Consider the following 56761-nt stretch of genomic DNA (forward strand, 5'->3'; position numbering starts at 1 on the left):
GTGCCGGGCGGCGTGCCCGCAGTAGGTGGCGGCGCGCCAGCCGGCTCACGGGTTGCAGATTTGCCGCCAACGGGCGCGCCGGCAGGCGGGGTCTGAGCAGTGCCGGGCGGCGTGCCMGCAGTAGGTGGCGGCGCGCCAGCCGGCTCACGGGTTGCAGATTTGCCGCCAACGGGCGCGCCGGCAGGCGGGGTCTGAGCAACCGGCGGCTTCGGCGGTTGGCCGGGCGCAGCCGGATTCGCGGTGGGCGCAACGGTGGTCGGAGTGCCGGCCGTTGGCGCACCAGGATGGGGCGGCAGCGTTGTGCCGGGCGCAGCCGCGGTTGGCGCCCCCGGATGCGTCGGCGTGGGCGCGCCGGGCGCATTTGCCGTCGGCGCCAAGGGCCTGCCGCCAGGCGACGTCCCTGCCCCGGCCGGCGGCGACGGAGGCCCGCCTTGGGCGCCGGGAACCGGCAGCGTGTTGGTCTGTGGCAGCTTGGTCGGCGGTGCGGCGGGGGGCGTGCCGGTCGGCGCGACATTGGCCGGCGTCCCCGGAGGTATCCCCGGCCTCGCCGTCGGCTGGACCGTCGCGCTCGGCGGCATCGGCGCCTTGCCCTGCTGGATCAGCGCGGCGCGCTGCGTAGCGGCTTGCGGCAACATTGGCGCTACCGGGTTGGCGCGGTCGGCAATCGCCGGCCTCAGATTGCCAGGCCCGGTCCCTCCCGCTCCCACGGGCGGGGCGGGCGGCCGGTTGATCACGGTGTTGATGACCGTGGTGTTATGGATGTTGTTGAAGACGATGTTGTTCGGCGGCGGCGCGACATAGRTCGGCGGCCTGACGAACACCGGGATCGGCACGAATAGCGGCTGCGGCAGCACGAACAGGCCGACCACGGGCAGCGGCGGCTCGAGCACGATGAAATCCGGTGGCGGCGGCGGCAGATAATAAACCGGCGGCGGCGGTGGCGGCGCGAAGCCGAACACGGGGTCGCCGAACAGCAGCACGGGACGGTCGACATAGACGATCTCCTCCGGCGGCGGCGGCGGCACGTCATAGTCCATCATCGCGAAAGTCGGCGGCGGCTCGAGCGGCGCGGTCAGGATTGCAAGCCTGCGCCGTGCATCGCCGGCATGCGGACCGCGCGAATAACGACGCAGATACGACCAGTAGGCGTCCGGCGTATCGGCGCGATAGGTCCGCCGCCAGGTGATCGCCTCGCGGCGCGCCGCGACGATCGCCATCACGCGCTTCGACATCGGGTCACCGGGATAGGCCGCGAGAAATTCTTCGTAGGCCGGCAACGTGTCGCGCTCGAGCGCGGCCGCATAGGCGTCCTGCACGCCGAGATCGCGGATCGGCTTGTTGCGGATCGCGGCAACCTGGTCGGGCGCGGCCTCCGGCGGCGGCGCATCGGGCCCGCGCTCGAAGAACGAGAAGGGCGCTGATATCTTCGCCTCGTTCCACGGCACCTGCGCGCCCTTGCTAGCCTCGTTGACGCGCAGACGGACGCGGTCGAACACCTCGGCCAGCGGCAGACCGCCGGTACGGATCATCTCCGCCAGCGATTGCGCATAAATGCCGTACGGGCCGGGCTCTTCCGGCGCGACCGTGCCGGGCGCGGCGTTGAAGGCGATCAGCATGTTCGGATCCGGCTCGACCAGCGCCAGTCCGCTCGCGATCTGCTGGCCGCCCTCGATGAAGGGCTGCGCGCGCGCCGCGTCGAGCACGACGATGTTGGCCTTGAGCGGAATGGACGCGAGCTGGCGGGCGTAGTCGCTGATGCGCAGGCCTTCGGTCGGAATGTCGGTGTCGCGGGTGATGTTGGAATCGACCGGGATGAAATAGTTCTCGCCCGCAAGCTGGACGCCATAGCCGGCAAGATAGATCATCGCGACGGTGCCGGGGCCCGAGGCCTGCGCCTTCTGGATGAAATCGCGAAGACTCTTGCGCAGCGTGTCGCCGTCGAGATCGCGCGCGCCGACCACGTCGAAGCCCGCCGCTTGCAGCGTCTGCGCGATCAGGCCGGCATCGTTCGCGGTCGTCGCCAGCGGCGACTTGGCGTAGGCGCCGTTGCCGACCACGAGCGCGATGCGCTTTTCCTGCTGCTGCGCGCGCGCCGGATCGGGCGCGGCCGCAGCGAACGCCAGGATCGGCAAGAGAAAACAGATGAAGGCCTTGTAGGTCCCACGCATGGCTTGCTTGCCCGCTATCGTTGTTGAGCTGCCACCGTACATGAGACGCGCGGCCGGCTGAATGGCTCTTGAACGAAAAGCGCGGATTGAGGCGGCGGCATGGCGCCCCCGCCCCATCAAGTCCCTGCGTCAGGCCCGCGTAAGCCTCGCGACCGCGCTGTGGCGCGAACCTCGCTCAGCCCTGCGCGATCAGATCGACTGTTCCCGTGGTGAGCCGGTAGATGCCACCGACGACCTTCAGCTTGCCCTGCTCCACGGCCGCATTGAGGATCGGCGCGGCCGATTTCAGCTTCGCGACGTTGTCGATCACGTTCTGCCGGATCGCCTTGTTGAGCACGTCCCCGCCCTGCTGCATCGCAGCCTTTGCGGCGGGCGCGATCGCGTCGACCAGCGAGGGAATATGTCCCGGCGGCGACGTGTTGTCCTTGATTGCCTTCAGCGTCGCATCGACCGCGCCGCAGGCATCATGGCCAAGCACCAGGATCAGCGGTGCGTTGAGCACGGCCACCGCATATTCCATGCTGGCAATGGTTTCGGTGCCGGCGAAATTTCCGGCGACGCGGCAGACGAAGAGATCCCCGCGGCCGCTGTCGAAGGCATATTCCGGCGCGATGCGTGAATCGGCGCAGCTCAGAACCGCCGCGAACGGATTCTGTCCACCGGCCAGCGCCTCGCGCTCGTGCTTGAAATCGTGGCGCCGCGCCACACCGTCGACATAGCGCGCATTGCCCTCCATCAGCCGCTTCAGCGATGCGTCGGGCGACAACACGTTCTGCGGCTTGGGTGGCTGCTTGGCCTCCTTTGCCAAGGCGCCGCTCGCGAAAGCTCCGCCGGCGAAGGCCATGCCGAACGCAGCGGCGCCAAACAGCATCGCGGACCGCCGCGACGGCGCGATGTCTCGATGCAGAGATTCATGATGCAGAGATTCAGAGCACTTGTCGCACATGTGACGTTTCCCCAGGTACAGTGGACGAATGGAAGCGTCGCGATGATAGGTGCATCGATGTGAAGAAATCACCAATGATAAATGATGCAACTGATGATTGCTGCAACGCGAACCATGTTGCAAAGCCGAAGCGATCGCTCGCCTCACGCGCAACGACCGCACAGAGCTGCGTCCATCTGCATATATTCGAGATCGGCTACGAAAGCATGATCCGGAAAAGGGCAGCAATTCTCACTCACCACAAACGCGGCACGCGTTTGTGGTGAGATCATACGCTAACGCCGATCCCAAGCGCGATGACGATTCTTCCGGATCTCATCGTGCTTAGAGCTGCTGCACGTCCACGACGCCCGCGACCGCCTTGATCGCGCCGGCGATCTGCGGCGAGACCTTGAAGCGGCCGGGCAGCTTCATCTCGACCTCGGTCTCGAGGTCGAGCATCATCACCAGCGAGACCTCGCCGTCGCCGTTCGAACGCGGCGCGATGCCGGGACTGCCGACTTTTGGCGCGGCGCCGTTCGAGGCCGCCATGTCGGGGCCGGCCAGTCGCTTGGCGATCGATTCCAGCGGCTTGGTGTCGCGCACGAAGATGCGCAGGCCCTTCTGCGTCTTGGCGGCCGCGTCATCGAGCGGCTCGGCATGCAGCACGCGGGCGCGAACGTCCTCGCCCTGCAATTCCGCGCCCAACTGGAGCAGCACGGCGGCGCCCGGCTCGAGCACATCGCGGTATTGCGCGAGGCCTTCGGAGAACAGCACCGCCTCGAAATGGCCCGTGGGATCAGACAGCCCCATGATGCCCATCTTGTTGCCGGTCTTGGTGCGCCGCTCCATGCGCGACACCACGGTGGCCGCGACCTTGCCGGCGGTTGCGCCGGTCTTCACCGCACGCGAGAACTCGGCCCAGCTCTGCACGCGCAGGCGCTTCAGGACCATCGCGTAATCGTCGAGCGGATGGCCCGACAGGAAGAATCCGATCGCGTCATATTCGCGGCGCAACCGCTCGGCCGGCAGCCAGGGCTCGATCTGCGGCAGCATGATGGTCGGTGCGTCCGCCGACATGCCGAACATGTCGTTCTGGCCGATGGTCTCGGCCTGATGCGCACGCTGGCAGGCGGCCAGGATCGAGTCCGCGCCGGCAAAGACCCGCGCCCTGTTCGGCTCCAGCGTGTCGAAGGCGCCGGCGGCGGCGAGGCTCTCGATGATGCGCTTGTTGATCGCGCGCGGATTGACCCGCGCGGCGAAGTCGGCGAGCGAGGTGAACAGCCCGCGCCTGGTCCGCTCCTCGATGATCTGCTCGATCGCCTGGATGCCGACGCCCTTGAGCGCGGCGAGCGCGTAGTAGATCGTCTTCTCGCCGACCTCGAAGGTCGGGCCTGAGCGGTTGACGTTCGGCGGCTCGACCTTGATGCCGAGGCGCTGCGCCTCGGAACGGAATTCGGAGAGCTTGTCGGTGTTGTTGAGATCGAGCGTCATCGACGCCGCGATGAACTCCACCGGGTAATGCGCCTTCATATAGGCGGTGTGGTAGGACACCAGCGCGTAGGCCGCCGCGTGGCTCTTGTTGAAGCCGTAGTCGGCGAACTTTGCGAGCAGCTCGAAGATGGTCTCGGCCTGCCCCTTCGGCACGCCGTTCTTGACCGCACCGGCGACGAAAATGTCGCGCTGCTTGTCCATCTCGGCGCGGATCTTCTTGCCCATGGCGCGGCGCAGCAGGTCGGCGTCGCCGAGCGAATAGCCCGACATCACCTGCGCGATCTGCATCACCTGTTCCTGGTAGATGATGACGCCGAAGGTCTCCTTCAGGATCGGCTCCAGCACCGGATGCAGATATTCCGCCTCCTCGTCACCGTGCTTGCGCGAGCAATAGGTCGGGATGTTCGCCATCGGGCCCGGGCGATAGAGCGCGACCAGCGCGATGATGTCCTCGAAACGGTCGGGGCGCATGTCGACCAGCGCGCGCCGCATGCCCTGGCTTTCAACCTGGAACACGCCGACCACCTCGCCCCGCGCCAGCATCTGGTAGCTTTCGGCATCGTCGATCGGCAGCGTCGCGAGATCGATGTCGATGTTGCGCGGCTTCAGGAGCTTCACCGCGACGTCGAGCACGGTCAGCGTCTTCAGGCCGAGGAAGTCGAACTTCACGAGCCCGGCCGGCTCGACCCATTTCATGTTGAACTGGGTTACCGGCATGTCCGACTTGGGATCGCGGTACATCGGCACGAGTTCGCTCAAGGGGCGATCGCCGATCACGATGCCGGCCGCGTGCGTGGAGGCGTGGCGGGTCAGGCCTTCGAGGCGCTGCGCGATGTCGAAGGCGCGCGCCACCACCGGGTCTTCATCGCGGAACGCCTGAAGCTTCGGCTCGCTCTCGATCGCGGCGGCCAACGTCACCGGCGCGGCCGGATTCTGCGGCACCAGCTTGGTCAGCTTGTCGACCTGGCCATAGGGCATCTGCAGCACCCGGCCGACGTCGCGCAGCACGCCGCGCGCCTGCAGGGTACCGAAGGTGATGATCTGCGCGACCTGGTCGCGACCGTAGCGCTCCTGGACGTACCTGATCACCTCGCCGCGGCGGTCCTGGCAGAAATCGATGTCGAAGTCCGGCATCGAGACGCGTTCCGGATTGAGGAAGCGCTCGAACAGCAGGCCGAACTTGATCGGGTCCAGGTCGGTGATGGTCAACGCCCAGGCGACCAGTGAGCCGGCGCCCGAACCGCGGCCCGGCCCGACCGGAATCCCTTGGCCCTTCGCCCATTTGATGAAGTCCGACACGATCAGGAAGTAGCCCGCGTACTTCATGCGCATGATGACGTCGAGCTCGAACGCCAGGCGCTTGTTGTAGTCCTCTTCCGTGGTGCCCTGCGACAGGCCGTGCACGCGCAGGCGGTTGGCGAGCCCCTCCTCCGCCTGGCGCTTCAGCTCGGCCGCCTCGACCGACGCGGCGTCGGAGCTTGCGGCGGCGCCGACCGTGAAGAACGGCAGGATCGGCTTGCGCGTCATCGGGCGGAACGAGCAGCGCTCGGCGATCTCCACCGTCGAGGCCAGCGCCTCCGGAATGTCGGCGAACAGCACCGCCATCTCGGCGCGGGTCTTGAAGCGGTGATCGGGCGTGAGCTGAAGGCGATCGGTCTCGGCGATCAGCCGCCCGCCGGCGATGCAGAGCAGCGCATCGTGCGCCTCGTAATCGTCGTTCGAAGCGAAATACGGCTCGTTGGTCGCAACCAGCGGCAGGCCTTTTGCGTAGGCGATGTCGATCAGCCCGCTTTCGACGCGGCGCTCCTTATCGATGTTGTGGCGCTGCAATTCGACATAGAGGCGGTCGCCGAACAGGCCGGCGAGACGCTCGCAGCGCGTCGCCGCAATTTCGGCCTGCCCGCTGGCAAGCGCGAGCGAGATCGGCCCGTCAGGGCCGCCCGTGAGTGCGATCAAGCCTTCGGTCTCGCCGTCGAGCCAATCGAACTTGATGAACGGCGCGTGGCTGTCAGGCGATTCGAGGAACGCGCGCGAGTTCAGCCGCATCAGGCTGCGATAGCCGCGCTCCTGGGCCGCCAGCAGCACCACACGCGACGGCAGCAGCGCATTGCGCGCATTGGGATCCTGGTCGCCGAAATCGATCGCGAGCTCGCAGCCGACGATCGGCTGGATGCCGGAGCCCGCCATCTTGTCGGAGAACTCCAGCGCGCCGAACATGTTGTCGGTGTCGGTCAGCGCCAGTGCCGGCTGGTGGTCTTTCTTCGCAAGCTCGGCGAGCTTGGCGATCTTGATCGAGCCCTTGAGCAGCGAATAGGCCGAGTGAACGTGAAGGTGGACAAATCCGGCGCTCGGCATGGTCGCGTGACGGCCTCTTGCAGATGAGATGGAGCGGTCGCCGGCTCCAGGGGGATCATGAGGACATCTTCCGCCCACCCAGCCGACTCGCCTCACAATGGTGGGGCGTCACCGCTTCAGAGTCCACGCCGGAGCGGCCGATCGGCCGCGTCGTCCCGCTTTTCCCCAATGGCATGGCCTGGGGGTACTGAGGGGATCTGGCGAGCCGCGGCCTAGAGCTGCGGAATCACCTGCGCCCAGATTGCGATCATCCCGACGAACAGCGAGATCGAGGCGAGTGCGGCGGCTTCTTCCACGAAAATCCTGAACATGGCTTGCTCCATCACCAGAACGTATGAAGAACATTGTTCTCATTTTGTTCTTGAGAGTCAAGCCGTGTGAGCTCTCTCGAAAAGTGATGGTTAACTCGCTGAATTCACGTAACAAAAAAGCCCCGGCGCAAGGCCGGGGCTTTTCGACGATCGCTCGAAATGAGCGACCAGTCTCAGTAGCGACCGATCATCGGGCCGCCGAACTTGTAGTTCAGGCGGACGAGACCCATGTCGACGTCCTGACGGATGCGCTCCGAGCCGGCGAAGCCAGCGAAGGTCACGTCCTTGTCGGACAGGAAGATGTGGTTGTACTCGACGCCAACCGACCAGTTCGGCGCGAAGCCGTACTCGAGGCCGGCACCGACCGTGCCACCCCAGCGGCTGTCGCTGGACGAGGAGAGCAGCGCGCCCGCCGTGCTGGAGATCTCGTACTTGTTGCTGACCACAGCCGCACCGCCCTTGACGTAGACCAGGACGTTGTTCCAGGCGTAGCCAACCTGACCGGTGATCAGGCCAAACGCATCGATCTTGGTGCGGTTGCGGGAGGCGAACAGCGCGCTGTTGTTGTCGCCCGAGAAATCGGCCCAGTTGCCCTGGCCTTCCACGCCGAACACCCACTGGCCGGACTGCCAGCGATAGCCGATCTGACCACCGACCGTGCCGCCGGTCGCATCGTGCGAGCCTTCGCGACCCACGCCAACGAAATCCCAGGTCGCGTGCGACGAACCGCCGCCGCCGTTGATGCCGATGTAGAAGCCGCTCCAGTCATAGACGGTCGCGATCATCGCAGGCGCCTTGGTGTAAGGCCGCGCAGCGAGGTCAGCAGCCAGCGCCGGCGCAGTCGCGCTCAGCGCGACAAGGCTCACAGCAGCAAGCAACAGATTCTTGTTCATTTGATTCCCGTTCCAGTTTCGTCGTTAGGCCCCCGGGCCGTAGGGCCGTCATATCAGCGCTCGACGGAATTGCTGTAACCCCGACGCAACAGTCGGGGCCAAAGGGCTGTGCTGCGTTAATGAATGTTTAGCAGCGCGCGCGGGAAACCCTTTGAAACAAGGGTTTTCATGAGTTCCAATGTCGACTACACGACGTATGTTGCATCTGTGCCTGGACACCTGATGCACGCACGATTGTGTGATTGGAGATTGAGATGCGCAGACAGATTGCCCTCCCCATTGTCGCCACATTTTCGCTCGCAATCGCCACATTCGCGCTCACGCTGAGTGCAAGCACGCCCGCACGCGCATTCGGCACGCATCACGCGTTCTGCCTGACCGGCCAGGAATGGCCGGGGCTGAGCAATTGCACGTTCGACAGTTACGCACAGTGTCAGGCAAGCTCGTCGGGCCGCGCGCTGACCTGCATCGCGAATCCGTATTTCACGGGCCAGAGCGACGATCCCTACGCCTATCAGAATCGTCCGCGCGCCCAGACACCGGGCTATTCACCCGGCTACTACCCGCCGCGCTGAGATGCGCCGCGCCCGCTTCGCGCTCGTCGCCACCGGCCTGCTCTTCTCGGGCGTGCCGGCGCACGCGCAGACCTACGATCCCAGCTATCCCGTCTGCATGCAGATCTACGGCCCGGTCGGCTATTTCGACTGCCGCTACACTTCGCTCGAACAGTGCAGATTTCTCGCCGTCGGCCGCTCCGCGAGCTGCGCCGTGAACCCGTACTTTCCGCAGAAGAGGTCAAAGGCTCCCCGGCGGCCGAAGCAGGCCGACTAGGCGTGCTCCCATGCCGGGACTTGCCAACTTTGACGCCCTTGCGAGCTTAACGCACTTGCGAGCTTTTCCATCGCGCCGACATTGCCCGCTCACCCTCTCGTCGCGTATTCGGAAGTTACTTTCCGAGCGAGGTCTTGCACGACAGCCAAGAACGCAGCCGACGCCATCGGCCGATACGGCTCCAAGGCCTGGTCCGAGGGCGGTAACGTCAGCAGCAGGTCCGCATCGCCATGACAATCTTGATAATCTTGCAGCCAGAGCGCTGTCACATGGACCGCCGGCACGGTGAGCAGGAAAGCCTCGAAGCGTCCTTCCCGAACTTCAGGAAGCTTCTCGGCACGACGGATCGCCTCCGACGTCGCTGCCACAAACGGCCCTTCGTTCAGGTCACCCAGTTCATACGTCGTCTCATACGTCGTCGCTGCCGACTTCACGATTGTCGCAGCAGCGATCGGCTCCTGTTCCTCTCCTCCACCATCATCAGCGGCGGTGCGCCGCTTCGCTTCAATCACAAGAAATCTCCAATTGCCTAGCTTCGCAGCCGCTCTGAGTTTGTCTGCGCGACGGATCTTGCCAAAAGCCAGATAGGCAATGCGATGCGGCAGGGAAATGAAGACCGCGTCGCGCTTGGCAGTGGAAAGCCTTGATCGCGGGAATTTCGGGTTGCCCACCCGGCTGGCCACCGCTCGCTTCACAGCTACGACCGCAGCCGCCGGAGGATCGCTGGGATGAATTGCCATCTTTTCTCTCCTTTCACGGTGGCGAGGTTCTAGACCGGGGCCTTGGTGAAGTAAGTGTCCGTCCAGACACCTTTGGCGTCCTGATAGTTTGAGCAAAATCGATCAAACTGGATCTCCGGTGTTAGGCCGAAAAGGGGATCCTCGATGACCAGGCTGTCGGTATCCTCCAGATATCCGACGATCGCGACGAAGTGCGCCGGTCCCTCCTCATCTTCGTCTCCCGACCAGACCGTGCGAACACAAATGGGTCGCCCTGCACCGATCTCCTGCTGCACCTCCATTCGTGTCGCTCGTTGGTCGAGGGCCAACACGGCGAGGCAGCGGACTCGGTTGAGCGGTGATCCGAGAGAATGCGTCACATCGAATTCCAGGCCCGGCGTGCCGCAAGGGAAATCACAGCAATCATGCCGGTTCAATTCAAGGTCGGCGATGCGGCACTGCGTGAAAGTACTGGTCTCGTCGTAATAGCGCGAGATGCTGGAAGCGACGGCTGCCCAGCACCAATTGATGTGACACTGATGTTGCATCGTGAAATCTGGCGCCAACTGAATCCGCGTCCTTTCGATGACGGAAATTTCTTCCACACCCATTGCAATACCTCGTGGTTGAGATCGATTGGTACAACTTCAATTCCTTGTGGCCGTGCGGAGCGCATCCTTGCAAAATCCAAGGATGCGATCTCGGCTGCGGCTTTAGGCACTGATCAAATGCTCTTGTTTTGCCGCCTCGGACACCGCATGGAAGGTGCCGCATAGCTGGAGGTACGGAAACACGGCTTCAGCGATGGCCTTCCCGGCAGCCGTGTCACTCGGATAGTGGACGCCAGCGATCTCGCGATTCTTCCCGATCCGCGCGGCCAGCGCCCTCAGTGCACTCTTGGCACCGGGGATAATCTCTCCCAGCGCCAGTGCCATCAGGTGACTCTCCAGCGAATGTCCGCTCGGATAGGAGGCGTGCCAGGGCGACGCGACCATTGGGAAAAGCGCCGGACAGACCTGTTGCGGCCGACCGCGATTGAACCTGAGCTTGTAGTAGACGGCGACCATCAGCCCAACATGATCGGCCATCTCCAGAATCTTGATCGTATTTGGATGCGCCGACGGCGAAAGCATGAGGACCTGCGCAAAATAGCCGACAAGCCTCACGTCCTGATCGACGATCTCATCTGCCAACCTCTTGCGACGATCCATCGACGCCCCAAGCAGTTCATCGATCTCGCCGAAAATCACATCGTGATCCGTTGGCGGGCCGGCGACAGTGATGGTTTGCCAATCGGTCCTGGCAAATTCGAGCAATGCGATCTGGGCAAAAAAGTCAGGGCGCCAGGCAGACAGCGGGAATGTCGCCCCGTAATTCAAGCTACCGGGCAGGACTCCGACGAAACTCTCGAAGATCGGGAAAGGACGCGGGGGAATTCCACCACCAACGTAACCGCCGCTGACTGCGCCGTTTCCGCCACCGCCGCCACCGCCGCCACCGCCACCGCCACCGCCGCCACCGCCGCCGCCGCCGCCGCCACCGCCACCGCCTCCTCCTGCAACACCAGGCATTGTGCTCTCCATCGAGGGGCTAATAATTTGAACCGGGCTCCTGGCCCCATCAATCCGGCAACCCAGCTGCTCCTAATCGCTCGACATACAAAGACCCCTGGGGCTCCTTGAACGGACAACGGCGCGCATAGTCCGATACCCTGAAGCCGGGCAGGATGTTCTTATGGTGCTGCGAAACCTGCCGCGCTTCCTCCAGGCGACCAACCGCGACGAGGCTTGCGGCGAGGACGCGCGCGGCGTTTCCAAAACGCGGGCTGAGGGTCAAAGACTTCTTCGACCAGCGAATGGCATCGTCAAACGTTCCGTTCAGATAATGATTTTGGCCGAGCAGGCAGAAATTGAAAAAGGCCTGTTGGCCAAGTGGTGAAAGCCGGATGGCGCGCTCCGCACGGGCGATTCCGGTTGAAGCATCGCCGATGAACCCGGGGGTCCCGCTCCCGAACACCCATGCCCACGAATTGCTGGGGGATATGGCAAGAGCCCGCTCACACAGGTCCAATCCGCTGTCGTAGTCACGAAAGAACATGCTCTTGCCGTGCCCCTGTATCGCGAGCGCGAGAGCATTTTGCGGGTCTCTTTCGATGGCACAATTGGACAGCCGGATCACGTCGGCCGAATCCGCATCGAAATCCGACGACCACCCCTCCGCGATCTTGAAATTGTGCCACTTCGCAGCGAACGCGTACGGCGCCGCGTATTCGGGGTCTTCCTCGCTGGCTTTCTCGAGCAGCCCTTTGGCGCGCGAGAAGCTCGCGAAATCGAATTTGTAGAGCAGCTCAAGCGCCCGCAGGAGGTAGTCATACGCATTGAGGCTCTTCGGCGGCTTTCGCAGCGCCCGCTTGATCTCTGCGCGACGCACATAGGCGGCGATCTTCTCAACGACACCAATGGCGATCTCGTCCTGGACTTCGAAAACGTCCGCGAGGTCCGTGTCGTATTTCTCGGCCCACACCACGGAGCCAGTCGCAACATCGACCAGCTCGACCGAAAACCGGAATCGCTTGCCCGATCGGCGAACGTGACCGCTGACGTAATAGCGAACGCCAAGCTTCTCGCCGATTTCGACGGGATCGATCTCGCGCTGACGAAACGGCATCGTCGACCCGCGAGACACCACCAGAAGCTCCTGAATATTACTCAGGCTGACAATGATGTCTTCGACGAAGCCTTCGGCAAAATAGCTGTCGTCGACCTCCGAAGAGCTGTTCGCAAACGGAAGAACGGCGATCGAGGGCAGTTTGGTTCGTCTCGAGGATTTGGTGGAAGCGCCGATCACCGTGCGGCGGTCCACTCCCGGCGAGAGCAGGAGAAAGGCATGAACCGGCCGCGACAGGTTCTTGAGATGAAGTTCACCCAGGTCGTCAAACTTGAATTCGCTCAGATCGGCGACTACTCGCAAAAGGGCCGACGACACCACAACGCCGCCCGCGGGAGCGACAGATTGCAAGCGTGCCGCGATATTGACGCCATGGCCGTAGACATCGTTCAGATCAAAGATGACAGGCTCCCAATGAACGCCGATGCGAAAGGCTATGCGGCGCTCGGGAGGTTGCAGGGTTTCAAGCCCGGTGACTTCACGCTGCAACTCGGAGGCACAGCGAAGGGCATCGAGCGGGCTCTCGAACACCGCGACGAAGCCATCGCCGGTGTTCTTCACAATCTCGCCTCGTCGACCGATCAAGGCAGGATCGATGACGCTCACGCGAAGAGCCCGATAGCGACTATGCGTCTCGACCTCAGCAGCTTCCATAAGTCTGGTATAGCTGACGACGTCCGCCACGAGGACGGCGCGGAAAGGTCGTTCGAATTCGAGGATCGTACCTACTTGGGAATTAAAGTCCTGTTCGGCAGCACCAACCAACCTCGCACCACTGTCGTTGGCGGTGTTCGGCGACGACGGGGGGACGCTCGTAGGCTCCGACTTCATTGATCCCTCAGCGGCGAATAAAGCCTCTTGCCGAGCAGAGTCTCGTCGTTGAACCAATCTGCAACACGCTAAACGCAATTCGGTTGAGGCGCTACCAAAATCACCCGAATGGCTCGGAGCGGCAGCGCCACAACAAGTCGCGGCGGAGAGTAAAAGGGGTTCTTCGGATTACCTCCTCTTGGCGATGAGCGGCTCGCACTGGAATAAGGCACCCAATCAATGCACTCTACCTTTCGAATTCCTTTTGAATTCCTTATGAATTCCTTTTGAATTTCGACAGCATTCGCGAATTCCTCACTTGCGCCGRGCCCCGAAGTGGAAGCCCTCGCGCCGGGCGCGATGGCAAAAGGTCGCGCCGACCGCTTCAACCGCCAATACACTTTGCTGCAGCTATGCAACTGGTTTGCCCTCAGGCGCGTCGACCCCGTCTGCAGAGTGGATAGCGAAGGTCGCGGGAAGGCCGAAGCGCACCGATGAGGCCACAGGCTCATGCGCGACGCGTCCGGATAGCGCCACACTTAAATCGGGACGCTGATATGCGGCATGCCTTGCATCGCGCCTCCGATGTTGACGCGGGCTGGCGCGGGTTTAAGTACGACGACAAATCTTGCAGGGGTGGCGACGTTCGCTGGGCTGGTTCCCGTTGACGCCACCAATGCAGGACACATGACGACCTCGCCTCACGCGACCTCGCCCCGCGCCTCAGCGCCCCCTCATCTCGCCATCGTCCTGTTCTCGCTCGCGATGGGTGGCTTTGCGATCGGAACCACCGAATTCGCATCGATGAGCTTGCTGCCGTTCTTCGCCGCCGACCTCGGGATCGACGAGCCGACCGCGGGGCACGCGATCAGTGCCTACGCGCTTGGCGTGGTGCTGGGCGCGCCGCTGATCGCCGTGCTTGGCGCCCGGTTCGCCCGGCGGACGCAGTTGCTGGCCCTGATGTTGGTGTTCGCGCTCGGCAACGCGCTCACCGCGCTCGCGCCGGGCTTCGGCTGGATGATCGCGGCTCGATTTCTGTCGGGATTGCCGCATGGTGCCTATTTCGGTATCGCCGCGCTGGTTGCGGCCTCGCTCGTTCCGCAACAACGCCGTTCGCAGGCGATCGGCCAGGTGATGCTCGGCCTGACCACTGCCACGATCATCGGCGTGCCCCTGGCCAATCTGATCGGCCAGGCGGTCGGCTGGCGCGCGAGTTTTGGCTTCGTGTCGGTGCTGGCGTTGATCACGGTCGTGCTGTGCGCGCTGTTCGCGCCGCGCGATGCGGCCGGCCGGTCCGACCCGCTGCGCGAGCTCGGTGCGCTCCGAAACGGCCGCATCTGGATCACGCTGGCGATCGGCGCCATCGGCTTTGGCGGCATGTTCGCCGTCTATACCTATCTGGCGACGACGCTGATCGAGGTCACCAAGGTCAGCACCGCGGTCATCCCGTTCTTCCTCGCCGTGTTCGGCATCGGCGCCACGCTCGGCAATCTATTCGTGCCGCGCTTTGCCGACCGTGCCTTGATGCCGACGGCAGGCGTCATCCTGCTGTTCGCCGCGGTCGCGCTGCTGCTGTTTCCGCTTGCCGCCGGCAATCCCTGGCTGCTCGCGGTGGACGTCTTCGCGATCGGCGCCAGCGTCTCGCTCGGCGCCATCCTGCAGACGCGGCTGATGGACGTCGCGGGAGACGCGCAGGCGCTCGCTGCTGCGCTCAACCATTCGGCGTTCAACACCGCCAATGCGCTCGGCCCGTTCCTGGGTGGCATCGCCATTCGCGAGGGGCTCGGCTGGACCTCCACCGGTCCCGTCGGAGCCGCGCTCGCGCTTCTTGGCTTCCTGATCTGGATCGTCGCCGCGCGCGAGGCCCGAGCCGCGCCGGACGAGGACGCCTCGAGCGACGCTGCCTTGCTGAAGGACGCTCCCGCGCGGCCGGCGCCACCGCTGGCGCCGGATGACCGAAGCCGTTCGGATGCCGTCAGGGATCCGGTGGCTTAGCGGCAGCTCAGCTTTGCCAGGGCGTGTTGCGGATGCGCGTACACACGTTCGGCTTGTGGAAGCTGGGATCGTGATCCTGGATATAGTCGAAATTGACGGTCCCGAATGTCGTCTGCGGCTTCTTCAGCGCTGAGCAGGTCTGCACCTTCAGAAACTCGTTCTTGAAATCGCCGCGCGGGAACGCAGCGATCACCTGATCGCGCTGCTCCGGCGTGTACTCGTCATATCCAACGGCCCCGACGTCCACCACAACTCCTGCCCTCGTGAGGGCGATTTCCGGTCTCATATATTCCGGAATACCGGGTGTGGTGTGCAGCGCAATCGCCTCCCAGACTAGATCGGCCTGCGGCTCGGCGATGCCGCGTGCCCGGAGAAAGTCCCGCGCGGCGTCGGCACCGTCGACCTCAAATCGCTTTGTTTCGGTGTGGTAGTGATCGACCAGGCCGAGGTCGTGAAACAGCGCCGCGACATAAAGCAACTCGGAATCGAATTTCAGCTTCTGACGCAGCCCCTTCATCGCGCCGAACACGTAGACGCGGACCGAATGGTTGAACAGCATCTCGTCTTCGTAGCTGCGCACCAGCTCGGCGGCCTCGCGCGCCAGCTTGCTGTCGGGAATTTTCACGCCGGAAATCACGCTCGTCATTTTCCAACTCCTGCCTTGCATTGACGTCGGCCGATGCCGTTCGTGGCCCGTCAGGCTGTCTTCTCGACGGCGGCCTGCGGCGTCTTACGGAAGCTGATCGCCATACGATTATACGTGTTCATCAGGCCGATCGCGATGGTGAGATCGACGAGCTCGCGCTCCTCGAAGACCGCGCGCGCGGCTTCATAGGCCTGATCCGGCACGCCGGTATCCGCGACGCGGGTCACCGTTTCGGCCCATGCGAGGGCGGCGCGCTCGCGCGCGTCGAACAGATTGCCGGCTTCCTCCCACGCCTGCAGCAGAGCGAGCTTTTCGATCTTCACCCCGCTCTTGAGCAGATCGCGCATATGCATGTCGAGGCAGTAGGCGCAGTTGTTGATCTGGGATACGCGCAGATAGACGAGGTTGATCAGCGCCGCCGGAAGATTGCTCTGCATGATGTAGCCGTAGACACCGCCCAAGGCTTTCACACCCGCCGGCGCGATACGGTCGTAGTCGAGACGCCCTGTCATTGTCCTGCTCCTTGATGATCGATGCCCGGCCCGTGTCTCTGCCATAAATGCCCCTGCCCTGGTCCACAAAAAAGCACCAAGAACGCACGAAAATCGTGTACCACGGGGCATGACCAAACCGCTGCGGCTGGAACTGGATCGCTCTGCGAAGACGCCGCTGGCCGAGCAGATCCATGGGGGCATCAGGGCCGCCATCGCGAACGGCGTGCTCGCACCCGGAGCGCGCCTGCCCTCCTGGCAGGACCTGGCAGCCCAGCTTGGCGTCGCGCGGGGCACCGTGCGCGCGGCCTATGAAAAGCTGTCCTCTGCCCAATTGATCGTCGCGTCACGCGCAACCGGCACGCATGTCGCGGATCGGCCGCCGCTTCCCGTTCGGAAGGACAAGGCCCCTGCGCCCGGCTCGTTCATGGAGATGTACCAGGAGCTCACGGCGGGGCCGGCAATCTTCCAGATGGGCGTGCCCGCGCAAGAGACCTTTCCTGCCAAATTGCTGGCGCGCATGCGCGCGCAGGCGGTTCGCGCCGAAATGAGCGCGCCGGCGATCTATCCGGATCCGCGCGGCGAGCTCGACTTGCGACGCGAGATCGCAGCCTACCTCGCGCTGGCGCGCGGGATCGCATGCACGCCGTCGCAGATCATCATCACCAGCGGTTTCAGCGGCGGCCTCGGATTGGCGCTCCGTGTCCTCGGCCTCGAGTCAAAGACGAAGGTCTGGATGGAGAATCCGGGCTTTCCCTTCACGCGGCACGGTCTCGCGCTTGCAAGACTGTCGATCGCGCCGATCCCGGTCGATGCCGACGGCATCGATGTCGAATATGGCCTGAAACATGCTCCCGACGCGGCGCTGGTTGTCGTGACGCCCGGACAGCAGGCGCCACTCGGATCCACATTGTCGCTGGCGAGGCGTTCGCGCCTGCTCGACTGGGCCACCCGGCGCAAGGCGTGGGTGATCGAGGATGACTATCTCAGCGAGCTGCAGCTCAAGGGCCGAGCCACGCCGGCACTTGCCTCGCTCGATCGCGCGGGCCGCGTCATCCACATCGGCTCCTTCAGCAAGACCGTGACCCCTGCCCTACGACTGGGCTTTGTCGTTGCGCCGGCGGCTCTGGCGTCGCGATTTGCCGAAGCCGCAGCTTGCCTCGCGCCAGCGCCCGGGCCCGCGGTGCAGCTCGCGACCGCCGATTTCATACGCGAGGGCCATTATCTGCGGCATCTCCGGCGCACGAAGCGGGTCTACGCCGCGCAAGGCGATGCATTGCTCAAACAGCTTCGGACGCGCACCGCCAACGTTGCGCTTGCCGGATTGGCAGCGGTCCTGCGGCTGCCGGATGGAGCGCCCGATCTCGCCATCGCCAGGGAAGCGGCATCGTTCGGGCTGGCGCCTACTCCGCTGTCGCTCTGGTATGCGTCCACGGCTTCGGCGCGCCCCGGTCTGTTGCTGGGTATCGCCACATCTCCGCAAAAGCGGATCGAGGCTTCCTGCGACAGGCTATTCGAAATCATCGATCGTCTGACGTGACGAACGCTGTATTTCGAGAAAGCACGATGTGCCGCCTGGCGCAATAAACGCGCGTCCGCATGCCACCAAAAGTTGTAGGCGCGCCGATCATCATGTAACGTCGACGTCTATCTTCACCGCGCGTGGCCCAGGCGTTACATGCTTGCCCGTATTTTGTTTCTCGTGGCCATGCTGCTTCCATGCGCACTGCACGCCGAGGAAACGCCTGCCGAAAATGCCGGATTTGCGCGCAGGCTGACAATCTATCTTGCCAAGGGGGCACCGGACGCGTGCGGGCCCGGCTGCGACCACTGGATCGCCATCGAGGGCGAGATCGATGGAGACGCCAGCCAGCGCATTCGCCGCTTCCTGGCCGGCGTCAAGGACACCCTGCGTCCGATCTACCTTCATTCGCCCGGCGGGAACGTGGAGCAGTCCTACGTCATCGGCCGGCTGCTGCGCAGTCGCAAGGCGGTCGCGCGGGTCGGCCGGACGATCGCGACGGCGTGCGCCGCCGGCACACAGGTGGACGCCGCCTGCCTGAGGACCAAGGCCGTCGGCGGCGAGGTCGAGGCGGAGCTCACGACCTATCATGCGATGTGCAACTCCGCCTGCGGTTACCTGTTTCTCGGGGCGACATCACGCGAGGTCGCTCCCGACGCCGCCCTGGCGGTCCATAACTCCAGGCTGGTCCTCGTCTTTCACGGGCATCCGGCGCCGCAGGCGGTCGCGGAATACAGGCAGCGCCGGATCGCGAACGCCGTCCGCGACCGCGCTGCGTTCATCGCGGCGATGGGGATCGGCCGCGAGCTCGACGATCTCATCCGTACCGTGAAGTTCGAAAATCTGCATATGCTGACGCGAGCCGAGCTCTATCGTTTCGGAATCGACACGCGACCGTTTGCCGAAGGGATGTGGAGGCTGGAGAAGGCTACGCGGCCGTTCATCAGCAAGATCGCGGTGATGAAGAAGGAAAGCGGCTCTTCGTTCCGGACGATGGAATGGCGCATGTTTTGCGAAACCAGGAACCGCGTGCCGCTGCTGTTCGCGGGCGAGATCGACGAGGCGAGCGTCGGCAAAAGTACGATCATGATGACGGCGGACGCCGACAAGGACCAGGAAGCCGGAGGGTTTCCGGCGCGGGCCGCGAAGTACGAGATGTGGAGCGGCAGTATCGACCCTGACATGGTCAAGGCGATCATGGCGTCCCGCTCCCTCCATGTCCGGCGGACCACGCCGATGCCGGACGAAAAGGTGGACGTCGCGAAATTCGACATCGACCTGACGGGCCTTGCGTCGATGCGGACTCAGCTTGCGGCGGCGTGCTCGTCGATCGCGGCCAAGCCGAAAGGTCCCTGGCCGGCAAGCCCTTGGCCAGCAACTCCGCTGCCGAACGTCACCGCGCCGCCTTCGACCGTGCCGTCGCCGTAAGCCCAGGAGCGCCCGATCCTTGTTGGGCGCGCACCGGCAACCTCCTGCCGTTCATCCCTCCGGCACCCCGGCCATGCGCATGCCCTCATACACACGCTCGCGCCCGGCGAGATAAGCCGGATGGTCGCTCGTCACGCGGGCCCGGTAGCGGCGGAGAGTGAAGGTCGGATTGGGCACAAGGCCGGCCTGTGCGGCGGCCCGCGCCTCGTCCGGTGAGCCGAGCAGCGACAGCGCAGCGGCGAGATAGTAATGCGGGAGGGGATGATTTCGGTTGGCCTCGATGCTCCGGCGCAGCCAGGCAACCGCTTCCACGTCGGCGCCGAGAAACAATTTGGCGAGACCGACAAACATGAACCACCGGTAGGCGTAGGAATCGCGAGGAGAGAGGCGAAGCGCCTCGCGGATATGGGCCTCGGTCTCGCTACTGCGACCGAGAAAAAACTTGGCGAGACCGATGAAGGCATGAGCGTCGGCCAAATTGTGATCCAGTGCCAACGCCCGCTCGCATTCAGCGATGGCTCGGGCCGGGTTGCTAAATGATTGGACCAGACCCAGGATGCTACGGGCCCGAGCATGGTTTGGCGCAAGGGACAGAGCCTTGGTTGAGGCTGCCTCGGCCGCCGCCAAGTGCGCTTTCCAGTCGTCGGTGACAAGATTGGCCCCAAGCGCCGCTTCAACCCGCGCCGAGCCGACCAGCGCCTCGATATTGTCGGGATCGAGTGCCAGGGCGCGGTCGAAAAAGGCCTGCGCTTGCGTCATGTATTGCGGGGTCGTCCCATTGTTCTCGTAAGCCCAGCCCTGGAAATACAGGTCCATTGCATCGGGATGGGTTGAACGTTCCGCTCGCCGCGCTTCAACCTGAATGAGCTGGGCATTTAGCGTGTTTGCGAGCCGCGATACGATCTCGTCCTGCATGTCGAACAGGTCGGCGACGGGTTTCTCGAACCTCTCGGCCCATAGGTGATTGCCGGTTTCGGCATCGATCAGCTGAACATTCACCCGAAGCCGATTGCCGCCTCGTTGCACGGAACCTTCGAGCACATAGCGGACGTTCAACTCGCGTCCGACTTGCTTTACATCGACGGCTTTGCCCTTGAAGGTGAAAGCGGTGTTACGCGCGATCACGAATGAGCCACTGATGCGCGAAAGGTCCGTGGTCAGGCTGTCGGTCACGCCATCAACGAAATAGTCCTGCTCGGGATCGCCTCCGAAGTTCGCGAACGGCAGTACGACGATGGAAAGGCGTGGCGCAGGAATCGACATCGCAACTGTCGCGGCATCGGACCGATCTGGATCAGCGGTACCCTGAAACTGTTCACCAGAATCGGCTGTGGGCGCCGCGTCTGCGGGCCTCTGCACTTCCTGCACCGTTCCAACGAAACGGAAGCCCTTGCGCTGCAGGGTTTTGATGAGACGCTGTTTTTCGCCGGAATCGCCAATCACACTCCGAGCGACGTTCAGCCGCGTCGTCAGTGCCGCATCGGACACGACACGGCCGTTCCAGATGGTCTTGATGAGGTCGTCCTTGCTTACGACCCGTTCCCTGTTGCGGATCAGGTAGTCGAGCAGGTCGAACACCTGCGGCGCAACCGAGACCACGTGCGCCCCGCGGTAAAGCTCGCGAAGGTCGGTGTCGAATGCGTACTCGTCGAAGAGATACCGCAAGCTGGCAATTCCCTGGGTGGCTTTCCCCCGTCGGTCTCTCGCGCCGGTTGCAGCGCAAGAATAAGCCGCCGGTGAAGAGAATGTAAGCAGAATGTCAAGAGCGCCCGCCCATGGCCTGCTACCATCCTCGGGACGGCACAATTTGCTCGGGAAGCAATCCATGAGCACGACCAACGGCTTGCCGTACCGCGCAGCAGTGCCCCGAGCAGCGGCTCAGGATTCAACGTAGGGCCGTCCGCTTGAAGGACTGGCAGCAACGCCACGACGCGCGTCCTCGGAATACAAACATGATGGAGACCGTGATGGCATTGAAGATCACGCGCCGCGCCTTCATCGCAACCGGCGCAGCCACCATCGCTTTGTCGTATCATGATAGCGGGTGGACGCAGACCTGGCCCTCCCGGACGATCAAGATTGTTTGCGCCTATCCCGCCGGCGGACTTGCGGACACCCTCGCGCGCGTCTACGGCGAATACCTCTCCCAGAAGCTCGGCCAGCCGGTGATAGTTGAGAATAAGGCGGGTGCCAGCGGTTCGATCGCTGCAGCAGCCGTGAAGCAATCGCCACCGGACGGTTACACGTTACTCCTCGCCATCACCGCAACTCTGGTGCAAAGCCGCGTGCTATTTAAGACTTTGCCATACGACGCCGACAGAGACTTCGCGCTCATTTCCAGCATGTCGGCAGGATATCTGCCATTGGTCGCCTATAAGGCGACCAATGCCACCAATTTAAAGGAGTTCGTCGAATACGCCCGCAGGAACGTGACCAACGTCGGGACCTTCGGCGCAGGCTCCTACCCTCATATCGTCGTTGCAGAGCTCAACAAGCAGTACGGGCTGCAGATGAAAGCCGTGCACTACCGCGGCGAAGCGCCGATGTGGCAGGACCTCGCGGCCGGCGTGCTCCAGGCGGCGATGGGGAGCTACGCCAATGCCGTCAACGCGCTGGAATCCGGAGTTGGGAGGGCAATCGCCGTGCAGACGAGGACGCGGAGCAGAAAGCTTCCCGACGTTCCCACATTTTTCGAGCAGGGTGCCGAGTCCGAGCTCTTTGCTATGACCGGTTACGTCTTTCTCGCCGGTCCCATCGGCATGCCGCAGGACATCGTGGAGCGTGTTTCCGGCCTGATGGTGGAGGCAGGCAAGACCGACAAGATACAGAAGCTGCTCGACGCGTACGGCATCGATGAGTCGGCTCAAGGACATATCGCGTTCAGAAGGCTGTACGACAGCGAAACGCCTCCCTTGGTGGCTGCCGTGAAGGCATTGGGGCTGACGCCTGAATAGCGTGCGGATGCCGGCGCCCGTCCGCCTTGCAGATCGCCGTGGGGCCACGAGCGGATCTGTGCGCCATCGACTGAATGGATGAACCCCTCACCTCAGGAGAACTCAGGGAACAAGCACCGCTGGCATTTGTCCCGTTGGCAGCGGTACAAACTGATTCTGCTGCCCCGGAGCCATCGCCAGGATCGCCAATGCAATTGCGAGGACCGCCAAGAGTCTGGCCATCAATCAAATCCGCTGAAGATCCTGTTGGTACGTACGAGATGATCTTGGCTTTGCGCTCCTTTGGAACGGCAATCGTTCGACAGCGACTGGGATCGACCGGTCACAATCAATACATGCATGCTGAAGTAATCAGCACCGTGAACATGTCGACGTCGAACTCGTTCTCCAAGCTAAGTCCGAACCGCTCCAGCCATTTATCCTGAGCCAGGTAGGCCAACTTCTCTCGCGCCTGTGGGCAAACAAATTTGAGCCCTCCAACATTCTGAAGGTGATGGACCATTTCGTGTACCAGGACCGATTGATCGGTCGGCGAAGTGCCACCCCAATCATCAGGAAGCAGGATCGTTCTCGTCTCGTTGTCGTAAAGTGCGACAACCTCGCGCTGAGCTAGTTGTCCATCGCTTTCCATGAAGCCTTGCGAAGAAGTACGGTCCCTTGCACGCAACCTCGCAAGCTCCATCTTCGACGCAAATTCAACGACGGGACGCTGCTTGATGGCAGGCAGGTCGAAATTCGATGAGAGCCAAGTCACAATGTCATCCAACAGGGCTTCCGCAAGTTGAGCTGCATCAGAATGCAACGAAACCGAACGCGACTCGGCGGACGCGCCGCGCTCCAAAGCATATTCGCAATCGGCTTTAGAGGATGTGGCTAACGTCAGGGAGGCTATCGCCGCGACCAAGAGGAATTGCTTGAACAAGAGGAATTGCTTGAACATGACCCTCTCCTCAGAGGCTGTTCGAAAAACACTCTTCAGAAAATCAGTCGGCAGTAGAATGGCTGGAACATAGCACTTGCCTGGCGGCGTCGTTGTGAACCCATTCACACCCAAAGAACTCACAACGCCGCCGGTTACCGAACATGCTGGCGAGCGGCGTACCTCGTACTTCACCGGGACACCGGCCGGCCGTTCAGCAGACGACGGAACCACGTCGCTAGTGCGTGACATCGGACATGAGCGCCAGGGCAAACCGTTCAGAAGACGTTGCTGCCTTGGCATCCCGAACTGCAGCAATCAAGGCCGTACGCCCGCTGGAATTCGGCGGACGAGCCTAGTTCGTCTTGACGAACTTGTACGTCCCCTTCTTGTGGCCAATGACCTGACTGATGCCATCGAAGTTGCTCTTGAGAGGGTCGATGGTGACGACGAGCGCGGCCTGGAGACCTTCGAATTTGCCGGTCCCACCCGTTATGTTGCAATTGTTGGGGGATGCGGGCATCCAGTCGCATTGCTCGAACAACTGGTCGCCGTCCTTGTCGATGTAAGTACAGAACCCGTGAATTTCGGCGGTCTTCGCAGACGGATCCGTCAGGCGGCTGAGCTGACAACGTCCACCCATGTTGTTGAGTACAGGATTTCCCGCCTCGTTTGAGGCTGCCATGGCCTGGTTCATGACAGCAAATTCTCTGCCGCCGCCGATCGCCATCGGCTTGGGAGCAGGAATCGGCGTCGCGGTGAATATGACCGAGACGGGGCCCTCCGGCGGCATGCTCTGAGCCTGGACACTCGTCGTTGCCAGCACTGATGCGACTGAAAGCAACGCGAGGTTTGCGTGCAAATTGGCCATCGTTGGCTCCCTTTGAGGTGGTGCAGAGAACGATTGCGGGCAGAGAAGGCTATGCCTTGAGTTACTTTGCGGCCTGCTGCGGCTGGGGCGGCGGCGGTTTGGGGACCGACGTGAGCATGCGAATCTTCCATTGCCCGTCCTCACGAACATCGAGAGCGGTCCAAACAACGGTGAAGTCTATGGGAGCGCCTGTCTCGCTGTTGCCGGTAACGCGAGATTCGCCGGTGACCAGGGCCATGCTTTCTGACAATGACTGAACCTCGATCGTCTTGACCTCGAGGCGACTAACTCCCGCCTTGAAAGCGTTCTCGTAGTATCTGGCATTGTCCACGACGCCGTCTTCCGTCACGCGCATATAGTTCTTGGTGTAAAGCGAAGTAATCCCGGCAGCGTCCTTGTTGCTGAAGTACTGCTCGTATGCTGAACCTATCTTTCCAAGTTCTTCCTTGAGATTTTGATCTGACGCAGTCGCAGGAATTGCCGATAGTAACAGTGAGATGCATACAGCTCCGAATCCGCGCATGATGTCACTCCCTACTGTTGACGCCGCTCCAGACGAGACTTGAGACGAGGCTTGCCTCCATCCCCGTGAACTCCCGACGCCGCTGCATTTGAGCCGGCAGCCTCGTTGTTCTCCATGGACAGGAAATCTCCCTTGATCTGACGCAAGGAATTTTCTCCGCAGTCAGCGCTGCTCGAAACTTGGTTGTTCGTCTTCATGGTGGCAGCAGAGCGGCCGCGATTCCGCCGCTAAGGTCAGGCGGCCGCACGAAAAGAAAACGGGAGGTCGCCGGTATTTCAGCGTCATCTCGGCCGTCCTGGCCGATCAGGATCAATCCGGCTCCGCCATTTGCCACGTTGAGAACCACGGGCTCTCCGCTCCACGTCTTGATCGGCTGCATTCCCACGATGAGGAATTCGCCCATGGGCTGATCAAGATATTGAAGGCGCAATTGCGGACCGACCTCCGCTGCAGCAAGTTCAAAGCCGAGTTGTCGGGCCCGCGCGTAAATGACGGCCAGAGGCACGCTATCGGTTTTGAAGCCGAGCTGGACCGCGGATACCGCCAAAAGCTCCACGTCCATCTTGTTAGAACTGACGGTAAATGCCGGTCGAGCGAGAACTTCCGCGGCCAACCCGCCGATATTGCAACCCACGGCATCCAATGCATTGCGCAACGCGAAGGAGTTGCCAAAAGTGCCGACCGCAATCGTCTTCCAAGTCGGAACGTCGCGGGCGGACCCGATGAGTTTTTGCGGCAAATCAACTGCACGAACTTTGCCGAGTTTCAGTTGATTCTGTAACACGTCGCGCGCCGAGCATTGTCCCCACGCCCTGGGCGCGAACTGAAACAAGGAAGCGGCACAGAGCAATGCAACCATCAAGCAATGGCTGCCCCACCTCGCGTTCAGATGGTGATGTGGTGCGGCACGATCCGCGTGGCTTGTCAGTATGCACATGTCGAAGATCGACTTGCTGCAAAGTTCAACTGAAAAAAGCCCGCCTCCGAGTCAATGGGAAGAACGGAGGCCAATGAAAAACATCGTCCGACCGCACTCAAAAGGGGAGCCGGAGGCGGGACACGATTGGCTCAACTATTCCAACTTCAAACAAACGGGCGGCGGTCCGTAAGCCCGATCGCCCGCCGCATCAAACCGAAACGGAATGACGTGCTCAAACGTAGCACCACGAGTCCCTCGGTACAATCAGCAACTCCGCCCACCAGCGTGCATTGCGATCACTCGATCGCGCTTCGCCGCGAACACCACTCTGAGGCCGCAGTCGTTTGTCATAGGTCACAAGCCGCGACTGTTCGCCGCAAGCTCATCGGCGACAATCGCGCGATCGCGCCATCGCGCGTCCGTCGGCCGCGCCCTCGCCCGCATCGCCACTCCGTATTTCACCGGGCAACGTGACCATCCCTGTGCCTATCACAATCGACCGCGCGCAGACGCCGGAGTATTCATCGAGCTATTCTCGGCAGATGGGCTCACATCGTCAGCGTCCGACCTCAAGACGATGAATCATCGGATGAAGAGCTGCTCCATTTCGAGCACACGAGGTTGCAATCCAATGACGATCCGGCGCTGAAGCTCGTCATCTAAACGCCGGTCTCGGGCGTCGGCTCAAGATCGCCTGGCGTCCGCTTTTGAGGGCCAAGCGGAGCGCAGCGATCCGTCAGAGCAACGCCGCTCGTGACCCGTCGGCGGACGTCCCTTGATCTAGATCAACCAGAACGCGGCGCTTCGCCGCTTAGCTGGCTCATCCTCCTTTGCCTGAGTTGGAGGGAAATAGGAAAACACCCGCAGTGGCGGCACTACATCGCCCCACTCGGCCAATGCAGCGAATTTCAGGAGAACCCTTATGCAAAAGCATCTGTTGTCGCTTGCTGCGATCCTGTCGGGTTTGAGTCTCATCGTGTCGACATCGACCCCGAGCGCCGCTCAATCGATTTCTGCGGAAGAGGCACAAGCGATCGCTGCGGAGGCCTATGTTTACTTCTATCCGCTCGTGACGATGGACCTGACGCGCAAGCAGCTCATCAATTCCGATCCCAAAACTGCGGCAATAGGCGGTCCTCCGAACACGTTCGACAATATCCAGGCCTACCCGACCGCAGACATGAAGGCGGTGGTGCGGCCCAATTTCGACACGCTGTATTCGAGCGCCTGGCTCGACCTGACCCGCGAACCCATGGTCGTTTCGGTTCCCGATACCGGTGGCCGCTACTACCTGCTGCCGATGCTCGACATGTGGACCGATGTGTTCGCGTCGCCGGGATGGCGTACGACAGGCACCAAGGCAGCGAATTTCCTGGTCGTGCCGCCGGGCTGGAACGGAAACGTGCCGGCGGGCTTCGCACGTATCGACGCGCCGACGCCCTATGTCTGGATCATCGGCCGCACTAAGACCGATGGTCCTGCCGACTATGCTCCGGTTCACGAGGTGCAGAAGGGGTACAAGATCACACCGCTATCTGGGTGGGGTAAGCCCCCGGTCGCAGTGACACAGACCATCGATCCCAACGTTGACGTCAAGACGCCGCCGAAGCTGCAAGTCGACACGATGGCAGGCGATAAGTTTTTTGCCTATGCGGCGGAGCTATCCAAAGTCCACCCGCCACACATCACAGATGAGCCGATCATCGCGCGCATGGCGCGGATAGGTCTCGAACCGGGCAAGAACTTCGATATGACCAAAGCCGATGCCACGGTACGGAAAGCTATCGAGGATGCGCCGGCTCAGGCGCAAAAACTGATGGCATGGAAAATCCCTACGCTGGCGCGCGTCGCAAATCACTGGTCCATGAACACGGACACGATGGGCGTTTACGGGAACTACTACTTGAAGCGCGCGATCGTCGCGCAGCTCGGACTCGGCGCTAATCTGCCGGAGGACGCGATCTACCCGAACAGTGTTGGCGATGAAAACGGCAAGCCGCTCGACGGCGCAAACAAATACATCGTCCGCTTTGCCAAGGACGCGGTGCCGCCGGTCGAGGCATTCTGGTCAATCACCCTGTATGACGATGAAGGCTTCCAGGTTGCCAATCCACTCAATCGCTTTGCGGTGAGCAGCTGGATGCCGTTCAAGCGCGACGCCGACGGATCGCTCACGCTCTACGTCCAGAATGACAATCCGGGCGGCGATCGCGAAGCCAACTGGCTGCCCGCGCCCAAAAGCCCGTTCAACCTCACCATGCGTCTTTATGCGCCAAAGTCGGAGGCATTGACCGGCGTGTGGAATCCACCCGCCATCAAGCGGGTCGATAGTGAAACCGTTGGTCGGCAGCAATGACAATGCCAAGGGAGCCCGGCCGGGCAAGGCACGCGCGGCGAATTTAAAGCGCCCAAGAAAGGGCAAAGATGATTCCGCTTGCGAAACCTGAACCAGGATGACGCCGCCGAAGACGAACCTTCATCGAGATCGAACGGGAGGTTCGCTCCTCAAACGTCGCTCGATACATGCCTCTTGGACAGTTTACACAGCTAAGGAGGTAGCCCATGCCGATCGTTCAATTTACTCGCTTCAAAACCGACAAGGTCGAGGAAACGGTCCAGATCATCCGGCAGGCGAAGAAAATCTTTGAAAAACACGGTGCCGAGTTTCTTCGGCTCTCCCGTTTCCACACCGGTCACTGGGCAGGAGAGTTGCTGGTTACGACGCGCTACTCCAATTGGGAAGTCTACGGCAAGGTGCAGGAGGCCGTGGCAAAGGACCCGGAGTTCGCGCAGCTGCAGGCTGATGGAATGAAGATTGCCGAACTGCAGGGCCGTAATATCGCCGTCAGCATCGATCTCTAGTCGGGGCGCCGCCCCGCAAACCACAATAAGTGCGGAGGCCGCCGGACATATGCCGGTGGCCTTCCCGATCTGATGACGGCGTTCTACGCCCCGACCGGCGTATAGATCACGAGCTTCAGCGCGGGATCGTCGTTGGCCTGAAAACTCGTGTGCTCGAAATGCAGCACGCCCAGAGTTGGATGAGACATCGTCTTGAGGCCCGAGGCGGTGCTGCGGATTTCGTGGGCCTCCCACCATTTGACGAATTCCGGGCTGCCCTGCCGCAGCCGCGTCAGCAACTCCGCAAAGGCGGGATCGCCGGCCCAGACGTCGTGGGTGGCGCGAAACATCGCGACCATGCGCTTGGCGACCTCCGCCCAGCCCGTGCCGTAAGCCTTGCGCGTCTGCTTGTTGGTCATCATCAGGAGCATCGTGTTGCGATCCTCCTCCGGCAACCGGCCGAACGCAAAAACCTGCTCGGCGGCTTCGTTCCAGGCCAGCACGTCCCAGCGCCGCCCGGTGATATAGGCCGGATGCGGCAGGCTCTCGATCAGCCGCAGGATCGGCGGCGGCACGATCTCGCGCGTGAACGCCCGCTTGTCGCCGTCGCGCGCAAGCGCCTTGAGGTGCGCATGCTCGGTCTTGCTCAGCCGCAGCGCACGGGCGAGCGCATCGACGGTGGTCACCGAAGGGCTGACGGTGCGGCCCTGCTCGAGGCGGATGTACCAATCGACACCGATGCCGGCGAGCTGGGCGACCTCCTCGCGGCGCAGGCCCGCGGTGCGCCGGCGGCTGCCCGCGGGAAGACCGACCGTCTTCGGCGTCAGCTTTTCGCGGCGGGACCGCAGGAAGTCGCCGAATTCGATGCGGCGCGGGTCGGCCATGATGTTGCGCTCCGATGGAGGGCCTTCGTAATACTAGGATAATACCAGGCCTTCCTGACCTGTCCAAGGCGGCGCATATGCCCTTTCACCCGACTTTGAGGTGAACATCATGAAAGCTGCCGTACTCAAATCCTTTGGATCGCCGCTGGTGATCGAGAATGTGCCGGAGCCGGTGCTCGGCACCGGCGAGGTCATCGTCGACGTCGTCGCCACGCGCGTCCTGTCCTACATGAACGAGGTTTTCAGCGGCGAACGAAACTACGCGCTCGACCTGCCGATCATCCCGGGTCCCGGCGGCATCGGCCGGGTGCGCGCGATCGGCCCGGACGCGACCAAGCTCGCCGTTGACGACTGGGTGTTCTGCGACCCGACGGTGCGTTCGCGCGATGACATCGTGGCGCCCGATATCGCCCTGCAAGGGCTCACGGCCGCCGGCCCCGGCGGTATGCGCCTGCAACGGCATTTTCGCCACGGCTCCTATGCCGAGCGGATGCGCGTGCCGACCGAGAATGTGAAGCGGCTTGGCGCGATCACGTCCGCGGAAGCCTCGCAATGGTGCGCGCTGGGGACGGCGCTGGTGCCCTATGGCGGCTTCCTCGCCGCCAACCTTCAGCCCGGCGAGACCGTGCTGGTGAGCGGCGCCACCGGCAATTTCGGCAGCGCGGCCGTCTCCGTCGCGCTCGCGATGGGCGCGGCCTGCGTGATCGCGCCCGGTCGCAACGACAGGATTCTGGCCGACCTCGTCCGCCGCTTCGGCGATCGGGTGAAGCCGGTGAAGCTCACTGGCAACGAGAGCGACGACTGCGAAAGCATGAAGCGCGCCGCGCCGGGGCCGATCGACTGCGTATTCGACATCATGCCGCCCTCGGTCAGCACGACCGTCGTACGCGCGGCGATCATGACGGTGCGCGCTTACGGCCGCGTCGTGCTGATGGGCGGCGTCGGCATGGCGGGCGGCGCGGGCCTCGATCTGCCCTACCCCTGGATCATGCGCAACTGCATCAGCATCCACGGCGTCTGGATGTATCCGCCGGATGCGGCGAGCCGCCTGATCGCGCTGGTGCGCGCGGGATTGTTGCGGCTCGACGAATACGAGGCGACGGCGTTCGACCTCGACCACGTCAACGAGGCGGTGGAACACGCCGCAGCGAATGGCGGGCCGTTCAGATTGACGGTGATCAGGCCATAACGGCCCCGCCGCTGCGGCGATGCGCCGTCGCAGCCGAAAGGCCCGACATGTCAAATGGCTGGAAGGCGTCACCCCGATCGTAGCCGGCCAAGGCCGGCTACTGTGCATGGGGTTGTTTTCGCAGTTTTTACTATTCGAGCTCGACGACCTGGCCGTTCGACAGCGACACGCGCCGGTCCATGCGGCCGGCGAGCTCCATATTGTGGGTCGCGATCAACATGGAGACCTTGGTCGCCTTGACCAGCTGCATCAACGCCTGGAAGACGTGATCGGCCGTGTGCGGATCGAGGTTGCCGGTCGGCTCGTCCGCGAACAGCACACGCGGCGCGTTGGCGACCGCGCGCGCAATCGCGACGCGCTGCTGCTCGCCCCCCGACAGTTCCGCGGGCCGATGGGTGATGCGGTCGCCGAGGCCGAGATAGCCAAGAATCTCCTTGGCGCGCTTGACGCTCTCCGACTTCTTCAGGCCGCGGATCATCTGCGGCATCATCACGTTCTCGAGCGCCGAGAACTCCGGCAGCAGCCGGTGCGACTGATAGACGAAGCCGATATCGGTGCGGCGGAGCTGGGTACGCTCGATGTCGGGCAGCTGCGAGGTCGGCGCGCCGTTGACGTAGACCTCGCCGGAATCGGGCGCTTCAAGCAGCCCTGCGATGTGCAGCAACGTCGATTTGCCCGAGCCCGACGGCGCGACCAGCGCCACCGATTGCCCGGCCCACAGCGCGAGCTTGGCGTTGTCGAGGATCGTCAGCGGCACCTCGCCCTGCAAGTACTGCCGCTTTATCTCATGGAGATAAATGACCGGTACATCTTCCGCCCCCTGCTGGCTCTCCATCAGCTCCTCACTCGTACCGCAGCGCTTCGACGGGATCGAGGCGCGCGGCGCGCCACGACGGGTACAGCGTCGCAAGGAACGACAGCGTCAGCGCCATGATGACGACCGCCGTGGTCTCGCCGACGTCGATCTCGGCGGGCAGTTTCGACAGGAAGTAGAGCTCCGGCGAGAACAGCTCGGTGCTGGTCAGCCAGGACAGGAATTGCCTGATGGACTCGATGTTGAGGCAGATCACGAGGCCGACGAAAAAGCCGACCAGCGTGCCGACCACGCCGATCGAGGCGCCCGTGATCAGGAAGACGCGCATGATCGAGCCTTGCGAGGCGCCCATCGTGCGCAGGATCGCGATGTCGCTGCCCTTGTCCTTCACCAGCATGATCAGGCCGGAGACGATGTTGAGTGCGGCGACCAGCACGATCATGGTCAGGATCAGGAACATCACGTTGCGCTCGACCTGGAGCGCGTTGAAGAAGGTCGAGTTGCGCTGCCGCCAGTCGACCAGGAACACCGGACGGCCCGCAGCCTCCGTCACCGCCTTGCGGAAGGCGTCGATCTTGTCGGGGTTGGTGGTGAACACCTCGATCGAGGTGACGTCGTTGCTGCGGTTGAAATAAGCCTGAGCTTCGGCCAGCGGCATGAACACGAAGCCGAGATCGTATTCGGACATGCCGATCTCGAACACCGCCACGATCTTGTAGGGCTTGATGCGCGGCGTCGTGCCCATCGGGGTGACTGCGCCCTTCGGCGCCACCAACGTCACGCTGTCACCGGCATGCAACGACAGCTGGTCGGCGAGGCGGCGGCCGATCGCGACCCCCTGCCCGTCGTCAAAGCCCTCGAGCGAGCCTTGCTTGATGTTCTTGGCGATCGAGGTGAGGTTGTTGAGGTCGTCGGAGCGGATGCCGCGCACCAGGACGCCCGAGGCGTTCCACGGCGAGGACGCCAGCGCCTGGCCATCGACCACGGGTGCTGCGAGCCGGATGCCCTGGACCTGGCTGAGGCGGTCGGCGACGTCCTTCCAGTCGGTCAGCGGCGATTCCAGCGGCTGCACCAGGATATGGCCGTTGAGGCCCAAAATCTTGTCGAGCAGCTCCTTGCGGAAGCCGTTCATGACAGCCATGACGATGATCAGCGTCGCCACGCCGAGCATGATGCCGAGGAAGGAGAACCCGGCGATGACCGAGATGAATCCCTCCTTGCGGCGCGCCCGCAGATAGCGCGCCGACAGCATCCACTCGAATGGCGCAAAAGGCGCGGTTTGCTTGGTCTCGGTCATGGTCTCATCCATCGCTCGATAATCCCATGATTCGGGGTCAATTGTGGCCGGATTGGCGGCCGCGATATCGCGCGATGAACAATATTCAGCCGACCAGCCGGGCGACCGCGTCCGCAGGCGACATCGTCTCGCGAGAGCCGTCACTGCGCTTCTTGATCTCGACCTTGCCCTCGGAGAGGCCCTTCGGCCCGATCATGATCTGCCAGGGGATGCCGATCAGGTCGGCGGCGGCGAATTTGGCGCCGGCCCGCTGATCGGTGTCGTCGTAGAGCACGTCGACACCCTTGGCGGTGAGCTCGGCGTAGAGCTTCTCGCAGGCCGCATCGACCGCGGCATCGCCCTGCTTGAGGTTGAGAATCGACGCGCGGAACGGGGCCACCGCCTCCGGCCATTTGATGCCGGCATCGTCATGGCAGGCCTCGATGATGGCGCCCAGCAGGCGCGAGACGCCGACGCCGTAGGAGCCGCCATGGATCGGCACATCGACACCGTCGGGGCCTGCAACCAGCGCCTTCATCGCGTCGGAATACTTCGTTCCGAAATAGAAGATCTGCCCGACCTCGATGCCGCGGGTGTTCACCCGCTTGTCCGCAGGCACTTCCTGCTCGAAGCGCGCGGCGTCATGCACGTCTTCCGTCGCCGCATAGACCGAGGTCCATTGCTTGATGATCGGCGTCAGGTCGCTGTCATAGTCGACGTCCTCGCCCGGCACCGGCAGGTCCAGCACGTCGCGATTGATGAAAACGCCGGATTCGCCAGTCTCCGCAAGCACGATGAACTCGTGGCTGAGATCGCCGCCGATCGGGCCGGTCTCGGCGCGCATCGGGATCGCCTTCAGCCCCATCCGCGCGAAGGTGCGCAAATAGGCGACGAACATCTTGTTGTAGGAGACGCGCGCTGCGGCCTCGTTGAGGTCGAAGGAATAGGCGTCCTTCATCAGGAACTCGCGGCCACGCATCACGCCGAAACGCGGACGCTGCTCGTCGCGGAATTTCCATTGGATATGATAGAGGTTGAGCGGCAGGTTCTTGTAGGACTTGACGTAGGCGCGGAAGATCTCGGTGATCATTTCCTCGTTGGTCGGCCCATACAGCAGCTCGCGCTTGTGGCGGTCGGCGATGCGCAGCATCTCCGGACCATAGGCGTCATACCGGCCGCTCTCGCGCCAGAGGTCCGCGAGCTGGAGCGTCGGCATCAACAGTTCCAGCGCGCCGGAGCGGTCCTGCTCCTCGCGCACGATCTGCTCGATCTTCTTCAGCACGCGGAAGCCGAGCGGCAGCCAGGCATAGATGCCGGCCGCCTCCTGCCGGATCATGCCGGCGCGCAGCATCAGCCGATGCGAGACGATCTCCGCCTCTTTCGGATTTTCCTTCAGAATGGGCAGAAAGAATCGCGACAACCGCATGGCAATACTCTGGGAATCAGTGATCGCCTGCAGTGAAAGCGGATTGGGAGCGAAAACACAAGACCGGGAATGAGGAAAAGCCGCTAAGGCGGCGGAATTCCTGTCATTTTTCCGTTGCCTTCAGGTTCAGCATGAACCGTACCGGCGCGCTTTAAGGCAGCCCCAGATCGAGTTCGTCCTCCAGCGTGACCTTCTCGAAATCGGTCACCAGCGCGTCGATCCGCACATGCCACCGCCCCGCAAAGGGAAGCTCGACCTTGCGCACATGCCAGTAGCCGTCCGGCTCGAGCGAGGCGCCCCGTTCCATCGGCTCGATGCCACGTTCAGGCAGGCTCAGGATCAACGTCACCTCCTTCGCGATCAGCGGCGTGGCCTCGCCGGTCATGAGCTGAAGCACGAAATCGTCGACGCCGGGTTTCCCAGGAGACACCAGAACCTGGAACATCGCCTTGTCGCTGTGGATGTGGATCGCCAAAGGCGTCTCGGGAATGATCGTCCGCGGCGGCGGGGAGAAGCGCCAGCCGGCGACGACGGCAAGGATGGCGAGTGCGATCGCGCCTTCCAGCAGGATCGAGCGCTTGAGCGCGGGCGTCCCATTCCCGTCCCGGGCCAGGGCCGGTGTCAGCCTGAACCGATTGAGCGCGGCGAGCGCCAGCAATCCCGTGACCAATGCAAGCTTGATCGAGAGGATGAGTCCGTAGCGGGTCTCGACCAGCGCGACCGGCTTTTCGAGCTGAACGATCGCGAGTGCGAGGCCGGTCAAGGCCAGCACGCCGACCGCCAGCGCAGCGATGCGGGAAAAGCGGTTCACGACGGGAAGCGTCGCAGTCGTCGGACTCGACACCAGCGCGACCAGCGGCGCGAGAGCACCGATCCAGATGGTGACGCCGAGGCCGTGGAGAAAGATCGCCGGCCGGGTCAACGCCTCCGGCGGGGCCGTTGCGGCGTGCCCGGTCATGGCAAGCGACAGGCCGACGCCGACGAGCGCGATGATCGCAAGAGCGCGCGCGTACCATGCGCTGCGCAGCGCCATCAACGCGAACAGCATCGCAGCAATCGCAACCAGCAGCGCGGGACCGGCGCTGGTCGCGAACGCGACTTTCCAGGGGGCGGCCGTCGCGAGAGCCGCTGGCGGCAGCCCGAGAAGATCCAGGCCTAACACCCCGAGAGAGACAGCGGCGCTCGGAATGCCGATGGCGAGCGCGACGCGTGGCACGGTCATGCCCGTCGTCGACCACGCAACCCAGCGCGCAAAGAACACGCCTCCGACACCGACGAACAGCCCGAGATAAAGACCAACCCGCGCCAACCAGATCAGCACGTTCAACCCGCGATCGGCATTGGCGGGAGGTTGCGTCCCCGTCGGCATGCCGATCGAGAAGATCACCGATCCCGCGACGGGATGGCCGTCCTGCGAGATCACGCGATAGCTGACGACCGCAGTGCCCTGCGGCAGGTCGGGCGGCATCGCGACCGAGATCGTTTCGCCCGACGCGCTGACGCGCGCATCGTCCCGCGCCCTGCCCGCGCCGTCGATCAATTGGATTGCGCCTGGCGTCACCGCCTCGTTGAAGCGCAACTCCACCGCCTTCGGCGCGCTCGCAAGCATGCTGCCGCTCGCCGGCTCGACCGCGACGAGCGCTGCATGCGCAGACGCGCCGGTCGTGAAGCCGACAACGCAGAGGAGCGTCGCGAGCGCGGCGAGCAGGCGCATCAGGGCTTTGGCAGGAGCTTCACGCCCGGTGCCGGCGATTTGCCCTCGTGCGAATGCCCTTCCCGGTCCGCCGGGATCTCGATCCAGCGGCTGACGCCAGTCTCACACTCCTGGACGACAGGGAAATACAGCGTCGTGTTCGGCTTCAGACTGTTGGTCAGGAAGCTGCTGATGACGAACTCGTCGTAATTGTGATCCGGCAGCTTGCCGCCGGACCAGGCCACCTCCCTGACGCCGGAGGCAAGCTTGTTGCCGTGATAGTCGTATTCATTGGCGTACTTGCCTTCGAAGACATCGACGCTCCAGCCCGCCTTCGGCATCGGCTTCACCGCAATCACGCCTTCCGGAATCTGCACCCTGATCTTCACCGTGGGCGAACCCGCGCAGCCGTGCGGCACGGCGAAGACGGCCTTATAGTAGGAACCAACCGTCGCCTGCTTGGTCTCGAGCGTGATATGCGCCGATGCCGGCGACGCGGCCAGCGTGGCGATCAGGAACAGGCAGGATTTCTTCGACATGCTTGGCCCTTCGATGGTCATTTGATCAGGATCGGCGATTCCACGCTGACATGATCGGCCTCGGAGATCGAAATTCCGAGACCCAGCATCCAGCGTCCGGGCGTCAATTGCGCGACCTTCACGTGCCAGCTGTCCTCGCGGTCGCGCGAAGCCTCGACCGGCGCGAGCTTCCGGCCGGACTGCGTGTCCACGAGCGTCACCGACACGGCTTTGGCCGTGAGTGGCGTCTCGTCCGTGGTTTCGAGCTGGATGGCGATCTCGACCGGGCCGGCGCGGCCCGGCGAGACCGTGACATTGGCCATGGCCTTCTCGGTGTGCAGGTGCGTGAAGAAGCTGTCGTCGTCCGTCGCCGCCGCAAGCGGTGTGGCGGCAACCGACAGCAACGCAGCCATCGCGAGCGCAAGGCCTGTGAGGGATCGACGCGAGGTCATCGGAGACTTGATCTGTTTCATCACATCTTCATTCCCGAATGATCCGGCATTTTCTTCATCATGTGCCCGCCGTCACCGGGCGCCTGCGCACCGACGCCCTGGACGTCGAGGGAGACGGCGACCTTGCCGGCCTTCTCGAATTCCAGCGTCACCGGTACCTTGTCACCCTGCTTGAACGGACCCTTCAGCTCCTGGAGCATCAGATGATTGCCGCCGGGCGCGAGCTTCACCGTCTTGCCGGCATCGATCACAAGCCCCTTGTCGAGCGGACGCATCTTCATCACACCGTTGTCCATCGCCATCTCATGGACCTCGGTCTTCCCCGCGATGTCGGCGGAAACACTGACCAGCCGGTCCGCTGTTGTCCCCTTGTTCTCGATGGTGAGATAGCCGCCGGCGACCTTGGCGCCGCCCGGCGTCGCCCGGCTCCAGGCCTGCGAGATGACGAGATCGCCGGCCTTGACGTCCTCGGCCGCCGCTGGTGCTGCGCAGAGCGCGAGAGCGAACGCTGCGAGCAGCACATCTTTCAACATGGTCTTCATATCGGTATTCCCGTTTGCAGATTGAATTTTAGTGTGTGGCGAGCTGTTGGCCCAACCATTTTTCGAGATCGGCCATCTCGGCCGAGCCTTCGATCGTGGTGATTGTCCCGTCCCGGGAGATGAGCATGGTCCGGGGAATGTCGCCCTGCCAGGCGGGATCGATCTCGAACCTCAAACGCTCGACAAAACCGTCGTTGAAGATGAAGTTCTCGGTCGACGACAGCCCCGCCTTATCAAGCATCAACTGCGTTGCCGCCGGCAGGTTCGGCACGAGATCGGCGCTGATCGTGACCACGTCGATCCCGGGATGGTCCTTCGCAAACTGCCCGAGCAGCGGCAGCTCGACCTTGCAGGGCCCGCAGGTCACGCCCCAGAAATGCACGAGCGTCGGGCGGCCCGCATGCCCCCTAAGGACGCCTTGCCAGGTGCCGCGCTCGAACGGTTTCAGGGCCGGCGCTGCTCCCAGCGTAGCCGTTGACGCGATCACGATACCCAGACCCAGAATGCCTGCAAATCGACGTCTCATGGCTGGTCCTCGATTGCTGTGAGCCGATAGCCGTCCGCTTTCGTCATCCATGACAAATAGACCTGTTGGCCATTGGAAACGAGCAAGGGATGATCGGATGTGTCGGTCGTGCTCGATATCGTCTTCGGCGGCGACCACGTCTCGCCGTCGTCGCGGGAGATCGTCATCTGGACCGAGGTCTTCTCGCCGTCGAACTCCTTCCAGACCATCACCGTTCCCACAGCCCCTGCGAGCACGTAAGGGCGCGTCGGATTGCGGCCCGGCTGCCCCAGCGCCATGGGCGCAGAGAAGGTACGGCCTTCGTCGCGCGAGTGGGCGTAGAACAGTCCCTTCCGCGTCTTGCCGTTCGTGTACCAGGCGATGTGATAGGTCCCGTTCGGCGCAACCGTGAGGCTCGGTCCGTGATGCGGGCAGGCGTTGATCTGCCAGTCGTCATTGCTGACCCGATGGATTTCACCCGGCGTCGAGACGTCGGCGAATGTCATGACCGCGTGGTCGCGCACGCCGCCGTCAAAAATGTTTCTGAAGATCACCGCCGGCCGCCCGGGCGCCGCGAATGCCAGCCCCAACCGGCAGCATTCGCAGGTGTTGTCACGCGCAAGCTTCGCCTCCGCGTAGGTGGCGCCGCCATCGCGCGACGAGGCGAAGAACAGCCCTGCTCCCTCGTACTTCCGTCCCGCCTCCTTCGCGGGGACGCGATTGCGCTTGTCCAGCCACGCCGCGAAGACCGTTCCATCCTGATCGAGAGCCAGTGCCTCAAAGCGCTGGCTCTCATTGTTGGCGGTGATGGGCTTCAGTTCCGCAAAGCTCTTCCCGCCGTCGGCGGAGCGTGTGTAGAGCACCTGGCCGTTAAATGCCTCATCCCGGAAGATCGAGAATGCGAGCGCGACGCCGCCCTTGCGATCGACCACGATCTTCGGCCGGGCGTCCGGCCCCCAATCAAGGTTCAGCCGCTTCGTCGTGACCTGGGTGGGCGCCGAGAAGCTGCGCCCCGCATCCGGCGAGCTCGCAACCGAGACCTGCTCGCCCGCCATCCAGGCCAGCCACAGCGTTCCGTCCGGTCCGAATGCGGGCGTCACCTTGGTTGCACAGCGCAGCGTCGGCTCCTCGCACGCCGCTTCGGAGGCATGCTGACCGTGCATTTGCGCGAGCGCCGCACCTTGCAGGAATGCAAGAGCGATTATCCCAAGCAAGCCACTTCGGACCATGGCCCTATTCCCTTCGAGAGCCCGGATCATCTGAATGCCACCTTCATACCCGCAACGAACAGGCGCGGCGAGCCCGCGTAGATCGATCCCGTCGTGTTTGCGAGCACGCTCGCAGGATTTTGAAGGCCGGCCGCCGTCACCGTATTGGCGATGTTGTTTGCCGACGCGACGTAGGTACGGTCGAAAACATTCCTGACTTCGAGGAACAGGTTCACGGATCTGAACGTGTCGGACACCAGATCGGTCTTGTAGTGGACGTTCAAATTGACCAGCTCATAACCCGGCGCCTTCAACAGATTTGCATTGTCCATGTAGAAGGAGTCCTTCCACTGGACTTCCACGAAGCCACCGAGACCTGCCAGTGGCCCGGCAAACTCGTCGTAGCCGACCCGGGCTGTCAGCTCGTTGGGCGAGATGCCGGGGATCTTGTTGCCGGCCCGGTTGAAGCTGAAGACCGCACCATTGGTGATGTTCTCGACATACTCCGTGTAGACCTCGTCGAGGTAGGTGTAGGCCGCCATGAACCGCCAGCCCGGATAGAACTTCCAATCGGCCGCAAGCTCGATGCCGCGATGCTCCGAGCGCGGCGCGTTGAACGTGTAGCTCGGGTTAGGTGAATTGACAGGTGTTGCCTGCGATACAAGTTCGTCGCGAAAGAACTCGTAGAAGCCCGTCGCGCTGACTTTGAGCGTGTTGTTCGGTGTCCAGTCGAAACCGAGGTCGTAGCCCAGATTTTTCTGAGCCTGGAGCTGGGTATTGTTGCCCGACAGCCCACTCGGCAGGACGAACAGGTTCGAAACCTGCGGAGTGCCGTACCCCGTAGCAACCCGCCCCCTGAGCACCCACTCGTTGTTCACCGTATAGAGCAACGCTAGTTCAGGCGCAGTGTTCTGGAATTGCCTGTCCGCGGTCGTCAGCGTCGTCGTGGTAATGCCAGTGGGGCCAGCGTACGCATACGCAGTGTTGATCCCCTTGAGAACGGTAGTTTCCCAGCCGATGCCTGCGACAGCCGTCAAGGATGTCGTCAGCTTGAGCTCTTCCCGCGCGCGAACGCCGTAATTGGTCGTCTGGCTATAAAGATTGCTCGACAGACTGCCGAGTGTGGCATTGCCCCCCGGCATGACGTTCCGCGTGTCGCTCGAGGCCGTCAGGGTGTTGTAGAAGGCACCGAAGAACGTGGTCGATTCCAGCCCGAGAATCTCGCCCCGCTTGGTGACGTCGCTCATGAAATTGTACGAGGGAAAGTCTCCGATCGCGCTGGTCGTGCCGGTCGGCTGATTGATGTTCCTGTCGTCGAACACGAACTGGTTGCGCCAGGTCGTGGTGTTGTCGAAATCGTGCTCCCAGCGGCCGCCGACGATGGTGCGGCGGTCGTTGCGGCCGAGCCCGGCCTGCACGGCCGTCTCCTTGTCGGTTCCAGCGGTTGCATTGAAGCCGTTGTTGAACAGTGTGACCGTGCCGCATCCGGCAGCGGCCGAGACGCCCGTCGCACAGCCCTGCTGGAAAGGGTTTTGATAGTACTGGTTCAGCGACTGCCGGATCGGCAGCCGCGTGCTGAGATCGTTGTTGATGATCTTGACCGTGAAACGATCGTCCGGCGTCGCCTTGAGCGTGCCGAGGAAGTTGACGGTCTGCGTATTGAACCAGCTATTGCCGATATAGCCGTCGCCTCGCGTGTCGCTTGCGAACAGCGAGCCCTCGAAGTTCCCGACCTTTTTGCCGGCCGCGAGATAATTGTTGAGATAGCCGTAGCTGCCGCCGTCGACGCCATATTCGACGCCGTCGATCGTGCCGCCCGGCCGTGTCCGGAAATTGAGCGCGCCGCCGGTCGCGTAATTGCCGTAGAGCGCCGACGAGGGGCCGCGGATCACGTCGATGGCGGCATAGGCGCGCGGATCGATCAGGTCACTGCGCGACAGGCCGTCCGGCTGCGTCACCGGAAAACCGTCGTCGAAGATCACGAGATTGCGGATGCCGAAGCCGTTGCGGGCGTTGGAGCCGCGGATCGAGATGCCGATATCGCGGGGTCCGTTGCCCTGCTTCACCGATATGCCGGGGCTCTCGCGCAGCACGTCGGCCACGGTAACCGCCGGCCGGTTGTCGAACTGGCTGCGATAGATGGTCGTCTCGGTCTGGCCGGTTGGCGCCTGATTGAGACCGTCTCGCGCCGCGCTGGCCGTCACGGCCCGGTTTGGGGCCGACGCGCCGACGCTCGCACGCGGCGTAACGGGCCTCGCTGCGCGGCCGGCCGAAGCGGATCGCGGTTGCGAAGGCCGGGTGACTGGTTTGGCACGGGCAGTCTGCGGCGCCTCAACGGTCACCGCCGGCAGCTCCGTGTTCGTGCTTTGGGCAAAGACTCCGCTCGACGACGCAAGCAGCGCGGCCTGGACCGCGACGACGCTCACGCCACGGCGGGCATGACAACGTAACATGGGGCATTCCTGACGCCGGCTTTCTCTCCGGCCATTCGACAGCATCGATCGCCAGCGGACGGACCGCGGCCATCACGAGGGTCGTCAGGAGAATTGAGGTGGTGCGCGCGCCTGGGCGCTTGTGCCCTTATGGATCGCGACGGCGGATACATCCGCCGCATGCCACACCACGCGCGCGGCGTGGCGGAAGGGAATGGCGAGTGCAACGTGCGGCGGCGAATCGAGCGATGCGCCTGCCTGCGCCAGGCAGCACAGCGCGCACGCGGCGCCATGTGCGGTCGGCGCGCCGGTCTGGTCGTCCAGACCGCCCTGCTCGCTGGCGCTGTGGCAGATGACGCCGGCAGACAACGGATCGGCCACGGCCTGGCCGGCCGCCAGACAGGCGGCAATCGGCGCCAGCACCTGCATCGCCAAAGCGAGCAGGACCAGGGGTAGGAATTTTTGCAGCCGTGCGCGCATCCGCCGAACCATTCGTTCGCCTACGAACTAAACACCTCGCCGCGACCTGAGTCGAGGTCAGTTCCGCCGGCTTCTTGGCCCAGCGCAAATTTCTCGAAAACTGTGCTCCTGCCGCCCCACGGGATGGGACGTCCGGCATTTGAGGCAGTCCGGCAACCCGCCCCGTCCACAGATTTCTTATATTTGTCATACAGTTACGGGGTGAACAGCCCGATCATTTCGTCAGCTGCTCTAATTTTGAACAATCGTTGCCGAAAATGATGACAAGTGAGAAAAGTTGATCTAGCATCCCTCTTGCTCAGGCTGGCCGCGAGGTCGAAGTCTGGTGGTCCAAGTCTCGGGAGGAGCCCCTGGCGCGCAAAACGCAGCGTCGCCCCGTCAATCAAGAGCAAATCTTAGAATCGGGGATAATAGGGTCGACACAATTTTCGAGCGGGGCTAGGGCCCCGCTCTTTTTTTGCCCGCATGGCTTCGATGCCGATGAGCGCTCCCTCTAATCCAATCGAAAACAGCTTCGAACTCGCGGCCTCGCGCTGCGCGGATCTCACGCCGCTCGTCTACCAGCGGCTGTTCGAACAGCATCCCGAAACGCAGACCATGTTCCGCTCGCAGGGCAGCGAGCTGGTGATGGGATCGATGCTTGCGCTGACGATCGAGGCAATCCTCGACTTCGCCGGTGAGCGTCGGGGCCATTTCAGGCTGATCGCCTGCGAGGTCGCCTCGCACGATGGCTACGGCACCCCGCGCGAGCTGTTCATCGCGTTCTTCGCCGTCATCAGGGATACGCTGCGCGACCTCCTTGGCGACGAATGGTCGCCGGAAATCGCACAGGCCTGGGACCAGCTGCTCGTCGAGATCGGCGCCTTCGCCACTATTCCGGCCTGACGCTTTGCGCTGCACCAACACGAGCTGCGGCGATCTCGCGATCGATTGCAGATTGAGTGGCAGGAACTCTTGTGAGAGACTTTCGGACATCGGTCGCGCAATCAATGACGCGCCGACGAAAATTTTATGGGAGCGAGCGATGTCCGGGACGAAAGATTTCTCGACGACGAGGCGCGATCTTCTTCAGGCGGCGGCGACCGCCGGCGCCGCGACTGCCCTTCTCGGCAGCATGGGCATGAACCCCGCCCTTGCAGCCGAGGTCGGACGATCCGAGAAGCCGCTGAAGGCGGCCTTCTCCAATGCGGGCCTCCAGGCCACCTGGTGCGCCCAGGGCAAGCAGGCGGCGGAATTCTGGGGCAAGCTGTTCAATGTCGAGGTGACCTGGTTCGACGGCCAGCTCGATGCGGTGAAGCAGCGCGCGGCGATCGACAACATGGCCTCGCAAAAGTGGGACTTCGTCGCGATCCAGGCCTTCGGTATCGGCACCCTCACCCAGCCCGTGCAGAAGATGATCGATGCCGGCACGCCGGTGATCGACATGGACACGCTGATTGCCCCGCTCGACCAGATTAACGTCCACTCTTTCCTTGCCCCCGACAACGAGTTCATGGGCGCCTCGGTGACGCAGGCGCTGTGCAACGCCATGGGCGGCAAAGGCAAGATCATCATGACGCAGGGCGCGCTCGGCCATACCGGCGCGCAAGGCCGGGCGAAGGGCTTCAACACCGTCGTCAAGCAGTTCCCGAACATCGAGGTGCTCGACACCCAGCCTGCCGACTGGGACGTGTCGAAAACCGCGCGCCTCTGGGAAACCTACCTGACCAAATATCCGCAGATCGACGCGGCGTTCTTCCACAATGACGACATGGCGCTCGCCGCCGCCAACATCATGAAGGCGCGCAATCGCACCAACATCCTGATCGGCGGCGTCGACGCGATGCCACCGGCGATCCAGGCGGTGAGCGAGGGCCGTATGTTCGCGACCGTGCGCAATCCGTCCTGCCGCATCCATGGCGGCGCGATCATCGCGGGCGTTTCCGCCGTGGTCGGCGGCGAGAAGAGCGGACAGGGCATTCCCAAGAACGTCGTCACCGACGGCCCGGTCGTGACCAAGGCCAACGCCGCCGGGATGCAGTGGATGCAGGATCACTTCCTGATCTGAGCCTCCATGCCTGAGGTTCGTTCGCCCATCCTGGAACTGCAAGGCATCACGAAGAGCTTCGGCGGCGTCGAGGCGCTTCGTGGTGTCGACTTCGCGCTTTCACCCGGTGAGATCCACGGTCTCGTCGGCGAGAACGGCGCCGGCAAAAGCACGCTGATGAAGATCATCGCCGGCGTGCACAGCGAATTCTCCGGCCGCTTCCTGATCGACGGGAAGGAGACGCATTTCCGCTCCGCCCGCGATGCGCACGCGGCCGGGATCGCCATGGTACATCAGGAGCTGAGCGTCGCCCCCGATCTCACGGTCGCCGAGAACGTGTTCCTGGGCAACAAGCCGACCAACCGGTTCGGCCTCGTGCAATGGCGGCGCATGGCGCGCGAGGCCGGCGAGCAGCTCGCCCGCTTCGGCATCGACGTCGATCCGATGTCCAGGCTCGGCGACCTCCCGATCGGGCTGCAGCAGCTGATCGAGATCGCCCGGGTKCTGTTCTCCGGCGCCCGCATTGTCATCCTGGACGAGCCGACCTCCGCCCTCTCCCCGCCCGAGGTCGAACGGCTGTTCGCGACGCTCCGGCGGCTGCGCGAGGAAGGCACTGCGATCGTCTTCATCTCGCATTTCATCGAGGACATCCTGCTCGTGTCCGACACGGTGACCGTGTTTCGCAACGGGCGGAAGGTCGCCGAGACCGCCGCGGCTGCGACCAGCAAGGGCGCGCTGATCGAGGCCATGATCGGCCGCGGCGGCGAAGCGCTCGAGCACAGCTATACCGATGACCTCATGCTGCCACGGCCGAGCGACAGCTCCGTGGTCCTGAAGGTCGACCAATTGTCGCTGGCCCGCAGCCTGAAGGACATCTCCTTCGAGGCGCGCGCCGGCGAGGTGCTCGGCATCTACGGGTTCATGGGCTGCGGCCAGCAGGAGCTGTCGCGCATCCTGTTCGGCAAGCTGAAGCCGGACGGCGGCACGCTCGCGGTCGAGGGCAAGCCAAAAACCTTCTCCAGCACGGCGGCGGCGCGGCGCGCCGGCGTGGCGCTGGTGCCGGAGAGCCGGCGCGCTATGCTGTTTCATCAGGAGCCGGTCTACAAGAACATCTCGATCAGTATTCTCGACCGCATCTCGTCGCTGCTGCTCAAGCCGGCGCAGGAGCGCGACATCGCCAAGCGCCAGGTCGAGCAGCTGCAGATCAGGCCGCCTGTGGTCGGCCTCGATCTCGGTATGCTCTCCGGCGGCAATCAGCAGAAGGTCGCGCTGGCAAAATGGCTGACCTATCCGCCGAAGCTGCTGGTGCTGTGCGAGCCGACCCGCGGCATGGATGTCGGCGCCAAGAACGACGTCATCAACATCGTCCGCGATCTCCGCGCCAAGGGGCTTGCGGTCATCGTGCTGTCGACCGAGCCCGAAACGGTGCTGTCGCTGGCCGACCGCATCCTCGTGCTCAAGCGCGGCGCATTGGTGCGGGAATTCAAGAACGAGCCGGTCAGCAAGGACCGCCTGCTGGAAGCGGCGTGACGGAGATGCACCATGGCGAGCAGTGAGACGGCTTTGGCGGCAGGTCAGCGGCCGCGCGGCGTTGCGCCCTTCCTGCGCTCGCAGATGCGCAACATCGCGCCGTTCCTCACCCTGATCTTCCTCTCCGCCTTCTTCGCCTTTGCCAGCCCCTCCTTCGCGACGTTGGACAATCTCGGCAACATCCTGACGCAGGTGTCGGTGACCGGCATCATCGCGGTCGGCCTCACCTTCGTGATCCTCTGCGCCGAGATCGACCTCTCGGTCGCCAGCATCGCCAACGTCACCGGCATCGCGGTCGCCTACTTCACGCTGCAGGAATCCTACGTCAACATCGCCAACATCCCCCTGCCCGGCGCGGTCGCGATCATCCTGTCGATCCTGCTCTGCGCGCTGCTCGGCCTCGTCAACGCGCTCGGCCTGACCGTGATCGGTATCCCCTCCTTCATCATGACGCTGGCGATGATGCAGATCGCGGCCGGCGTCTCGGCGCTGCTGGTGCGCGGCCAGATCGCCTACAAGGTGCCCGGCCTGATCACCACGCTCGGCTCGGGCTCGATCGGCGGCATCCCCTGGATCGTCATCGTCGCGGCCATCATGCTGCTTGGCGGCCATCTGGTGCTGACCTACACGCGCTTCGGCCGCTACGTCTACATGGTCGGCGGCAACCGCGAAGCGGCCGAATATTCCGGCCTCAACGTCAAGCTCATCCTCGGCGCCGTCATGGTGATCTCGGCGGTGTGCTCGGGCATCGGCGGCATGCTCGGCGTCGCCCATTTCGGCAGCGCGCAGCAGAACGAGTTCGACACTTATCTACTCGACTCCATCGCCGCCGTCGTCGTCGGCGGTACCAGCCTGTTCGGCGGCCGCGGCGGCATCGGCAACACCATCGTCGGGCTCTTCGTTCTCGGCGTCCTCAATAACGGCCTCGACCACGTCAACATCGACAGCTTCCTGAAGATCCTGATCCGCGGCCTGATCCTGCTGGCGGCGCTGGTCATCAACGTCTACGCGCAGCGGCTCAGGGAAAAAGCGGCGGAGTAGGCAGCCCTCAAAACAAAAACGCGAAAACAACCCCATGCACAGTACAAATCATTGAAGAATCCGGTTTCGATTGGCTTGAGTCTTTGTCGCAGAGAGGTTTGACACGTCGGGCAAAACAGGAGCACAACGTCGTCATGGCGCCGTGCCTTTAAGGCCGATGGGCTCAGGACCGCGACCCAAACTCCGTCATTGCGAGCGCAGCGAAGCAATCCAGGAATCTACCCGCGGATACATGTCTGGAGCGCCGTCTCAGGCGGCGCGCTGGTTGTGTCGCGACGAGAGGTCCGGGCACAGCACGAGCTTGCCCTCGAGGCCACCAGTCTCGAGGCGACGGTGAGCATCGGCGACCTCGTCGAAGGAGATCCGCTCGGCGATGCGCGGCCGGATGGCACCCGTGGCCAAAAGCCCGAACAGCCGCTCCAAGTCCTCCTTGAACCAGGTGGGATGTCGCGCCCGCATGGCATTTACCGAGTAGAACCGGGCCCGCTTGCCGCCGGGCAACAATCTCCACAGGTAAAGGCGCGCGATCTCCATCACGATAGGGAGCATGCGACGCTGCGCTTGCACGCTCGCCGAGAAACCGATGGCACAGAGCAGGCCGCCTGGCTTGAGCGCCGCGTATGAGCGGCGATAGCCGTCTTCGCCAACGCCGTCGACGATAACGTCGAACCCGCCCGGCAGGACCCGCGTGAAGTCCTCATGCTGGTAGTCGATCGGCGTTGCCCCTAGCTCTCGGACGAGCGCCATGTGCTCGCCGCGCGCGGTGCCCCACAGCTCGATGCCGGCCAGTCTCCCGAGCATGAGCAGCGCCTGGCCGACGGCGCCGGCGGCGCCGTGCACGAGCACGCGCTGGCCTCGCTGGACCCGGGCCGCGCGGTGCAGAAGCTGGTACGCGGTCGTCCAGCTCAAGATCAACGTGGCCGCCTCCGCCGCGTCTACGCCCTCCGGCACGCGGGCCACGTCGTTCGCCCGAAGCGTTCGATAGTCGGCGTTTGACCCGACCACCGTCATGTCGGCCACGCGGTCGCCAATCCGAAAGTCGTGCACGCCTTCACCGAGCTGGTCGATTGTCCCGACCACGTCGTAGCCCATTACGAACGGCGGCCGGAGGCTCATCGTTTGCGGGTATAGATGGCGCCTGATCAACACCTCGGTGTAGTTGAGGCTCGACGCAAGTACACGGACCCGCAGCTCGCCCCGGCTGGCGGTCGGCAAGGGAGCGTCGACCATCTCCAGCCTCTCGGGATCACCGAAGAGGCTGACTTGAACAACTCGATTGCGCGGCTCCATCATCGGCGATCTCCCTGCAATGTCGTGATCCAGCGCAAGGACGGGCACACTACCGCAACGACTTTGCATCGCCACGTCGGCAAGCACTGAGGATATGGCCGGCCTGAAGTTCTACCTTGATTTGGCTCAAGGCACGCGATGCGCAATTTGATCGCCACCGAGGCATAGCGGACTTTCGCGAGCCGTGAGCGCGGCCGATTTATGGGTTCACGGCCTCATCCGGCGGGAGCCGCGAGAAGCGGAAATTGCAGTGGCTCGCGCCGCCCGCCAATGTTTGTGTGCGCTCCAGGCGGATGCCGCGCGCTGCGTAGGCGACGAAATCGAGGCCGCAGATATTCGGCAGGATGTCCTTGTCCCCGTGGCGCGCTGCGAGCTTGCAGAAGCCGCAGGCCTTGTAGTTGATGCCGAATTCGAATCTGTCTTGCGGACCCGGCTCTACGAAATCGTAGACGAAGTCTTCCGGAAACTCTTCCTGATGAGCTTTTGCGACGCTCCTTGCCGCCTGCTCGCGCAGCAAGGCCTGGTTCTCCGGCGACATGAATTGCCGCCCCGAGGCGAGACGCTCCGCCTCGGGCGCAGTCAGCAATTGCGCCTTGTAGGTGTCTCGCTCGATCTCGCCAATCACAGGTGCCGGCACGCCATGTCGGCGCAGCACCCGGCTGATGGCCATAAAACCCATGAGGCGCATGAAGAAATCGCTCATGCGGCTTGCCGCGCCGCCGACATAGGGCATCTGGGTGAGGACAATCTCGAATTCGTCCATCACCTCCCGCCTGATCCCGTCGATGTCGGTGAGATCAGTGCGCTCGCGCAGCATCGCTTCGGCGAGGTCGAGCCGCTCGCGCATGGCGGCCTCCATTGCGTTCCGATGCGTCTGGTAGAAGGGATGGATCATCTCAGCCATTGGACACCTGACGGCTCATTGCAAGGTTGGCGAAGCCGGCTTCATTCCGCGGCGATCGCCTCGATCTCCAGCAGCCATTTGCTGTCAACGGTCTCGACGACCACGACCGTCAGCGCCGGTCGATGCTCGCCGAGCGCCTTGCTGCGAATGGTGCGGTTGGTCACGACTTGAGTCCGGTCAGTCAGGAACGTGGTGACCTTGACCAGATGCTCGACGCCAAGCCCCGCGGCGGCGAGCACCTCGATCACGTTGCGCCAGGCCTGCGCGCATTGCGCCTCGAAACCTTCGGGCACGGTGCCGTCGGTTTTCTCGGGCACCTGGCCGCTGACGAACAACAGGCGGCGATGCTGCGTCAATTCAAGTCCCATGCTGTAACCGCCGGCGGGAGGATGGACCGTTGCGGGATTGTGGTTGACGATGTGAGCCATGTCAGTTTGCCTCCTGTTCGACGAATTCGAGCGCCAGACCATGCGCGGTGGCGGGTGGCACCAACAGCACGGCACCGGTCATCGCGAAGCCGACGCCGTTGTGTTTCAGTGTTCGCCCTGTCGCATCCAGATCAGCGACCGCCAGACGCGCCGCGCAAAAGCGCGGCGAAGCGCTGTTCGCGAGGCCCGGTAACCGGCGCGCCAGCTCGGACGGGCCAAGCAAGGTGATATGATTGCCGCGCTCACCAATCGTCAGCCGCCCCGGCGCAAGCTCGGCCGTGCCTTCCGTGAGGCACTCGAGGAAATCGCGATGCGCCGCCGGCTCCGCCGCCGACATCACCACCTCGACCACGCGGAGCGCGCCGTTGGGATGACGCTGATACTGCGCCTTCCAGAACAGTTCCGGCGGGTGACGCTGCTGGCAGGTGAAGAACGCGATCCCGGGCATGGCGGGATCGGTGGCAAAGGCCAGCGAAAACGCGACGCGCGCCGTGCCTCCGCCCGGGAGCACCGCGTCGCGGCCGAAATCGAACGGCGCATAGTCGCCGATGCGGTCGGCCCTAAAACGCACTGCATCGGCATGGGCGTCGGTGCTGTGCAAGACCAGCATCGACATTCCCTCGGCGGTCGCAAGAAAATCGCGGTTGTGGGCCGCGAAGCTGAAATGGCCCGGCGTGGCTGGCGGCACCAACGCATTGTCGGTGACGGCCAGCAACTCCAGAAAATTGTCGGCGAACTGCGCCAGGCGGTTGCTGGTTCCGAACGGATGCACACCGGTCGGCGTGAGGTTGAAGCCGAGCCGCTGCCAATCCAGCGCGGCCTGTTCCAGATCGCGGACGCAAATGACGAGATGATCTAAACGACGGGGCATGGGGGGTCTCCGGATTGCGGGCCGACCGTATCCGGCGATGACGGCGCCGATCAAAGCATTGTTGCTGCGGTTCAGCGCAAGAAAATCTATTGCAAGGCCAAGGCCCATCGGTGTCAAACTGCGGTGCGATGACCTACGCCCTTCCCCCGCTCAACGCGCTCCGCGCTTTTGAGGCCGCCGCCCGGCATCTCAGCTTCAAGCTGGCCGCGCACGAGCTGCACGTGACACCTGCCGCCGTGGGACAGCAGGTGAAGGCGCTGGAGGCACGCCTCGGCGTGCAGCTGTTCGAGCGGCTGCATAAGCAACTCATTCTCACCGCGGCCGGTCAGGCCTATCTGCCCGGGGTCTCCGAAGGTTTTCGCCACATTGCGGAGGCGACCTCGCAATTGAAGCCGGCGGGCGCGGTGCTGCTGCAGTTGGGGGTCCATGGCAGCTTCGACCTGCGCCGGCTCGAATTGGCGGAGTTTCGCAGCGCGCATGCGGAGATCGGTTTGCGGGTGCTGCAGCCGGCCGGCCTGCACGAGTTGGTCGAGGGCAAGGTCGAGCTGCTGATCGCCCGCGGTCTCGGCCGCTATCCGGGCTATCGCTGCGACCGGGTCAATGAGGGATCAGGCCTCGGTGATTGGCTGATCGCGCCTGAAGGCACCGCGGATTGCCCCGAGATCGTCAGCTTCCGCGACTGGCTGCGCGCCCTGCCAGCCGAGAACCCGCTCGCAAACCGCCGCCCGCGTCTGGTCGGCATCAGCGGAAGCTAAGGCGACCGTGAGGCATGGCTTGAGCCCTCGCCGCTAGGACGTTTGAGACGTCGGGCAAAACACCGGCACAAGTCCATCATGGCGCTGGTCCCGTAGAGACCACCGAGCTCACGGCAGCGGTTCGACCTTCGCCGCCATATCGGGAACCCGCGTGATCTTATACATGGCGTTGCTGCATCTAAGAACCCAAACGTCGCGATCAGGTCGAGACGCCTTCGTGTTCTTCTTTGCGCCGAGTGGCTTTTCGCAAGTGAAGCCTTGCGTGCGTATCTGGGCCGCAAGCATTCCCTGAACGGTTTCGGCCGGAATCTGCTGCGCCCGCACTTGCGGAGCAAATAGAATAAAAACGAAGGCAAGTAGTAATGATCCAGATGCTCTGTGCATGATTTCAACCCTTGAAGCAGCCGCCCCGCAAGTTCGAACATCGCACTATAGCAGAAACACCGGTGTTGTCCGCGCCGGGCCTTCCGCGCCGTAGCGCGCTAGCTGCACTCATTGTCAGGACAACGAGCGCGGATTGGTAGCAATTTGCCCGAAAGCAGACCTATTGTGCTCAGTTCAAGCTTTGTCGTTCATGACCCAAGGCGGACCTGACGCGCTCCCGGTGCGGTGTGTTAAAATAGCAGGGAACGGATCGTGTCTATGCCAAGAACTGCTGCTGTCATCGGCACCGCCATCTTCTTCGTGTTCGCGCCCTGCGTGGTGGCTGGGGTGGTCCCGTGGTGGATTTCACGCTGGGAGTTCAGGTTGCCGTTTCTCGGCGTCGAGCTCACGCGCTTCGTCGGCGCCGCGCTAATTCTTGCCGGCTTAGCCGGGCTCGTGGATTCATTCGCGCGTTTCGCACTGCAGGGGCTCGGCACGCCGGCGCCGATCGCCCCGACCCAACATCTCGTCGTTACCGGCCTCTATCGCTATGTGCGCAATCCAATCTACGTGGCGGTCGCCGCCGTCATTTTCGGCCAGGCGCTCCTGTTCGGCGATTGGGGGCTGTTCGCCTACGGCGCAGTCGTCTGGCTCGCCTTCCACCTTTTTGTCGTGGGCTACGAAGAGCCGACGCTAAAAAGGTCATTCGGCGCGGAATACGAAGCGTTCTGCATCAATGTGCCGCGTTGGATCCCGCGCCTAACTGCGTGGCGAGGCGGTCGGTAGCTGCCGTAGCGCATGACCTCGGCGCTGATTTTTGATGAGCTTCTCGAAGGCTCCTCAACAAAGTTTGTCTGCAATTGGGCCCATCAGCGAAGTGGCGGCACGCCTCATTGAGGTCCGATCAAATAGGGCATAGCGGACTGAATTTGCTCAGGTTGAGTTTTTCGTAGTTTGACCCAGAGCGGTCATCAGCCGCCGTATTCGGGCGAAGTTGATATAGATCAACCTTGATGATGTGCATAGTCGATACCGCAAAATGTTGCTTGCAGTCTCTTCGGTAGGAATGAGCCGCAAAGGATAGTCAGTCGTTCAATCATTGACACATAAGGAGACGCGCAAATGAGGAAGCTTGCTTCGGTAGGATTGATCGCCGCGGCCATGTTCGCTAGTCCGGCCATGGCCGCGTGGTACGACCAAAACGGCGCAGCCGTCCATCCGTCCCGCGTTGTTCACTGCATCCGGGCGCCAGACGTTGGCAGTTTTGCCGGAGGGCCGTTCAATAAGCCTCCCTGCGAACCGGCAAGCTGGCGTAGGTCGGCGTGGCGCGACAAAACCGGTGCAGTCGTCCCCACCTCTAACGTCGTTCACTGTGTCCGGGCTCCAGACGTTGGCAGTTATGCCGGAGGTCCGTTTAATAAGCCTCCCTGCGAACCGGCAACCTGGCGCTGAGGCGAGCGGCAAGATGCCGCCAACGTTCCCTGCGAAGCGAACGTTCGATGTCGGGACGGTTGGTTGACGCTGCGCGCTGGTGCCAAAATCACAGAGCGTAGACAAGTAGACAAAGAGAGCAACTGGCCGCCTGCGAGTGGCCAGTTCTCGCTTTACATCCGCGTTCACTGGGCGAGAGCAATATCCTCGATGGTCAGTGGAGACCGCCGTTTGTCAAGCGAATACAATCGGGCAGTTAACTACGGCGTCCGCAACGCGGTTCCGAGATGCGAACGGACGATATATCGAACGTCGGTTGTTGGCCCTTAACGGACCTATGGACGCTGTCGTGGATTTGTCTGCTGCTGACCCAGCTGAGACATCGGCGCGGGGCCTCTGTCCCGCGTTTTGTGTTTAGGACCACGGCGGCTCTTCGCTCTTCCCGACCGCCTCGTGGTGGGTCGTGACACCCGCCGAACGCAAGCCGGTCAGCAATACGGTTCTCACAGAGGCCGGATCGAATCCAATATCCTTGGCGTTTGGTGGATGTGCTTCGCTGCCCTTCAACCGGAGCGCCAAGTGCAATTGCTCGCAAAGGTGCCGAACGACGAGATTGACCTGATCGTCAGTCATGATCTGCCTTTCCTGCTACATTTTGCTACCCAACCATGTAGCACACATGAAAATAGGGCGGTACGCGATTGGACCGCGCCAAGGATCAACCCCAGGCGATTGCCCATGGGCGGATCCCAAAAATCGTCCGCCTGTCAGGACAAACCGGACGTGGCTAGCGGGCCGCTGGAGCGACGCTTTTGACCGCGACGGACGCGCCTTCCATCCCTAGGGATGCCCGCCCTCGGTCGAAGCCAATTGCGTCTGCCCCGCAATCTCGTCAGCCCGCCAGCACCTCACCTCATGTCCATCGGCGCGCGTTTCCAGCACCGGACCGGGCTCGTGGCGACACACGGCCTCCGCGTACCGGCAACGCGGGCTGAAGGCGCATCCGTTCGGCGGATTGAGCGGATTGGGAAGGTCGCCCCCCGTCGTTGCTAGCGGCGCATGACGCAGCGGATCGGGGATGGCGGCGATCAGGGCCTGCGTGTAGGGGTGCGCCGGCCGTTCGAAGATTTCGCGCCAGTGGCCATTCTCGACGATCCGGCCGAGATACATGACGGCGACGCGGTCGCTCATGTGCTCGACGACGCCGAGGTCGTGGCTGATCATGATGTAGGAAAGACCGAGCGTGTCCTTCAATTCCAGCAGCAGGTTGATGATCTGGGCGCGGATCGAGACGTCGAGCGCCGATACCGGCTCGTCGCAGATGACGATCCTGGGATTGAGGATCAGGGCGCGCGCAATCCCGATGCGCTGGCGCTGGCCGCCGGAGAATTCATGCGGATAGCGGTCGGCCTGTTCCGGCCGCAGGCCGACATGCCGCAGCATCGTCGCAACGCGGTCCTCGATCTCGCTTTTTGCGGTCACACCATGCACACGCAGGGGATCTTCCAGCGTGCGGCGGACGGTCTGGCGTGGGTTGAGCGAGGCGTAGGGATCCTGAAAGACGATCTGCACGGTGCGGGCAAGCGACTTTCGGTCGCCGGATTGCCTGTTCGTCACCACCTGCCCGTCCAGCACGATGCGACCGCGCGTCGGCGTCAACAGACCCAGGATCGACAATGCGACCGTCGACTTGCCCGAGCCGGACTCGCCGACAAGGCCGAGGCATTCGCCTCGTCTCAGCCTGAGATCGACTCCGTCGACGGCACGGAGCACCCGCCGGCCGCGGCCGAGCCAGCCGCCCCCCATCGGAAAATGAACCGCGAGATCCTCGATGCTGAGAATGAGGTCGTCGTCCGGCCTCGCTTCCCCCTGCATGGCTTGCGGCTCATGCATGGTGGTAACACCGGACGAAACCGCCGGCCTCCAGCAAATCCGTCTGCGGCGCAACCGTGCGGCAGATCTCGGTGGCCTGCGTACAGCGCGGATTGAACCGGCAGCCATCCGGGAAATTCGTGATGGCTGGAACCACGCCCGCGATCTCCTTGAGCCTGGTGCGGCCAAGCGCGGCCCGACTGCCCAGCCGCGGCAGCGAGGCGACCAGGCCCTGCGTATAGGGATGCGAAGGCGCCCGGAAAATATCGGCGGAGCCGCGCTCCTCGACGATGCGGCCGGCATACATGACGGCGACACGGCGGCAGACATTGGCCACGAGGCCGAGATCGTGGCTGATCATCAGGATCGCCGTCCCCCTCTCGGCGCACAGATTGCGCATCAGCTCGATGATTTCGGCCTGCACGGTCACGTCGAGCGCGGTGGTCGGTTCGTCGGCGATCAGGAGGTCCGGACCGCATGCGAGGGCGATGGCGATCATGACGCGCTGACGCACGCCGCCGGACAGCTGGTGCGGGTAATCGTTGACGCGCCGCTCCGGTGCGGGGACGCGGACGCTCGCCAGCGCCTCGACCGCGAGCTGGTTGGCTTCCCGCCAGCTCTTGCCCTTGTGCAGCACGAACATCTCGGCGATCTGCCGCCCCACCGGCGAGACCGGGTTCAGCGCCGTCATCGGCTCCTGGAAGATCATGGCGATGCGATTGCCGCGCAGCTCCCGCTGCCTGGCCGCGGAAAGGTGCTGGATCTCCCGTCCCTCAAACCGGATGACGCCGCCGCCGATGGACAACGGCTGCCGCAACAGGCCGATCAAGGCGAGCGCCGTGATGCTCTTGCCGCAGCCGGATTCGCCGACCAGCCCGAATGTCTCGCCGCGATCGATCCGGAATGAAATGCCCTCGGCCGCCGCAACGCGCCTTGCTCCGTCGTCGAGATCGATGCGCAAATCCTCGACTTCAATCAGCGGCGCGCCGGTCATGTCCGCCGGCTCCGCGACTGGGGATCGAGAATGTCACGCAGGCCGTCGCCGAGCAGGTTCAGGCCGAGCACCGTCAGGAAGATGGCAAGGCCCGGAAACACCGAGAGCCACGGCGCCGTCGTGATCTGGTCGCGGGCGTCCGACAACATGCTGCCCCAGCTCGGAAAGGGCGGGCGGACGCCGAGGCCGAGGAACGACAATGCGGCTTCCGACAGGACCGCGCTGCCCATGCCCAGCGTGCCGATGACGACGATGGGGCCGAGCATGTTCGGCAGCAGCTGCGTGATCATGATCCGCAGATCGCCGTAGCCGAGCACGGTTGCCGCCTGGACATAGCCCTGGCTCCGGAGCGACAGCGCCGACGCGCGGGCGATCCGGCACGTGAAGGACCAGTTGGTCAGGCCGAGCGCGATCAGCAGGCTCGTGAGGCCGGGGCCAAGCACCGCCATGATGGCGAGCGCGAAGATCAGCGAGGGGATCGCGAGCATCAGATTGGTCAGGCCGTTGACGAAATCGTCCCACCAGCCGCCCCAATAGCCCGCGCTCAAGCCGAGCGCGACGCCGATGACGCTGTTGATGAGCTGCGAGACGATGCCAACGGTCAGCGAGACGCGGGCGCCGTAGACGACGCGGGAATAGATGTCGCGGCCCTGGTCGTCGGTGCCGAACCACCAGGTCCAGCTCGGAGGCTCCTCCGCGTTCATGAGGTTAGCGTCGAGGACGGGATCGGTGTGCGCCAGCCAGGGCGCGAGCAGGCCGACCAGGATCGCAAGCGCGAACAGCGCGCCGCCGATGATGAGATTGGCGCGGAGCTTCATGCGTATCTGATCCTGGGATCGATCACGCCGTAGAGCACGTCGATCAGCAGATTGATCGCGAGAAAGGCCAGCACCACCACGAGAATGGAGCCTTGGACGGCGGGAATGTCACGCTGGAGCACGCTGTCGACCAGCAGCGAACCGATGCCCGGCCAGGAGAACAGTTTCTCGACCACGACCGCCTGCCCCATCAACCCGCCGAACTGAAGGCCGACGGTGGTGAGAATGATGACGAGCGCATTGCGCATCACATGCCACTTCACGACACGCGTCTCGCTCATGCCCTTCGAGCGCGCGGTGCGGACGAAATCAGCGGTCATGATCTCGAGGACCGCAGCGCGCGTCGTGCGGGCAAATAGCGCCATCGGCGAGACGCCAAGCGTCACGGCCGGCAGAAGCAGATATTTCAGCCCTCCATCGCCATAGCCGAAGCTCGGCAGCCAGCCGAGCTTCAACGCAAACAGATACATCAGCACCAATCCGAGCCAGAATTTGGCAATGGAAAGGCCCGACACCGCCAGCACCATGGCAAGCGTATCGACGATGCCCCCGGGTTTTAGCGCTGCGATGAAACCAAGGGGAACACCGATCAAAATCGCAAACGTCATGGCCGTGAAGATGAGCTGCAGCGTCGGCCAGGCCCGTTTGGCGATCATGGTCGTGACAGGCTCGCGGGTCCGGAACGAGGTGCCGAAGTCACCGGTCGCGAGCTTGGCGATGTAGGCGCCGAAACGCCA

General features: G+C 63.3%; 52 protein-coding genes (1 of these 52 cut by a window edge). 15 read left to right on the forward strand and 37 right to left on the reverse strand.

Annotated features, from left to right (window positions below; genetic code table 11):
• From AC1DW2_RS28665 to AC1DW2_RS28680, 4 genes are all read right to left on the reverse strand, one after another.
• The coding region (locus tag AC1DW2_RS28665; protein ID WP_477007711.1) for a caspase family protein at nt 1-2168 on the reverse strand (2168 nt) is incomplete at its 3' end.
• Between the two features lie 175 nt (nt 2169-2343).
• A complete protein-coding gene (locus tag AC1DW2_RS28670) occupies nt 2344-3114 on the reverse strand; it encodes a carbonic anhydrase (protein WP_063983030.1) in 771 nt (256 codons plus the stop codon).
• A gap of 324 nt (nt 3115-3438) precedes the next feature.
• The gene (gene dnaE / locus AC1DW2_RS28675; protein WP_477007712.1) at nt 3439-6942 is read right to left on the reverse strand and encodes a DNA polymerase III subunit alpha; all 3504 of its coding nucleotides are present in this window, start codon (nt 6940-6942) and stop codon (nt 3439-3441) included.
• Between the two features lie 484 nt (nt 6943-7426).
• Nucleotides 7427-8146, reverse strand: a complete 720-nt coding sequence (locus AC1DW2_RS28680) for an outer membrane protein (protein ID WP_071913456.1) — start codon at nt 8144-8146, stop codon at nt 7427-7429.
• Nucleotides 8147-8400: 254 nt separating this feature from the next.
• Here AC1DW2_RS28680 and AC1DW2_RS28685 point away from each other — a divergent pair, with 254 nt between their 5' ends.
• Nucleotides 8401-8721, forward strand: a complete 321-nt coding sequence (locus AC1DW2_RS28685; protein ID WP_063986338.1) for a DUF3551 domain-containing protein — start codon at nt 8401-8403, stop codon at nt 8719-8721.
• 1 nt (nt 8722) lies between these two features.
• Nucleotides 8723-8977, forward strand: a complete 255-nt coding sequence (locus tag AC1DW2_RS28690; protein WP_071913454.1) for a DUF3551 domain-containing protein — start codon at nt 8723-8725, stop codon at nt 8975-8977.
• An 89-nt stretch (nt 8978-9066) separates the two neighbouring features.
• Here the strand turns inward: AC1DW2_RS28690 and AC1DW2_RS28695 are convergent, their stop codons facing one another.
• The 4 genes from AC1DW2_RS28695 to AC1DW2_RS28710 form a co-directional block, all read right to left on the reverse strand.
• Nucleotides 9067-9717 carry a hypothetical protein gene (locus AC1DW2_RS28695; RefSeq protein WP_283016661.1) on the reverse strand — a complete coding sequence of 217 codons (651 nt, stop codon included), beginning with the start codon at nt 9715-9717 and terminating at the stop codon, nt 9067-9069.
• 29 nt (nt 9718-9746) lie between these two features.
• Nucleotides 9747-10307 (reverse strand): papain-like cysteine protease family protein, encoded by a 561-nt coding sequence (locus AC1DW2_RS28700; RefSeq protein WP_477007713.1) that lies wholly within the window; start codon nt 10305-10307, stop codon nt 9747-9749.
• 102 nt (nt 10308-10409) lie between these two features.
• Complete coding sequence (locus AC1DW2_RS28705) at nt 10410-11267, reverse strand: phosphatase PAP2 family protein (protein WP_477007714.1); 858 nt, start codon at nt 11265-11267, stop codon at nt 10410-10412.
• A 49-nt stretch (nt 11268-11316) separates the two neighbouring features.
• Complete coding sequence (locus AC1DW2_RS28710) at nt 11317-13194, reverse strand: adenylate/guanylate cyclase domain-containing protein (protein ID WP_135213824.1); 1878 nt, start codon at nt 13192-13194, stop codon at nt 11317-11319.
• Nucleotides 13195-13860: 666 nt separating this feature from the next.
• On the opposite strand from AC1DW2_RS28710, the gene AC1DW2_RS28715 reads away from it, so the two are divergent.
• On the forward strand, nt 13861-15168 hold the full coding sequence (locus AC1DW2_RS28715; RefSeq protein WP_477007715.1) for an MFS transporter: 1308 nt from the start codon (nt 13861-13863) through the stop codon (nt 15166-15168).
• A gap of 7 nt (nt 15169-15175) precedes the next feature.
• On the opposite strand, the gene AC1DW2_RS28720 is transcribed toward AC1DW2_RS28715, so the two are convergent.
• Both AC1DW2_RS28720 and AC1DW2_RS28725 read right to left on the reverse strand, forming a co-directional pair.
• Entirely contained in the window at nt 15176-15814 is a 639-nt protein-coding gene (locus AC1DW2_RS28720; RefSeq protein WP_166341989.1) for an HD domain-containing protein, read from the reverse strand.
• A 50-nt stretch (nt 15815-15864) separates the two neighbouring features.
• On the reverse strand, nt 15865-16326 hold the full coding sequence (locus AC1DW2_RS28725) for a carboxymuconolactone decarboxylase family protein (protein WP_477007716.1): 462 nt from the start codon (nt 16324-16326) through the stop codon (nt 15865-15867).
• Between the two features lie 109 nt (nt 16327-16435).
• Here AC1DW2_RS28725 and pdxR point away from each other — a divergent pair, with 109 nt between their 5' ends.
• Both pdxR and AC1DW2_RS28735 read left to right on the forward strand, forming a co-directional pair.
• Nucleotides 16436-17845: a MocR-like pyridoxine biosynthesis transcription factor PdxR gene (gene pdxR, locus AC1DW2_RS28730; protein WP_477007717.1), complete on the forward strand. Its 1410-nt coding sequence runs from the start codon at nt 16436-16438 to the stop codon at nt 17843-17845.
• Nucleotides 17846-17983: 138 nt separating this feature from the next.
• Nucleotides 17984-19255, forward strand: a complete 1272-nt coding sequence (locus AC1DW2_RS28735) for a hypothetical protein (RefSeq protein ID WP_477007718.1) — start codon at nt 17984-17986, stop codon at nt 19253-19255.
• Between the two features lie 51 nt (nt 19256-19306).
• Here the strand turns inward: AC1DW2_RS28735 and AC1DW2_RS28740 are convergent, their stop codons facing one another.
• Nucleotides 19307-20920 (reverse strand): winged helix-turn-helix domain-containing tetratricopeptide repeat protein, encoded by a 1614-nt coding sequence (locus AC1DW2_RS28740; protein ID WP_477007719.1) that lies wholly within the window; start codon nt 20918-20920, stop codon nt 19307-19309.
• Between the two features lie 287 nt (nt 20921-21207).
• Here AC1DW2_RS28740 and AC1DW2_RS28745 point away from each other — a divergent pair, with 287 nt between their 5' ends.
• The gene (locus AC1DW2_RS28745; protein ID WP_477007720.1) at nt 21208-22209 is read left to right on the forward strand and encodes a Bug family tripartite tricarboxylate transporter substrate binding protein; all 1002 of its coding nucleotides are present in this window, start codon (nt 21208-21210) and stop codon (nt 22207-22209) included.
• A gap of 328 nt (nt 22210-22537) precedes the next feature.
• Here AC1DW2_RS28745 and AC1DW2_RS28750 read toward each other — a convergent pair whose 3' ends face one another.
• The 4 genes from AC1DW2_RS28750 to AC1DW2_RS28765 form a co-directional block, all read right to left on the reverse strand.
• Nucleotides 22538-23149, reverse strand: a complete 612-nt coding sequence (locus AC1DW2_RS28750; protein WP_477007721.1) for a DUF6647 family protein — start codon at nt 23147-23149, stop codon at nt 22538-22540.
• Between the two features lie 334 nt (nt 23150-23483).
• The gene (locus AC1DW2_RS28755) at nt 23484-23999 is read right to left on the reverse strand and encodes a hypothetical protein (protein ID WP_477007722.1); all 516 of its coding nucleotides are present in this window, start codon (nt 23997-23999) and stop codon (nt 23484-23486) included.
• Nucleotides 24000-24060: 61 nt separating this feature from the next.
• Nucleotides 24061-24522 carry a YybH family protein gene (locus tag AC1DW2_RS28760; RefSeq protein ID WP_063983016.1) on the reverse strand — a complete coding sequence of 154 codons (462 nt, stop codon included), beginning with the start codon at nt 24520-24522 and terminating at the stop codon, nt 24061-24063.
• A 193-nt stretch (nt 24523-24715) separates the two neighbouring features.
• Nucleotides 24716-25381, reverse strand: coding sequence for a hypothetical protein (locus AC1DW2_RS28765; RefSeq protein WP_354118365.1), 666 nt, complete (start codon nt 25379-25381; stop codon nt 24716-24718).
• Nucleotides 25382-26363: 982 nt separating this feature from the next.
• Here AC1DW2_RS28765 and AC1DW2_RS28770 point away from each other — a divergent pair.
• Together AC1DW2_RS28770 and AC1DW2_RS28775 are read left to right on the forward strand one after the other, a co-directional pair.
• Complete coding sequence (locus AC1DW2_RS28770; RefSeq protein WP_354118050.1) at nt 26364-27797, forward strand: DUF1254 domain-containing protein; 1434 nt, start codon at nt 26364-26366, stop codon at nt 27795-27797.
• Between the two features lie 206 nt (nt 27798-28003).
• Nucleotides 28004-28303, forward strand: a complete 300-nt coding sequence (locus AC1DW2_RS28775) for a hypothetical protein (RefSeq protein ID WP_063983013.1) — start codon at nt 28004-28006, stop codon at nt 28301-28303.
• 83 nt (nt 28304-28386) lie between these two features.
• Here the strand turns inward: AC1DW2_RS28775 and AC1DW2_RS28780 are convergent, their stop codons facing one another.
• Complete coding sequence (locus AC1DW2_RS28780) at nt 28387-29166, reverse strand: helix-turn-helix transcriptional regulator (RefSeq protein WP_354245450.1); 780 nt, start codon at nt 29164-29166, stop codon at nt 28387-28389.
• Between the two features lie 109 nt (nt 29167-29275).
• Between AC1DW2_RS28780 and AC1DW2_RS28785 the strand changes: the two genes are divergently transcribed.
• Nucleotides 29276-30355: a zinc-binding dehydrogenase gene (locus AC1DW2_RS28785; RefSeq protein ID WP_477007723.1), complete on the forward strand. Its 1080-nt coding sequence runs from the start codon at nt 29276-29278 to the stop codon at nt 30353-30355.
• Between the two features lie 130 nt (nt 30356-30485).
• On the opposite strand, the gene AC1DW2_RS28790 is transcribed toward AC1DW2_RS28785, so the two are convergent.
• From AC1DW2_RS28790 to AC1DW2_RS28840, 11 genes are all read right to left on the reverse strand, one after another.
• A complete protein-coding gene (locus AC1DW2_RS28790) occupies nt 30486-31190 on the reverse strand; it encodes an ABC transporter ATP-binding protein (protein WP_028153958.1) in 705 nt (234 codons plus the stop codon).
• A gap of 7 nt (nt 31191-31197) precedes the next feature.
• Complete coding sequence (locus AC1DW2_RS28795) at nt 31198-32478, reverse strand: lipoprotein-releasing ABC transporter permease subunit (protein WP_014494909.1); 1281 nt, start codon at nt 32476-32478, stop codon at nt 31198-31200.
• Nucleotides 32479-32551: 73 nt separating this feature from the next.
• Entirely contained in the window at nt 32552-33871 is a 1320-nt protein-coding gene (gene proS, locus AC1DW2_RS28800) for a proline--tRNA ligase (protein ID WP_477007724.1), read from the reverse strand.
• A gap of 151 nt (nt 33872-34022) precedes the next feature.
• Nucleotides 34023-35585, reverse strand: a complete 1563-nt coding sequence (locus tag AC1DW2_RS28805) for a copper resistance CopC/CopD family protein (RefSeq protein WP_477007725.1) — start codon at nt 35583-35585, stop codon at nt 34023-34025.
• Nucleotides 35585-36103, reverse strand: coding sequence for a YcnI family copper-binding membrane protein (locus AC1DW2_RS28810; RefSeq protein ID WP_477007726.1), 519 nt, complete (start codon nt 36101-36103; stop codon nt 35585-35587). The genes AC1DW2_RS28805 and AC1DW2_RS28810 overlap by 1 nt, the downstream gene beginning before the upstream one ends.
• A 17-nt stretch (nt 36104-36120) precedes the next feature.
• On the reverse strand, nt 36121-36555 hold the full coding sequence (locus AC1DW2_RS28815) for a hypothetical protein (protein ID WP_477007727.1): 435 nt from the start codon (nt 36553-36555) through the stop codon (nt 36121-36123).
• Nucleotides 36555-37076 carry a copper chaperone PCu(A)C gene (locus AC1DW2_RS28820; protein WP_063983006.1) on the reverse strand — a complete coding sequence of 174 codons (522 nt, stop codon included), beginning with the start codon at nt 37074-37076 and terminating at the stop codon, nt 36555-36557. Before AC1DW2_RS28820 ends, AC1DW2_RS28815 begins: the two co-directional genes overlap by 1 nt.
• Before the next feature lie 28 nt (nt 37077-37104).
• Nucleotides 37105-37602 (reverse strand): TlpA family protein disulfide reductase, encoded by a 498-nt coding sequence (locus AC1DW2_RS28825; RefSeq protein ID WP_477007728.1) that lies wholly within the window; start codon nt 37600-37602, stop codon nt 37105-37107.
• Entirely contained in the window at nt 37599-38810 is a 1212-nt protein-coding gene (locus AC1DW2_RS28830) for a sialidase family protein (RefSeq protein ID WP_477007729.1), read from the reverse strand. Before AC1DW2_RS28830 ends, AC1DW2_RS28825 begins: the two co-directional genes overlap by 4 nt.
• A 26-nt stretch (nt 38811-38836) precedes the next feature.
• Nucleotides 38837-41242, reverse strand: coding sequence for a TonB-dependent receptor family protein (locus tag AC1DW2_RS28835; RefSeq protein ID WP_477007730.1), 2406 nt, complete (start codon nt 41240-41242; stop codon nt 38837-38839).
• Nucleotides 41243-41326: 84 nt separating this feature from the next.
• A complete protein-coding gene (locus AC1DW2_RS28840; RefSeq protein WP_175618088.1) occupies nt 41327-41701 on the reverse strand; it encodes a DUF2946 domain-containing protein in 375 nt (124 codons plus the stop codon).
• A gap of 480 nt (nt 41702-42181) precedes the next feature.
• Between AC1DW2_RS28840 and AC1DW2_RS28845 the strand changes: the two genes are divergently transcribed.
• The 4 genes from AC1DW2_RS28845 to AC1DW2_RS28860 all read left to right on the forward strand — a co-directional run bounded on the left by AC1DW2_RS28845 (nt 42182) and on the right by AC1DW2_RS28860 (nt 46298).
• A complete protein-coding gene (locus AC1DW2_RS28845) occupies nt 42182-42586 on the forward strand; it encodes a globin (RefSeq protein WP_477007731.1) in 405 nt (134 codons plus the stop codon).
• Between the two features lie 139 nt (nt 42587-42725).
• Nucleotides 42726-43748: a sugar ABC transporter substrate-binding protein gene (locus AC1DW2_RS28850; protein ID WP_477007732.1), complete on the forward strand. Its 1023-nt coding sequence runs from the start codon at nt 42726-42728 to the stop codon at nt 43746-43748.
• A gap of 6 nt (nt 43749-43754) precedes the next feature.
• Nucleotides 43755-45257 (forward strand): sugar ABC transporter ATP-binding protein, encoded by a 1503-nt coding sequence (locus AC1DW2_RS28855; RefSeq protein ID WP_477007733.1) that lies wholly within the window; start codon nt 43755-43757, stop codon nt 45255-45257.
• Nucleotides 45258-45269: 12 nt separating this feature from the next.
• The gene (locus AC1DW2_RS28860) at nt 45270-46298 is read left to right on the forward strand and encodes an ABC transporter permease (RefSeq protein ID WP_135213843.1); all 1029 of its coding nucleotides are present in this window, start codon (nt 45270-45272) and stop codon (nt 46296-46298) included.
• A 249-nt stretch (nt 46299-46547) separates the two neighbouring features.
• Here AC1DW2_RS28860 and AC1DW2_RS28865 read toward each other — a convergent pair whose 3' ends face one another.
• The 4 genes from AC1DW2_RS28865 to AC1DW2_RS28880 all read right to left on the reverse strand — a co-directional run bounded on the left by AC1DW2_RS28865 (nt 46548) and on the right by AC1DW2_RS28880 (nt 49899).
• A complete protein-coding gene (locus AC1DW2_RS28865) occupies nt 46548-47591 on the reverse strand; it encodes a medium chain dehydrogenase/reductase family protein (protein ID WP_477007734.1) in 1044 nt (347 codons plus the stop codon).
• A 196-nt stretch (nt 47592-47787) separates the two neighbouring features.
• Nucleotides 47788-48492: an L-2-amino-thiazoline-4-carboxylic acid hydrolase gene (locus AC1DW2_RS28870; protein WP_477007735.1), complete on the reverse strand. Its 705-nt coding sequence runs from the start codon at nt 48490-48492 to the stop codon at nt 47788-47790.
• Between the two features lie 41 nt (nt 48493-48533).
• Nucleotides 48534-48920, reverse strand: coding sequence for a RidA family protein (locus tag AC1DW2_RS28875; RefSeq protein ID WP_135213844.1), 387 nt, complete (start codon nt 48918-48920; stop codon nt 48534-48536).
• Nucleotide 48921: 1 nt separating this feature from the next.
• Nucleotides 48922-49899 (reverse strand): VOC family protein, encoded by a 978-nt coding sequence (locus AC1DW2_RS28880; RefSeq protein ID WP_477007736.1) that lies wholly within the window; start codon nt 49897-49899, stop codon nt 48922-48924.
• 20 nt (nt 49900-49919) lie between these two features.
• Between AC1DW2_RS28880 and AC1DW2_RS28885 the strand changes: the two genes are divergently transcribed.
• Entirely contained in the window at nt 49920-50546 is a 627-nt protein-coding gene (locus AC1DW2_RS28885) for a LysR family transcriptional regulator (RefSeq protein ID WP_135213845.1), read from the forward strand.
• A gap of 108 nt (nt 50547-50654) precedes the next feature.
• Here the strand turns inward: AC1DW2_RS28885 and AC1DW2_RS28890 are convergent, their stop codons facing one another.
• On the reverse strand, nt 50655-50930 hold the full coding sequence (locus AC1DW2_RS28890; RefSeq protein WP_167767920.1) for a hypothetical protein: 276 nt from the start codon (nt 50928-50930) through the stop codon (nt 50655-50657).
• Between the two features lie 258 nt (nt 50931-51188).
• On the opposite strand from AC1DW2_RS28890, the gene AC1DW2_RS28895 reads away from it, so the two are divergent.
• On the forward strand, nt 51189-51695 hold the full coding sequence (locus AC1DW2_RS28895; RefSeq protein ID WP_135217340.1) for a methyltransferase family protein: 507 nt from the start codon (nt 51189-51191) through the stop codon (nt 51693-51695).
• Between the two features lie 1059 nt (nt 51696-52754).
• Here AC1DW2_RS28895 and AC1DW2_RS28900 read toward each other — a convergent pair.
• The 5 genes from AC1DW2_RS28900 to AC1DW2_RS28920 form a co-directional block, all read right to left on the reverse strand.
• Complete coding sequence (locus AC1DW2_RS28900; RefSeq protein WP_028149073.1) at nt 52755-52973, reverse strand: hypothetical protein; 219 nt, start codon at nt 52971-52973, stop codon at nt 52755-52757.
• Between the two features lie 207 nt (nt 52974-53180).
• Nucleotides 53181-54233 (reverse strand): ABC transporter ATP-binding protein, encoded by a 1053-nt coding sequence (locus tag AC1DW2_RS28905; RefSeq protein WP_135216795.1) that lies wholly within the window; start codon nt 54231-54233, stop codon nt 53181-53183.
• The gene (locus tag AC1DW2_RS28910; RefSeq protein ID WP_477007737.1) at nt 54226-55206 is read right to left on the reverse strand and encodes an ABC transporter ATP-binding protein; all 981 of its coding nucleotides are present in this window, start codon (nt 55204-55206) and stop codon (nt 54226-54228) included. Before AC1DW2_RS28910 ends, AC1DW2_RS28905 begins: the two co-directional genes overlap by 8 nt.
• Nucleotides 55203-56024: an ABC transporter permease gene (locus AC1DW2_RS28915; protein WP_135216793.1), complete on the reverse strand. Its 822-nt coding sequence runs from the start codon at nt 56022-56024 to the stop codon at nt 55203-55205. The genes AC1DW2_RS28910 and AC1DW2_RS28915 overlap by 4 nt, the downstream gene beginning before the upstream one ends.
• Nucleotides 56021-56761, reverse strand: partial view of an ABC transporter permease gene (locus AC1DW2_RS28920; protein ID WP_063982990.1) — the 3' portion only. Its footprint extends 183 nt past the window's final position; 741 of the gene's 924 nt are visible here — the last part of the coding sequence; the start codon falls outside the window, past its right edge; it ends in the stop codon at nt 56021-56023. Before AC1DW2_RS28920 ends, AC1DW2_RS28915 begins: the two co-directional genes overlap by 4 nt.

The organism is Bradyrhizobium sp. P3_C3, assembly GCF_056402655.1.

Coding starts and splice junctions, on each gene's coding strand:
- AC1DW2_RS28880 (WP_477007736.1), bottom strand. CDS start 49,899: ATGGGCCTTGGCCTTGCAATAGATTTTCTTGCGCTGAACCGCAGCAAC.
- AC1DW2_RS28900 (WP_028149073.1), bottom strand. CDS start 52,973: ATGACTGACGATCAGGTCAATCTCGTCGTTCGGCACCTTTGCGAGCAA.
- AC1DW2_RS28885 (WP_135213845.1), top strand. CDS start 49,920: ATGACCTACGCCCTTCCCCCGCTCAACGCGCTCCGCGCTTTTGAGGCC.
- AC1DW2_RS28905 (WP_135216795.1), bottom strand. CDS start 54,233: ATGCATGAGCCGCAAGCCATGCAGGGGGAAGCGAGGCCGGACGACGAC.
- AC1DW2_RS28830 (WP_477007729.1), bottom strand. CDS start 38,810: ATGGTCCGAAGTGGCTTGCTTGGGATAATCGCTCTTGCATTCCTGCAA.
- AC1DW2_RS28670 (WP_063983030.1), bottom strand. CDS start 3,114: ATGTGCGACAAGTGCTCTGAATCTCTGCATCATGAATCTCTGCATCGA.
- pdxR (WP_477007717.1), top strand. CDS start 16,436: ATGACCAAACCGCTGCGGCTGGAACTGGATCGCTCTGCGAAGACGCCG.
- proS (WP_477007724.1), bottom strand. CDS start 33,871: ATGCGGTTGTCGCGATTCTTTCTGCCCATTCTGAAGGAAAATCCGAAA.
- dnaE (WP_477007712.1), bottom strand. CDS start 6,942: ATGCCGAGCGCCGGATTTGTCCACCTTCACGTTCACTCGGCCTATTCG.
- AC1DW2_RS28695 (WP_283016661.1), bottom strand. CDS start 9,717: ATGGCAATTCATCCCAGCGATCCTCCGGCGGCTGCGGTCGTAGCTGTG.
- AC1DW2_RS28700 (WP_477007713.1), bottom strand. CDS start 10,307: ATGGGTGTGGAAGAAATTTCCGTCATCGAAAGGACGCGGATTCAGTTG.
- AC1DW2_RS28710 (WP_135213824.1), bottom strand. CDS start 13,194: ATGAAGTCGGAGCCTACGAGCGTCCCCCCGTCGTCGCCGAACACCGCC.
- AC1DW2_RS28805 (WP_477007725.1), bottom strand. CDS start 35,585: ATGCGCCTGCTCGCCGCGCTCGCGACGCTCCTCTGCGTTGTCGGCTTC.
- AC1DW2_RS28875 (WP_135213844.1), bottom strand. CDS start 48,920: ATGGCTCACATCGTCAACCACAATCCCGCAACGGTCCATCCTCCCGCC.
- AC1DW2_RS28685 (WP_063986338.1), top strand. CDS start 8,401: ATGCGCAGACAGATTGCCCTCCCCATTGTCGCCACATTTTCGCTCGCA.
- AC1DW2_RS28815 (WP_477007727.1), bottom strand. CDS start 36,555: ATGAAACAGATCAAGTCTCCGATGACCTCGCGTCGATCCCTCACAGGC.
- AC1DW2_RS28890 (WP_167767920.1), bottom strand. CDS start 50,930: ATGCACAGAGCATCTGGATCATTACTACTTGCCTTCGTTTTTATTCTA.
- AC1DW2_RS28680 (WP_071913456.1), bottom strand. CDS start 8,146: ATGAACAAGAATCTGTTGCTTGCTGCTGTGAGCCTTGTCGCGCTGAGC.
- AC1DW2_RS28690 (WP_071913454.1), top strand. CDS start 8,723: ATGCGCCGCGCCCGCTTCGCGCTCGTCGCCACCGGCCTGCTCTTCTCG.
- AC1DW2_RS28765 (WP_354118365.1), bottom strand. CDS start 25,381: ATGGTTGCATTGCTCTGTGCCGCTTCCTTGTTTCAGTTCGCGCCCAGG.
- AC1DW2_RS28825 (WP_477007728.1), bottom strand. CDS start 37,602: ATGAGACGTCGATTTGCAGGCATTCTGGGTCTGGGTATCGTGATCGCG.
- AC1DW2_RS28895 (WP_135217340.1), top strand. CDS start 51,189: ATGCCAAGAACTGCTGCTGTCATCGGCACCGCCATCTTCTTCGTGTTC.
- AC1DW2_RS28770 (WP_354118050.1), top strand. CDS start 26,364: ATGCAAAAGCATCTGTTGTCGCTTGCTGCGATCCTGTCGGGTTTGAGT.
- AC1DW2_RS28795 (WP_014494909.1), bottom strand. CDS start 32,478: ATGGATGAGACCATGACCGAGACCAAGCAAACCGCGCCTTTTGCGCCA.
- AC1DW2_RS28840 (WP_175618088.1), bottom strand. CDS start 41,701: ATGCGCGCACGGCTGCAAAAATTCCTACCCCTGGTCCTGCTCGCTTTG.
- AC1DW2_RS28725 (WP_477007716.1), bottom strand. CDS start 16,326: ATGACAGGGCGTCTCGACTACGACCGTATCGCGCCGGCGGGTGTGAAA.
- AC1DW2_RS28850 (WP_477007732.1), top strand. CDS start 42,726: ATGTCCGGGACGAAAGATTTCTCGACGACGAGGCGCGATCTTCTTCAG.
- AC1DW2_RS28720 (WP_166341989.1), bottom strand. CDS start 15,814: ATGACGAGCGTGATTTCCGGCGTGAAAATTCCCGACAGCAAGCTGGCG.
- AC1DW2_RS28915 (WP_135216793.1), bottom strand. CDS start 56,024: ATGAAGCTCCGCGCCAATCTCATCATCGGCGGCGCGCTGTTCGCGCTT.
- AC1DW2_RS28810 (WP_477007726.1), bottom strand. CDS start 36,103: ATGTCGAAGAAATCCTGCCTGTTCCTGATCGCCACGCTGGCCGCGTCG.
- AC1DW2_RS28705 (WP_477007714.1), bottom strand. CDS start 11,267: ATGCCTGGTGTTGCAGGAGGAGGCGGTGGCGGTGGCGGCGGCGGCGGC.
- AC1DW2_RS28760 (WP_063983016.1), bottom strand. CDS start 24,522: ATGCGCGGATTCGGAGCTGTATGCATCTCACTGTTACTATCGGCAATT.
- AC1DW2_RS28755 (WP_477007722.1), bottom strand. CDS start 23,999: ATGGCCAATTTGCACGCAAACCTCGCGTTGCTTTCAGTCGCATCAGTG.
- AC1DW2_RS28745 (WP_477007720.1), top strand. CDS start 21,208: ATGATGGAGACCGTGATGGCATTGAAGATCACGCGCCGCGCCTTCATC.
- AC1DW2_RS28715 (WP_477007715.1), top strand. CDS start 13,861: ATGACGACCTCGCCTCACGCGACCTCGCCCCGCGCCTCAGCGCCCCCT.
- AC1DW2_RS28750 (WP_477007721.1), bottom strand. CDS start 23,149: ATGTTCAAGCAATTCCTCTTGTTCAAGCAATTCCTCTTGGTCGCGGCG.
- AC1DW2_RS28780 (WP_354245450.1), bottom strand. CDS start 29,166: ATGGCCGACCCGCGCCGCATCGAATTCGGCGACTTCCTGCGGTCCCGC.
- AC1DW2_RS28860 (WP_135213843.1), top strand. CDS start 45,270: ATGGCGAGCAGTGAGACGGCTTTGGCGGCAGGTCAGCGGCCGCGCGGC.
- AC1DW2_RS28790 (WP_028153958.1), bottom strand. CDS start 31,190: ATGGAGAGCCAGCAGGGGGCGGAAGATGTACCGGTCATTTATCTCCAT.
- AC1DW2_RS28785 (WP_477007723.1), top strand. CDS start 29,276: ATGAAAGCTGCCGTACTCAAATCCTTTGGATCGCCGCTGGTGATCGAG.
- AC1DW2_RS28820 (WP_063983006.1), bottom strand. CDS start 37,076: ATGAAGACCATGTTGAAAGATGTGCTGCTCGCAGCGTTCGCTCTCGCG.
- AC1DW2_RS28845 (WP_477007731.1), top strand. CDS start 42,182: ATGAGCGCTCCCTCTAATCCAATCGAAAACAGCTTCGAACTCGCGGCC.
- AC1DW2_RS28835 (WP_477007730.1), bottom strand. CDS start 41,242: ATGTTACGTTGTCATGCCCGCCGTGGCGTGAGCGTCGTCGCGGTCCAG.
- AC1DW2_RS28865 (WP_477007734.1), bottom strand. CDS start 47,591: ATGATGGAGCCGCGCAATCGAGTTGTTCAAGTCAGCCTCTTCGGTGAT.
- AC1DW2_RS28775 (WP_063983013.1), top strand. CDS start 28,004: ATGCCGATCGTTCAATTTACTCGCTTCAAAACCGACAAGGTCGAGGAA.
- AC1DW2_RS28870 (WP_477007735.1), bottom strand. CDS start 48,492: ATGGCTGAGATGATCCATCCCTTCTACCAGACGCATCGGAACGCAATG.
- AC1DW2_RS28735 (WP_477007718.1), top strand. CDS start 17,984: ATGCTTGCCCGTATTTTGTTTCTCGTGGCCATGCTGCTTCCATGCGCA.
- AC1DW2_RS28910 (WP_477007737.1), bottom strand. CDS start 55,206: ATGACCGGCGCGCCGCTGATTGAAGTCGAGGATTTGCGCATCGATCTC.